At 45.6% G+C, this 57,671-nt stretch carries 52 protein-coding genes, 3 tRNA genes and 1 other RNA gene (2 of these 56 running past the window's edge); 21 read left to right on the top strand and 35 right to left on the bottom strand.

What is annotated here, in order from left to right; all coding sequences use genetic code 11:
• From GO003_RS13030 to GO003_RS12995, 8 genes are all read left to right on the top strand, one after another.
• Positions 1-326, top strand: partial view of an MMPL family transporter gene (locus GO003_RS13030; RefSeq protein ID WP_159652625.1) — the 3' portion only. 2,305 nt of this gene lie to the left of the window's left edge; 326 of the gene's 2,631 nt are visible here — the last part of the coding sequence; the start codon falls outside the window, past its left edge; the stop codon is at positions 324-326.
• Positions 327-335: 9 nt separating this feature from the next.
• Positions 336-1,724, top strand: a complete 1,389-nt coding sequence (locus GO003_RS13025; protein WP_159652627.1) for an aspartate aminotransferase family protein — start codon at positions 336-338, stop codon at positions 1,722-1,724.
• Between the two features lie 94 nt (positions 1,725-1,818).
• Positions 1,819-2,097, top strand: coding sequence for a copper resistance CopC family protein (locus GO003_RS13020; RefSeq protein WP_231088977.1), 279 nt, complete (start codon positions 1,819-1,821; stop codon positions 2,095-2,097).
• A 9-nt stretch (positions 2,098-2,106) separates the two neighbouring features.
• Positions 2,107-3,771 carry a copper resistance D family protein gene (locus tag GO003_RS13015; RefSeq protein WP_159652631.1) on the top strand — a complete coding sequence of 555 codons (1,665 nt, stop codon included), beginning with the start codon at positions 2,107-2,109 and terminating at the stop codon, positions 3,769-3,771.
• A gap of 1 nt (position 3,772) precedes the next feature.
• Positions 3,773-5,635 carry a 1-deoxy-D-xylulose-5-phosphate synthase gene (dxs, locus tag GO003_RS13010; protein ID WP_231088976.1) on the top strand — a complete coding sequence of 621 codons (1,863 nt, stop codon included), beginning with the start codon at positions 3,773-3,775 and terminating at the stop codon, positions 5,633-5,635.
• Between the two features lie 350 nt (positions 5,636-5,985).
• Positions 5,986-6,531, top strand: coding sequence for a hypothetical protein (locus tag GO003_RS13005; protein WP_159656302.1), 546 nt, complete (start codon positions 5,986-5,988; stop codon positions 6,529-6,531).
• A 90-nt stretch (positions 6,532-6,621) separates the two neighbouring features.
• A complete protein-coding gene (locus GO003_RS13000; RefSeq protein WP_159656304.1) occupies positions 6,622-7,401 on the top strand; it encodes an outer membrane lipoprotein-sorting protein in 780 nt (259 codons plus the stop codon).
• A gap of 170 nt (positions 7,402-7,571) precedes the next feature.
• Positions 7,572-9,314 (top strand): AMIN domain-containing protein, encoded by a 1,743-nt coding sequence (locus tag GO003_RS12995; RefSeq protein WP_159656306.1) that lies wholly within the window; start codon positions 7,572-7,574, stop codon positions 9,312-9,314.
• Positions 9,315-9,357: 43 nt separating this feature from the next.
• On the opposite strand, the gene GO003_RS12990 is transcribed toward GO003_RS12995, so the two are convergent.
• From GO003_RS12990 to orn, 6 genes are all read right to left on the bottom strand, one after another.
• A tRNA-Glu gene (locus tag GO003_RS12990) sits at positions 9,358-9,433 on the bottom strand.
• A 79-nt stretch (positions 9,434-9,512) separates the two neighbouring features.
• Positions 9,513-9,588: transfer RNA gene (locus GO003_RS12985), tRNA-Glu, on the bottom strand.
• A gap of 25 nt (positions 9,589-9,613) precedes the next feature.
• Positions 9,614-9,689: transfer RNA gene (locus GO003_RS12980), tRNA-Ala, on the bottom strand.
• 48 nt (positions 9,690-9,737) lie between these two features.
• On the bottom strand, positions 9,738-11,141 hold the full coding sequence (gene gltX, locus GO003_RS12975; protein ID WP_159656308.1) for a glutamate--tRNA ligase: 1,404 nt from the start codon (positions 11,139-11,141) through the stop codon (positions 9,738-9,740).
• Between the two features lie 115 nt (positions 11,142-11,256).
• Complete coding sequence (gene serS / locus GO003_RS12970; protein ID WP_159656310.1) at positions 11,257-12,531, bottom strand: serine--tRNA ligase; 1,275 nt, start codon at positions 12,529-12,531, stop codon at positions 11,257-11,259.
• A gap of 141 nt (positions 12,532-12,672) precedes the next feature.
• Entirely contained in the window at positions 12,673-13,218 is a 546-nt protein-coding gene (gene orn, locus GO003_RS12965; RefSeq protein ID WP_159656312.1) for an oligoribonuclease, read from the bottom strand.
• 89 nt (positions 13,219-13,307) lie between these two features.
• Here orn and GO003_RS12960 point away from each other — a divergent pair, with 89 nt between their 5' ends.
• Together GO003_RS12960 and rsgA are read left to right on the top strand one after the other, a co-directional pair.
• On the top strand, positions 13,308-14,558 hold the full coding sequence (locus GO003_RS12960; protein ID WP_159656313.1) for a M48 family metallopeptidase: 1,251 nt from the start codon (positions 13,308-13,310) through the stop codon (positions 14,556-14,558).
• A complete protein-coding gene (gene rsgA, locus GO003_RS12955; protein ID WP_159656315.1) occupies positions 14,555-15,436 on the top strand; it encodes a ribosome small subunit-dependent GTPase A in 882 nt (293 codons plus the stop codon). The genes GO003_RS12960 and rsgA overlap by 4 nt, the downstream gene beginning before the upstream one ends.
• A gap of 180 nt (positions 15,437-15,616) precedes the next feature.
• On the opposite strand, the gene GO003_RS12950 is transcribed toward rsgA, so the two are convergent.
• The 11 genes from GO003_RS12950 to rluC form a co-directional block, all read right to left on the bottom strand.
• Positions 15,617-15,955 carry a histidine triad nucleotide-binding protein gene (locus GO003_RS12950; protein WP_159656317.1) on the bottom strand — a complete coding sequence of 113 codons (339 nt, stop codon included), beginning with the start codon at positions 15,953-15,955 and terminating at the stop codon, positions 15,617-15,619.
• Positions 15,956-15,974: 19 nt separating this feature from the next.
• Positions 15,975-16,571 (bottom strand): recombination mediator RecR, encoded by a 597-nt coding sequence (gene recR, locus GO003_RS12945; RefSeq protein WP_159656319.1) that lies wholly within the window; start codon positions 16,569-16,571, stop codon positions 15,975-15,977.
• Between the two features lie 5 nt (positions 16,572-16,576).
• The gene (locus GO003_RS12940; RefSeq protein ID WP_159656321.1) at positions 16,577-16,900 is read right to left on the bottom strand and encodes a YbaB/EbfC family nucleoid-associated protein; all 324 of its coding nucleotides are present in this window, start codon (positions 16,898-16,900) and stop codon (positions 16,577-16,579) included.
• A gap of 20 nt (positions 16,901-16,920) precedes the next feature.
• A complete protein-coding gene (gene dnaX, locus GO003_RS12935) occupies positions 16,921-18,540 on the bottom strand; it encodes a DNA polymerase III subunit gamma/tau (RefSeq protein WP_159656323.1) in 1,620 nt (539 codons plus the stop codon).
• 35 nt (positions 18,541-18,575) lie between these two features.
• Positions 18,576-18,672, bottom strand: an RNA gene (gene ffs / locus GO003_RS12930) — signal recognition particle sRNA small type.
• A gap of 153 nt (positions 18,673-18,825) precedes the next feature.
• On the bottom strand, positions 18,826-20,169 hold the full coding sequence (locus GO003_RS12925; RefSeq protein ID WP_159656325.1) for an ATP-binding protein: 1,344 nt from the start codon (positions 20,167-20,169) through the stop codon (positions 18,826-18,828).
• Positions 20,170-20,242: 73 nt separating this feature from the next.
• Positions 20,243-20,914 carry a response regulator transcription factor gene (locus GO003_RS12920; protein ID WP_159656327.1) on the bottom strand — a complete coding sequence of 224 codons (672 nt, stop codon included), beginning with the start codon at positions 20,912-20,914 and terminating at the stop codon, positions 20,243-20,245.
• A gap of 17 nt (positions 20,915-20,931) precedes the next feature.
• Entirely contained in the window at positions 20,932-21,216 is a 285-nt protein-coding gene (locus GO003_RS12915) for a PepSY domain-containing protein (RefSeq protein WP_159656329.1), read from the bottom strand.
• A gap of 106 nt (positions 21,217-21,322) precedes the next feature.
• Positions 21,323-22,303, bottom strand: a complete 981-nt coding sequence (locus GO003_RS12910) for a S49 family peptidase (protein WP_159656331.1) — start codon at positions 22,301-22,303, stop codon at positions 21,323-21,325.
• Positions 22,293-22,961, bottom strand: coding sequence for an HAD-IA family hydrolase (locus tag GO003_RS12905; protein ID WP_269144388.1), 669 nt, complete (start codon positions 22,959-22,961; stop codon positions 22,293-22,295). Before GO003_RS12905 ends, GO003_RS12910 begins: the two co-directional genes overlap by 11 nt.
• Entirely contained in the window at positions 22,948-23,901 is a 954-nt protein-coding gene (gene rluC, locus GO003_RS12900; protein WP_159656333.1) for a 23S rRNA pseudouridine(955/2504/2580) synthase RluC, read from the bottom strand. Before rluC ends, GO003_RS12905 begins: the two co-directional genes overlap by 14 nt.
• 484 nt (positions 23,902-24,385) lie before the next feature.
• Here rluC and GO003_RS12895 point away from each other — a divergent pair, with 484 nt between their 5' ends.
• The gene (locus GO003_RS12895) at positions 24,386-26,500 is read left to right on the top strand and encodes an Rne/Rng family ribonuclease (protein ID WP_159656335.1); all 2,115 of its coding nucleotides are present in this window, start codon (positions 24,386-24,388) and stop codon (positions 26,498-26,500) included.
• Between the two features lie 471 nt (positions 26,501-26,971).
• On the opposite strand, the gene dnaE is transcribed toward GO003_RS12895, so the two are convergent.
• The 14 genes from dnaE to GO003_RS12825 form a co-directional block, all read right to left on the bottom strand.
• A complete protein-coding gene (gene dnaE, locus GO003_RS12890) occupies positions 26,972-30,457 on the bottom strand; it encodes a DNA polymerase III subunit alpha (RefSeq protein ID WP_159656337.1) in 3,486 nt (1,161 codons plus the stop codon).
• Positions 30,458-30,926: 469 nt separating this feature from the next.
• Positions 30,927-31,502 carry a ribonuclease HII gene (rnhB, locus tag GO003_RS12885; RefSeq protein WP_231089197.1) on the bottom strand — a complete coding sequence of 192 codons (576 nt, stop codon included), beginning with the start codon at positions 31,500-31,502 and terminating at the stop codon, positions 30,927-30,929.
• Entirely contained in the window at positions 31,499-32,269 is a 771-nt protein-coding gene (gene lpxA / locus GO003_RS12880; RefSeq protein WP_159656547.1) for an acyl-ACP--UDP-N-acetylglucosamine O-acyltransferase, read from the bottom strand. The genes rnhB and lpxA overlap by 4 nt, the downstream gene beginning before the upstream one ends.
• 1 nt (position 32,270) lies before the next feature.
• Positions 32,271-32,717, bottom strand: a complete 447-nt coding sequence (fabZ, locus tag GO003_RS12875; protein WP_159656339.1) for a 3-hydroxyacyl-ACP dehydratase FabZ — start codon at positions 32,715-32,717, stop codon at positions 32,271-32,273.
• 79 nt (positions 32,718-32,796) lie between these two features.
• Positions 32,797-33,297 carry an OmpH family outer membrane protein gene (locus GO003_RS12870; protein ID WP_159656341.1) on the bottom strand — a complete coding sequence of 167 codons (501 nt, stop codon included), beginning with the start codon at positions 33,295-33,297 and terminating at the stop codon, positions 32,797-32,799.
• A gap of 98 nt (positions 33,298-33,395) precedes the next feature.
• The gene (bamA, locus tag GO003_RS12865) at positions 33,396-35,687 is read right to left on the bottom strand and encodes an outer membrane protein assembly factor BamA (protein WP_159656343.1); all 2,292 of its coding nucleotides are present in this window, start codon (positions 35,685-35,687) and stop codon (positions 33,396-33,398) included.
• A gap of 228 nt (positions 35,688-35,915) precedes the next feature.
• Positions 35,916-36,521: a hypothetical protein gene (locus GO003_RS12860; protein ID WP_159656345.1), complete on the bottom strand. Its 606-nt coding sequence runs from the start codon at positions 36,519-36,521 to the stop codon at positions 35,916-35,918.
• 422 nt (positions 36,522-36,943) lie between these two features.
• A complete protein-coding gene (locus GO003_RS12855) occupies positions 36,944-38,155 on the bottom strand; it encodes an argininosuccinate synthase (RefSeq protein WP_159656347.1) in 1,212 nt (403 codons plus the stop codon).
• A 128-nt stretch (positions 38,156-38,283) separates the two neighbouring features.
• A complete protein-coding gene (gene truC, locus GO003_RS12850; RefSeq protein WP_159656349.1) occupies positions 38,284-39,006 on the bottom strand; it encodes a tRNA pseudouridine(65) synthase TruC in 723 nt (240 codons plus the stop codon).
• Complete coding sequence (locus GO003_RS12845; protein WP_331001639.1) at positions 39,000-39,275, bottom strand: GIY-YIG nuclease family protein; 276 nt, start codon at positions 39,273-39,275, stop codon at positions 39,000-39,002. Before GO003_RS12845 ends, truC begins: the two co-directional genes overlap by 7 nt.
• A 12-nt stretch (positions 39,276-39,287) precedes the next feature.
• Positions 39,288-39,617, bottom strand: coding sequence for an ASCH domain-containing protein (locus GO003_RS12840; protein WP_159656351.1), 330 nt, complete (start codon positions 39,615-39,617; stop codon positions 39,288-39,290).
• A 128-nt stretch (positions 39,618-39,745) separates the two neighbouring features.
• Entirely contained in the window at positions 39,746-40,186 is a 441-nt protein-coding gene (locus GO003_RS12835) for a VOC family protein (RefSeq protein ID WP_159656353.1), read from the bottom strand.
• 51 nt (positions 40,187-40,237) lie between these two features.
• Positions 40,238-41,608 carry a TrkH family potassium uptake protein gene (locus GO003_RS12830; protein WP_159656355.1) on the bottom strand — a complete coding sequence of 457 codons (1,371 nt, stop codon included), beginning with the start codon at positions 41,606-41,608 and terminating at the stop codon, positions 40,238-40,240.
• A gap of 3 nt (positions 41,609-41,611) precedes the next feature.
• Positions 41,612-42,265: a potassium channel family protein gene (locus GO003_RS12825; protein ID WP_159656357.1), complete on the bottom strand. Its 654-nt coding sequence runs from the start codon at positions 42,263-42,265 to the stop codon at positions 41,612-41,614.
• A 303-nt stretch (positions 42,266-42,568) separates the two neighbouring features.
• Between GO003_RS12825 and GO003_RS12820 the strand changes: the two genes are divergently transcribed.
• The 4 genes from GO003_RS12820 (at position 42,569) to cpdA (ending at position 49,247) form a co-directional block, all read left to right on the top strand.
• The gene (locus tag GO003_RS12820; RefSeq protein WP_159656359.1) at positions 42,569-44,830 is read left to right on the top strand and encodes a PAS domain S-box protein; all 2,262 of its coding nucleotides are present in this window, start codon (positions 42,569-42,571) and stop codon (positions 44,828-44,830) included.
• A 162-nt stretch (positions 44,831-44,992) separates the two neighbouring features.
• Positions 44,993-46,747, top strand: a complete 1,755-nt coding sequence (locus tag GO003_RS12815; RefSeq protein WP_159656361.1) for a serine/threonine-protein kinase — start codon at positions 44,993-44,995, stop codon at positions 46,745-46,747.
• A gap of 377 nt (positions 46,748-47,124) precedes the next feature.
• Positions 47,125-48,441: an amino-acid N-acetyltransferase gene (gene argA, locus GO003_RS12810; protein ID WP_159656363.1), complete on the top strand. Its 1,317-nt coding sequence runs from the start codon at positions 47,125-47,127 to the stop codon at positions 48,439-48,441.
• Between the two features lie 5 nt (positions 48,442-48,446).
• Positions 48,447-49,247: a 3',5'-cyclic-AMP phosphodiesterase gene (gene cpdA / locus GO003_RS12805; protein WP_159656365.1), complete on the top strand. Its 801-nt coding sequence runs from the start codon at positions 48,447-48,449 to the stop codon at positions 49,245-49,247.
• On the opposite strand, the gene GO003_RS12800 is transcribed toward cpdA, so the two are convergent.
• Entirely contained in the window at positions 49,221-49,784 is a 564-nt protein-coding gene (locus GO003_RS12800) for an RNA pyrophosphohydrolase (RefSeq protein WP_159656367.1), read from the bottom strand. The two genes, cpdA and GO003_RS12800, sit on opposite strands and share 27 nt — an antisense overlap.
• Positions 49,785-50,075: 291 nt before the next feature.
• On the opposite strand from GO003_RS12800, the gene GO003_RS12795 reads away from it, so the two are divergent.
• Positions 50,076-50,762: a histidinol-phosphatase gene (locus GO003_RS12795; protein WP_159656369.1), complete on the top strand. Its 687-nt coding sequence runs from the start codon at positions 50,076-50,078 to the stop codon at positions 50,760-50,762.
• Between the two features lie 39 nt (positions 50,763-50,801).
• On the opposite strand, the gene GO003_RS12790 is transcribed toward GO003_RS12795, so the two are convergent.
• Complete coding sequence (locus GO003_RS12790) at positions 50,802-51,032, bottom strand: sulfurtransferase TusA family protein (RefSeq protein WP_159656371.1); 231 nt, start codon at positions 51,030-51,032, stop codon at positions 50,802-50,804.
• An 83-nt stretch (positions 51,033-51,115) separates the two neighbouring features.
• Here GO003_RS12790 and cysG point away from each other — a divergent pair, with 83 nt between their 5' ends.
• From cysG to GO003_RS12775, 3 genes are all read left to right on the top strand, one after another.
• Positions 51,116-52,510, top strand: coding sequence for a siroheme synthase CysG (gene cysG / locus GO003_RS12785; protein ID WP_159656373.1), 1,395 nt, complete (start codon positions 51,116-51,118; stop codon positions 52,508-52,510).
• A 13-nt stretch (positions 52,511-52,523) separates the two neighbouring features.
• Entirely contained in the window at positions 52,524-53,474 is a 951-nt protein-coding gene (locus GO003_RS12780) for a WD40 repeat domain-containing protein (RefSeq protein ID WP_159656375.1), read from the top strand.
• A gap of 176 nt (positions 53,475-53,650) precedes the next feature.
• Positions 53,651-53,986 (top strand): c-type cytochrome, encoded by a 336-nt coding sequence (locus GO003_RS12775; RefSeq protein WP_159656377.1) that lies wholly within the window; start codon positions 53,651-53,653, stop codon positions 53,984-53,986.
• Between the two features lie 107 nt (positions 53,987-54,093).
• Here GO003_RS12775 and epmA read toward each other — a convergent pair whose 3' ends face one another.
• Positions 54,094-55,074: an EF-P lysine aminoacylase EpmA gene (epmA, locus tag GO003_RS12770; protein WP_159656379.1), complete on the bottom strand. Its 981-nt coding sequence runs from the start codon at positions 55,072-55,074 to the stop codon at positions 54,094-54,096.
• Positions 55,074-55,643, bottom strand: coding sequence for an elongation factor P (gene efp / locus GO003_RS12765; RefSeq protein ID WP_159656381.1), 570 nt, complete (start codon positions 55,641-55,643; stop codon positions 55,074-55,076). Before efp ends, epmA begins: the two co-directional genes overlap by 1 nt.
• An 82-nt stretch (positions 55,644-55,725) precedes the next feature.
• Between efp and epmB the strand changes: the two genes are divergently transcribed.
• Together epmB and GO003_RS12755 are read left to right on the top strand one after the other, a co-directional pair.
• Positions 55,726-56,733, top strand: a complete 1,008-nt coding sequence (epmB, locus tag GO003_RS12760) for an EF-P beta-lysylation protein EpmB (RefSeq protein WP_159656383.1) — start codon at positions 55,726-55,728, stop codon at positions 56,731-56,733.
• A 135-nt stretch (positions 56,734-56,868) separates the two neighbouring features.
• On the top strand, positions 56,869-57,671 hold the 5' portion of the coding sequence (locus GO003_RS12755) for a hypothetical protein (protein ID WP_159656385.1). The gene runs 706 nt beyond the window's last position; 803 of the gene's 1,509 nt are visible here — the first part of the coding sequence; the start codon lies at positions 56,869-56,871; the stop codon falls past the right edge of the window.

Genomic DNA, 57,671 nt, shown 5'->3' with positions numbered 1-57,671 from the left:
CGACCAACGTTTTACTCGATAATCCTTTTAACTTTGCCAATGTCATTGCCCTGCCCTTATTGATGGGCATGGGAGTAGACAGTTCCATTCATGTGGTCCACAGACTTCATCAAGGCTGGTCGGATAGTACTGATTTATTGCAAAGCAGCACCGCCAGGGGCGTTTTATTTAGTGCATTAACCACCTTATGCAGCTTTTCAAGTCTCGCCTTTGTGCCCCACAGAGGAACAGCGAGCATGGGATTATTATTGGCAATCGGCATATTGTTCATGATCATTTGCAGCTTAATCATCCTGCCCGCATTCACCAGTAAAAAAATTAATTAGAGGTCATCCATGTCTTTCAGCATAGCCGAGCTTTTAGCGCAACACAGCACCGATAAATTCGAGTTGCATGAAAAGCATCTTAACAACCAGATGGTCAGAGTCCTCAAAACAATTGGTTATGATCGTAATTACAAAAGAGCCAATGGGCAATACTTGTATGACGAGCATGATAATGAGTATCTCGATCTGCTCAGCGGCTTTGGCGTTTTCGCAATCGGGCGCAACCATCCCTCGGTAATAAGCGCCTTGCAAGAAACCTTAACACTGGAATTACCCAATCTTGTTCAGCTCGACGTCTCCATACTCAGCGGCTTGTTGGCCAAGGAACTTTTGAAGACAACGCCGGATAATCTGGATAAGGTGTTTTTCTGTAATTCAGGAACGGAAGCGGTCGAGGCCGCCATCAAATTTGCCCGCTACACCACGAAACGGAGCAAAATTGTTTATTGCGAACATGGCTATCATGGCCTGACGATGGGCGCCTTGTCGTTAAATGGCGAACACATTTTCCGTGAAGGGTTTGGTCCCCTTCTGCCTGATTGTGTGGCCGTACCTTTTAATGATTTGGCAGCACTTGAAAAAGCGCTCAGCAATAAAGATGTCGCCGCATTTATAGTTGAACCCATTCAGGGTAAAGGCGTTAATTTACCGGATGATAATTACCTGCCTGAAGTTGAACGGCTTTGTAAAAAATACGGCACTTTGTTTGTAGCCGATGAAATACAAACGGGCATCGGCCGTACCGGAAAGTTTTGGGCTATCGAACATTGGAATGTTAAACCAGACATGATTTGCATGGCAAAAGCCCTGTCCGGTGGTTTTGTGCCGGTTGGCGCCGTCGCTATGACACACCATATTATGGACAGCGTTTTTAACAGAATGGACAGAGCCGTCGTTCATGGTTCAACATTTTCTAAAAACAACATGGCCATGGCCGCTGGCTTAGCCAGTTTGGAAGTGATCAAAGCTGAAAACCTGGTTGAGAACAGTGCGAAAGTGGGAGAAGACATCATCAGCACATTAAATGCGATGTCCGGTAAATATGAGTTTCTCAAAGAAGCACGCGGAAAAGGCTCCATGATTGCGATTGAATTCAACGCACCCAAAAGCCTTTCCTTAAAAGCCGCGTGGGTTATGCTCGAAACTGCAAATAAAGGCTTGTTTTGTCAGATGATTACCATTCCTCTCTTTAAAGAACACAGAATATTGACCCAGGTAGCCGGACACGGCATGAACGTTGTCAAACTTCTGCCGCCCCTGATTCTGACTCAAAAAGACAGGGATCACATTATCCAATCCTTTGAAAAAACGATCGCCGATACTCATCAGGTACCCGGTTCTATTTGGGATTTAGGTAAAAACTTGGCCAGCCACGCTCTAAAAAATAAGAAAAACTAATTTCAGTTCAACCATTATGAAACGATTTTCAGCCTTACTATTTTTAATTTTCCTGACAGCTCAGCCTTCAAACGCCCTGGCACACGCGGTCGTCATGGATTATTCGCTTAAAATTGCACCGATACAAGCCAATCAACCGGCTCAAGTTACACTCAATTTCAATTCAAAAATTGAAGTCGGCTTATCCCAGGTTTTTCTGGTCAGTGAAGGTGACAAACATAAAACATTGACTATCCACAAAGGCGATCAACAGGGCCAAATAGTGGTTGATACTCCCCCTTTGAAGGAGGGCCAATATGCACTCAGGCTCAAAGTGCTGGCCGCAGACGGCCATCTGACCGAAGATGTAATTCACTTCAACGTTTCGCAATAGGAACAGAAAATGGAAGGTATTGCAGATTTTCTTGACTCCTTGATAGGCGGAGTCGATTTGATTTTGTATTCAATACTGGTTGGCGGCCTGCTTTGGACAAATTTTCTGCTGCGTCCCTGGCAAAACTCGCACGTTTATAATCCGTTGATGTTGCAAAAAATCATCACCCTGATTTTTAAAGCCGCCTGTTTTCTGGCTTTTGCGCAATTATTCAAGGTCATTCTTAAAATTTGGCTCATGACGGCTATTTTGGAACGCTGGCCCTTTCCTGAGATTGCCGATACCGTACAGTTTCAGGGGGGACTGCTGCGTATGATGCTGACGCTGTCAGAGGCTTATTATTGTCATCAGTTTTTAAAACAAAATCCTTATTCGAAAACTCATTGGCGAATGGCCGGTTATATTGCTATTCCAATGATCATCTCTGGAGCTTGGCTGGTGCACGGCGCCGGACGATTTGAAAATCGATATCTGTTGATGTTTCTGACTGTTGCTCACCAGATTGCCGCTGCAGCATGGATAGGCGGAAGCTTTCAACTGGTTAATATCTGGCTATTACATCAGCGAAAAGATATTCCAGCGCATTTATGGCCGCAATTTCTGAAAAGTTTTTCACCTTTCGGTATCGCGAGTGTAATTTTACTGCTGGGCACTGGCTTACCAATGGCTTTCCAGTACATCGATTCCATAAACGGCTTTATAGGTACCGGGTATGGCAACCTGTTGATGGTGAAAATCATATTGTTGGGTCTGGCGCTAGGCTTTGCCTTCCTGAATCGAAATGCCGTCAAACAATTTCAGCTGACCGGCAATAACTTCGCTTTAAACCATCGTGTTCCTTACTACATAGAAGCTGAAACCTTTGTGCTGGTTACTTTATTATTCACAGCCGCCAGTCTCGCCTCACAACCACCCGCTTCTGACATACCTAATTTAACAGCCAGCTGGCAGGACGTGGTCAGCACCTTTACGCCGCGCGTACCCAGAACACAGTCACCCACCCATGAAGAATTACTGGCCGGGGAAGCGGGTAGAGTTGCAATAATAGGTCAGGTCCCCTCTCCGGCTGCCACCGCCTGGTCAGACTATAATCACAACATTTCAGGCATCTTTCTCACGGTAATGAGTTTTTTTGCAATGCTGTCTTATACGAAACGCTTGCCGTCAGCATTTTCACTGTTTGATGGCTGCCTGAAATATACCCGCTATTGGCCTTTTGGCTTTGTAGCGCTAGGGGTGTTTTTATTTTTCCGGAGCGACGCGGAAAGTTGGCCCTTGGGCCCTATTGGTTTCTGGGAAAGCACTTTTAGCAATGGTGAAGTCCTGCAGCACAGAATTGCAACTCTTCTGGTTTTTGTTTTAGGCATACTGGAACTCCAGGCCAGAAAATCAAAAAATGCAAACACCAATATGCCTTATTTCTTTCCCATTCTGGCTGCGTTTGGTGGATTAATGCTGTTGACGCATTCACATGTGGGCTTTCAACCTAAAAGTGCATTCCTGATTCAAGTGGGCCACACGATGATGGGCGTTATGTCCCTGATTTTGGCCTGCGGCCGCTGGCTGGAGTTAAAACTGGATAAACCGGGCAAAGATATAGCCGGGTTTGTCTCGGTCGCCGCCTTATTTTTAATAGGACTCATCCTGATGTTCTACCGCGAACCCCTCTATTAACATGATTTCATTAAAAAACTACCCGTTGCTTCAAGACATCGACTCTCCCGCAGATCTTCGGCGCCTGCCCAAGGAATTGCTCAAGCCGCTGGCCGCGGAACTGCGTGAATTTCTGACGCACACGGTGAGTATCTCGGGCGGCCATTTCTCGGCGGGTCTGGGCACAGTGGAGCTAACGGTGGCGCTGCATTATGTGTTTGATACGCCGTCCGACCAGCTGGTCTGGGATGTGGGACATCAGGCTTATCCGCATAAAATCCTGACCGGCCGGAAAGACCGCATGACGACGATCCGAACCCGGGACGGCATTTGTGCGTTTCCCAATCGTGCCGAAAGTGAGTACGATGCGTTCGGGGTCGGCCATTCCAGCACGTCGATCAGCGCGGCGTTGGGCATGGCGATTGCTTCCCGCCTGAAAGGCGAAAACAAGCAGATGGTGGCGATTATCGGCGACGGCAGTATTACCGGCGGCATGGCTTTTGAGGCGATGAATCATGCTGGATCGCTGGATGCCAATCTGCTGGTCATTTTGAATGATAATGACATGTCGATTTCGCCCAATGTCGGCGCGATGAACAATTATCTGACCAAGATTTTATCGAGCAAGTTGTATTCGTCGATGCGCGAGGAAAGTAAAAAAGTCTTGAGCAGCATGCCTAGCGTCTGGGAACTGGCGCGTAAGACCGAGGAGCATATGAAAGGCATGATTGTGCCGGGTACCTTGTTCGAGGAATTGGGCTTTAATTATATCGGCCCTATTGATGGTCATGATCTGGATATGCTGGTGTCGACGCTGGACAATCTGAAACGGATTTCCGGCCCACGCTTTTTGCATATCGTAACCAAGAAAGGTAAAGGCTATCCGCCGGCTGAAAAAGACCCGCTCGCTTACCATGGCGTTCCGGCTTTCGATCCGGCCAAAGACTGCCTGCCCAAATCGGCGCCTTCCCCGCATCCCACCTATACCCAGGTATTCGGCAGCTGGTTGTGTGATATGGCGGCCCAAGACTCACGCCTGCTGGGCATTACGCCGGCGATGCGCGAAGGTTCAGGCCTGGTTGAGTTTTCCCAACGCTTTCCGGAGCGTTATTTTGATGTGGCGATTGCCGAGCAACATGCGGTGACGCTGGCGGCCGGTCAAGCCTGCCAAGGTGCCAAACCGGTGGTGGCGATCTATTCGACGTTTTTACAACGGGCTTATGATCAATTGATTCATGACGTGGTGCTGCAAAATCTGGATGTGTTGTTTGCCCTGGACCGCGCCGGTCTGGTCGGACCCGACGGCCCGACCCATGCGGGCAGTTTCGATTACAGCTACATGCGCTGTTTGCCCAATATGCTGATTATGGCGCCGGCCGATGAAAACGAATGCCGGCAAATGCTGACCACCGGTTTTCTGCACCCCGGCCCTGCCTCGGTGCGCTATCCCCGCGGCAAAGGCCCGGGTGTGGCGATCGAGCCAGCGTTGACCGGCCTGCCTATCGGCAAAGCACAAATTCGCCATGAAGGCGGCCGTATTGCGGTACTGGCCTTTGGCAGCATGGTGGCTCCGGCAGAAGAAGCCGGCAAGCAACTCGGTGCGACCGTGGTCAATATGCGCTTTGTCAAACCCATGGATGAAAGCCTGATACTGGAACTGGCCAAAAGCCATGATGTGTTGGTCACGGTTGAAGAAAACGTCATTGCCGGTGGCGCAGGTAGCGGCGTGAATGACTTTTTACAGGCGCAGAGAATCCTGATGCCGGTCTTGAATATCGGTCTGCCCGATGCGTTCATCGAACAAGGCACCCGCGAAGAGCTGCTGGCGTTATGCGGTCTGGACCCCGCCGGTATAAAGGCGGCTATCGAGCAGTTTTGTGCATAAAAAAGATCTTCAAATGCATAAGGTGCAAGGAAGCACACTTCTTGATCTCTGCATTTATTTTTAGGTCAAGCAAATAATTTTGCTAACCGAGGAACCCCATCCAAATTTGAGCTGTCGTTTTAGGCATTTCTCACTCTTCACTTTTTAATAACTCTAAAGCCAGTCGACAAATTCCCTTTTGTGCGGTTTAATGAAACCAAAGTTGAGGGTACTTCTGAGAATTTTAAGTAAGAAAAAAGTTGTGAAGTACTTCAATTTTTAATCCATAAATTTAAATGAAGCATTTTTTGCTTCGAAACGGCTCAACTTCACTATTAAACCGATAATTACCCAATCCTGACCGGATATGGATGGGACAACCCAGTTTGATAATTCCTTTGAGAGTCAAAAAATTAATACACAAACTGATTGCCGCTAGAGGCGAATCAACGAACCCAAATGAATCAGGCCCTTCTTCTGAAGGAGACGCTGCCATGATAAAACGGGTATCTGTCAGATTTGCACTCTTATTTATACTTATTGTCTTTTTTGAAGAGTTGCTGGAACTCGTCATAGAGATTTTTGAGCTCCTTTTAGAAATCATTCATATTTTCATCGAGCTTGTTGAACAACTGCTTGAAGAAATTCTCGAACACCTTTTACACACCGACCATCATGAAACCGAAACCATCATTGCCAATGGTGTATTGATTATCGGCTTTATTGGACTTATTTTGTTTGCCCGATACCTACCTCGCTTTTGGCTGCGCATAAAAAGAAATATTTTTGCAGTTTGGCTAAACTATAAAAGACAAAAATACTCTAGCTGGCGCGCCCTCTCACATAAACAGAAAATTAAATTGGTGTCCGCCTATAGCCTGGGCATATCACTGATCCTAATTTGGCTTACTCTTTAAAAAATCGCTTGTTAACTTTTTGCTTTCTAAATTGTTTTTACAGTGCGGCAAAATAATTAACAGTTCAGTTGCAGAATCAGAAGGAGTTTTATGAAGACTTTATTGATAACGATAGTACTTGGATTTTTGCTTAATCCCTGTTTTGCAAAAACACCGGAAGAAATAGGGCTGGAAATTTCTGAAGAAGTGGTGCGCAAAGATACCGGCTGGCTAGACAGTCAGTCTGAATTAAAAATGATTTTACGAAATCGAAGCGGAGATGAATCAATCCGGCAGCTTAGAATGAATACTCTTGAAGTCAATAGCGATGGCGATAAAAGTCTGACTATTTTTGACAGCCCTGCCGATGTTAAGGGTACTGCATTTTTAAGCTTCACTCACGCACTTGTTCCTGATGATCAATGGCTATTCCTGCCCGCTCTTAAACGGGTAAAACGTATTTCTTCGAGTAACAAGTCAGGCCCGTTCCTAGGTAGTGAATTTGCGTTTGAAGACTTAAATTCGTTTGAAATTCCAAAATATAAATACAAGTATCTCAAAGATGAGATCCAGGATGGCATTGACAGTTTCGTAGTTGAGTTATACCCGCAGTATGAACATAGCGGCTACACCCGTCAGATTTCCTGGATAGACAAGGCACGTTATATTATTCTGAAGGTAGAGTATTATGACCGCAAGAACAGCCTATTGAAGACACTTGAAAATAAAGACTATAAATTGTATCTGGATCAGTTTTGGCGCCCAAATGAAATGCTGATGACTAATCATCAAAACGGCAAAAGTACCAGTTTGTTAACAGAAAACCTAAAGTTTAAAACCGGTCTGAGTGAACGCGACTTTGATCAAAATACGTTAAAAAGATCCCGATAGTAAGAATTACTCAGCCAAAATTGGGCTCTGATTTGAAATCGTCATTAAAGTTGAGGGTTGCCGTTATCGGAACCCAGGCTTGCTGCTTAACCCCAGTATTCTTAATGACTCAAAATGATTAATGTAACCCTGCCACCCTTTTATTTTTTGCCCCCTTCTGATTGCATTTTATGAATTATTTCCGGAGTGGGCTTTTAGTTGCCAATTTGCTGTTATTGACACCCGCTGTTAATGCTCAAAAAACGGAACTACTCGATTTAGCCTTCAACGAAGGAAATGAAACCAGCCAATTTATACTGAGTTTTACTTCAATACCTGAACATAACGTTTTCTTTTTGGATAACCCGCCCAGGCTTGTTATCGACTTGTTTGACGCAAAGCTGACTAACACATTTATCCAGCCGCCAACAAAACACCCGGAATTTCTAAGATTACGTTACGCACAAAGAAACCAAAAGGATTTCAGGCTGGTACTGGACTTAAACAAGCCCGTAAACAAGGACAATCAGGTTGCCACCGTCGATAAAACCGATATGGGCAAGCTAATCATTCAGTTGAATCATCAATCACAACATACGCTGATTGAACCGCTTACCCAGCAAGTACCGTTACCCCGGCAAATCATCGATACGCCTTTGTCATCGAACGTTGAAACAGATTTGACCGGTTCTAAACAAAAAACTGATAACGCTGAACCTGCGCCCGTATTGACGTCTAAAACGCCTCTTGGCGCAAGAGACAACATCGATACGCTATTTTCCAATTGGGAAATATCCGGTTACGTTGGCGCGGAAAATCTGGGTTTTTTTAATGACGGAACAGACAGCCGGCAGCACAATAATTACATCTCAGGGGTAATACAACCCGAGTTTTATCGACGCTGGGATAATGACAAGCAAAGCTTTACCTTTGTACCTTTCTACCGTTACTCTCAACACGATAACCGACGAACGCATTTTGATATTCGCGAATTGACCTGGGAAAAAGCGACCGACCATTGGGAATTGCGTGTCGGCTTTCACAAAGTATTTTGGGGCGTGACAGAGGGAATCCATCTGGTTGATATTATCAATCAAACTGATTTCGTTGAAAATACCGACGGCGAAGACAAATTGGGCCAACCCATGATTAATTTTGCCTGGGTTAACGATTGGGGGACAGTAGATTTATTTTTTCTTACCGGGTTCAGAGAAAGAACATTTCCAGGAATTGAAGGCCGCCTTCGCACAGACCCTATGATTGATATGGGAGACGCGCAATTTGAAAAGCATGGCGCCGAAAAACATTTGGCTTATGCAGCCCGCTGGTCACAAAGCATCGGTGATTGGGATATAGGCCTGGCCCATTTTCATGGAACGGCACGACAACCGACCATTGTCCCGACTTTTGACACCCAAGGCGAACTCACAAAACTGATTCCCTATTATGACTATATCGATCAAACCAGTCTCGATGTGCAAGTCACCCAAGGAAGTTGGCTTTGGAAGCTGGAATCGCTGGTCAGACTAGGCCAGGGCTCCGCAATTTTTGCCGCTACCGGTGGAGTCGAATACACGTTGTTTGATTTATTTGAATCAGGACTGGATTTAGGCGTCGTGGTTGAATACATGTATGACAGCCGCGGTTATAACAATATGACCGCACTAACCCAACAAACCATTTTTCAGGATGATATTTTGACTGCATTAAGGTTTGGTTTTAATGACGTTCAGGATAGCCAGATTCTGGCAGGCGTCATTTTTGACAGGACACGAAATACAAAGTTGTTCAGCGTGGAGGCGAGTCGTAGAATAGGAGATAGCTGGAAAGCGGAACTGGAACTTCGTCTCTTTAACGGTATTTCCGCATCAGATCCTGTGTTTATGTTCAAGGATGACGATCACATAAGAGCACAGTTGAGTTATTATTTTTAAATTAGACCCCGTTTAACAAATACCGGGTAAACAGACAGCCAATTGGCGTCCCCAGGGGGGTTCGAACCCCCGTTACCGCCGTGAAAGGGCGGTGTCCTAGGCCACTAGACGATGGGGACTAAATCAGATTCAGTCTTTACAGCAGCTCGATATGCTTACTCATTTTTTTAACCCACATTGTCCGAGCAAAAAACAATATGGCGTCCCCAGGGGGGTTCGAACCCCCGTTACCGCCGTGAAAGGGCGGTGTCCTAGGCCACTAGACGATGGGGACTAAAATCACAATTAATCAACGGATTTGGTGGAGCCAAGCGGGATCGAACCGCTGACCTCAACACTGCCAGTGTTGCGCTCTCCCAGCTGAGCTATGGCCCCGTCTGTTGAGACCGCGTATTCTACAGAATAAATCGGCCTTGTCCAGTACTAATTTAAGGTTTTAATATAAGCAATAGCCCGCTCTATCCGGGCCAATGTTTTCTGCTTCCCTAAAAGCGTTAATGTCGCGTCAATAGCCGGCGAAACCGATGAACCCATGACTGCAACACGCAACGGCTGGGCTACTTTTCCTAAATTTAATTGTCTGTCCTCTGCAAATGCCTGAACAATCTGATGCAACTTATCACTGCGCCAATCTTCAACACTAGAAAAGCGCTCATGCAGCCCTTGAAGCACAAGAGCCGCTTCGGTGGTTAAATTCTTTTTGGCCGCTTTTTCTTCGTATGCTTCAAATTCCTTGTAAAAATAAAGACTGGCTTCAGCCATTTCAACCAGTGTTTTACACCGTTCTCTTTGGACTTTGACAACTTCAACCAAATCAGGACCATCGGTTGGATCGATTTCCTTTTGCCCTATATGCCAGCTTAAATGCCTGGCCACATGCGCCGGATCTGAGGTCATAATATAGTGATGATTGAGCCAAACCAGCTTTTCACGGTTAAATGAAGAAGCAGAAACATTAACCTGCTCTAAATCAAAGAATTCGACCATTTCATCCAGTGAAAATATTTCCTGATCACCATGAGACCATCCCAGCCGAACTAAATAATTCAATAATGCCTCAGGCAAAAATCCGTCGTCCCGGTATTGCATGACACTGACCGCCCCGTGCCGCTTGGATAGCCGCGCGCCATCCGAACCCAAAATCATCGGCAAATGAGCATATTCGGGCACATTGGCACCTAACGCCTTAAGAATATTCATCTGTCTGGGCGTATTGTTGATATGGTCGTCGCCCCGAATAACATGCGTTACCCCCATATCCATATCATCAACAACAACGGTCAAATTATACGTTGGGGTTCCATCGGAACGGGCGATGATCAAATCATCCAATTCCTTGTTGGCAACGACAATATCCCCCTTGACCAAATCATTGATGGTCACAGCACCGTCTTCAGGATTTTTAAATCGTATGACAGGCTCCTGGCCTTCCACAAAATAGCTTTCCTGGCGACATTTGCCGTTGTACCGGGGCTTTTCTTTATTAGCCATCTGTTCATTACGTAACTGCTCCAGTTCCTCCTTGGAACAATAACAATAGTAAGCGTCACCTTGATTCAATAATTGCTGAATGACTTCCTTGTATCGATCAAACCGGTGCGTCTGATAGAAAGGACCTTCATCGTATTCCAGCCCCAACCAGGTCATGCCTTCCAGTATGGCATTCACTGATTCCTGAGAGGACCGTTCCAAATCGGTATCTTCAATTCGTAAAATGAACTTGCCGCCGTGCTTGCGGGCATAAAGCCATGAAAACAAAGCGGTGCGGGCACCACCAATATGCAAATAACCGGTTGGACTGGGCGCAAATCGTGTTCGTATCGTCATGAGAAATAATTCTTCAGTTAATTTTATTATTTTGTGGCTATGTATTCAGCGCTATACAGGAAAACCGGCTGTATAAGGCTCAACATAACGGAATTCCGGTTCGACAAAGGCGAAATCAGCCTATAACCTGTAAGCCACCCATGTAGGGAATTAAGGCATCAGGAATATGAATACGGCCTTGTTCATCCTGATAATTTTCCATCACGGCTATCAAGGCTCGCCCTGCAGCAAGTCCGGACCCATTCAGTGTATGCAGTAACTCAGGCTTACCGGTTTCAGGATTACGCCACCTCGCCTGAAGCCTTCTTGCCTGAAAATCCTTAAAATTGCTGCAGGATGATATTTCCCGATACGTATTTTGACCCGGAAGCCAGACTTCCAAATCATAGGTTTTTGCTGAGGAGAATCCGGTATCACCGGCACACAGCAATACTTTACGATAAGGCAAGTTGAGCTTTTTAAGAATCGCCTCTGCATGCGCAGTCAATTGTTCATGGGCTGCAGCGGAATCTTCAGGCTTGACGATTTGGACCAATTCAACCTTTTCAAATTGATGCTGGCGAATCATGCCTTTAACGTCTTTGCCGTAAGCGCCCGCCTCGCTTCGAAAACAGGGGGTATGACAAACGAATTTTAACGGGAGTTCTTTCGCTTCAACAATTTCGTCCCGGACAATATTGGTCACGGGCACTTCAGCTGTAGGAATCAAATAAAAAGCAGGATCGTTATTCACTTTAAACAAATCCTGTTCGAATTTAGGCAACTGCCCGGTACCCCTCAAGGTTGCTGCATTGGCGAGGTAAGGAACATAAGTTTCCGTATAACCGTGTTCTGACGTATGCGTATCCAGCATCAGTTGAATAATCGCTCGCTGTAATCTAGCCAGAGGTCCTTTCAAGACAACAAAACGCGCACTGGCAATTTTAACGCCCAACTCAAAGTCCATGCCTTTATCGATGGCGCCCAATTCAACATGATCTTTAGGTTGAAACGTGAAATCCTTTTTTTGACCCCAGGTATAAATCTCCAGATTCTCATCTTCGCTGCGTCCTGCGGGAACCGATTCATCCAAAATATTGGGAATACCCTCCATGATTTCTGACAATTGCGCTTGAACTGCAGCCAGTTCATTTTCGGCTTCTTTAAGCTGATCACCCAAATTCTGAACTTGATCGAGTAAAGGCTGGATGTCTTGTCCACTGGCCTTCGCATGACCAATCAATTTTGACCGGTTATTACGCTCATTTTGTAAATCTTGCGTTTTGACTTGAATATCTTTTCGCTGTGCTTCCAATTTGATATAGCCATCGGTATCGAATTGAAATGAACGGCGATCTAATTGCTGGCGGATATAATCAAGATCGGATCTGAATAAACGCGGATCTAGCATAGTGCTTGTTTACCTTTAAAGTTGTGTTAAACGACGAAGGGAAGATTCCCTGAAATCAATAAGCAGACCGGAAACAAGCTAACGACTTGGATTAGGGCGTGCCTTTTGTATTTTGAATAAATTGAATGGGACCGGGTATGATCAGAACTTAATGAAATGTGTGCGGTAGAAACGTAACTCTTCAATCGATTCAACAATATCATCCAAGGCTCTGTGCGCAGCCTTCTTGGTAAAGCCGTCTTTTAAGTGAGGCGCCCAGCGGGCAGCAAGTTCCTTGAGTGTTGAAACATCCAAATTCCGGTAATGAAAAAAGGCCTCTAACTGCGGCATATACCGGTACAGAAAACGCCTGTCCTGACCAATACTGTTACCACACATCGGCGAGGTCTTTTCAGGCACCCACTCTTTCAAAAACGCCAGTGTTTTAGACTCCGCTTCAGCATCATTGAAGGTAGAAGACCTTACCCTTTCAATGAGACCTGACGCGCCGTGGTGCGTTTGATTCCACTCATCCATTGCTGCCAGAGCGGCATCGGATTGATGGACCGCCATAACAGGGCCTTCTGCCAGTATATTCAGATCTTTATCCGTTACGATTGTGGCTATTTCAATGATTAAGTCACGGTCCGGATCAAGCCCGGTCATTTCAAGATCAATCCAAATCAAATGTGATGAGTCCATTGCCATTGCTCGTTTCCATAGTATGATAAAAATTGCACTTAGTGTAGCATTGGCGGTTATTTATGGCTATTTCTTAACATCGGACACAAATTACGATGAATACTTTTACCCTCATTTTTTTATTTGCGTTGGCCCTGTCCTACGCAATCCAGTTCTGGTTGGCAGAACGGCAAGCTTCCCATGTATTACAGCATCGCGCTGCTGTTCCTGATGCGTTCAAAGCGCGCGTATCCCTAGAAGCCCATCAGAAAGCAGCCGATTATACGATCGATAAGGGCAAATTGGGCCGTATCGACAGTATCATAGGCCTGGTCATTCTTTTAGCCTTAACCCTGGGCGGCGGCATCGGTTTTGCATTTGAAACATGGCAAGCCATGGGCCTTTCGCCTTTGGTCGCAGACCTTTGTGCTATCGCTAGCATTATCTTGGTCATGACGCTGATAGAACTGCCTACACACCTCTATCAAACTTTTGTTATTGAAGAAAAATACGGGTTCAACAAAAGCACTACCCAGCAATTCGTCAAAGATCAGTTCTTGCAACTGGGTTTGATGGCAGCAATCGGCTTACCGCTGTTAGCCCTCATTTTGTGGATTATGGAATCAATCGGCGATAACTGGTGGATCTGGGCCTGGGCTGTTTTGATGTCCGTTTCCCTATTGATGAGCTGGCTTTTTCCAACCGTAATTGCCCCTTTGTTCAACACGTTTACGCCCATGGAAGAAGGTGGGCTGAAAGATCGCATACAAGGTTTGCTCGCGCGCTGTGGTTTTAACAGCAAAGGCATCTTTATCATGGATGGCTCCAAGCGCTCAGGGCACGGCAATGCTTACTTTACTGGCCTGGGCAACAACAAGCGGATCGTGTTTTTTGATACGCTCGTTAAATCCCTGGATGATGAAGAACTTGAGGCGGTTTTAGCTCACGAACTAGGCCATTTCAAATGTAAACATGTCATTAAAATGCTGATTGCTAGTGCTATCATGAGTTTGATCAGCTTTGCCATTTTAGGCTGGATCATCCACCAGGATTGGTTCTTCAACGGACTGGGCGTTAGCCAGCCGTCCAATGCAGCCGCTTTGTTGCTGTTTACGATGGTATCTCCTGTTTTCACACCTTTCATGCAACCCATAAGCGCTTATTTTCAACGAAAATTTGAATTTGAAGCCGATGACTTTGCTGCAAACAATGCCAAAGCCTCAAAAATGATCAGCGGCCTGGTTAAATTATATGAGGAAAATGCCAGCACTTTAACGCCTGATCCTTTGTATTCTGCTTTCCACTACAGTCATCCGCCTGCCGCCGTTCGAATAGGGCATCTGGAATCAAAAATGCAAACCACATGAATGAATTGATTGAAGGCCTGGTCATATCGCACTTGGGCCAAGGCATTGCAGTTCAATACTATGACGCAATCATTCTCTGCCAACCGCGACGGAAACTGGAAACTGTCGCGGTCGGTGACCGCGTTTTATGGCGGTTAAGCTCACCTGATCAGGGCAGTATTGAAGAAATATTGCCCAGACGCTCTTTGCTGATTCGCCCGTCAAGTAATGGAAAGATCCGTCCGGTTGCGGCGAATATCGACAGAGTTTTTGTTGTCGTGGCCGTTGAACCTTTTTGCGATTTTCTATTGATCGATCAATATCTTGCCGTGTGCGAAAATAGAGGCATAGACGCGGCTATCATCTTGAATAAAATTGACCTTGCCCTGCCCGAATCCTTGTTAGCTGAGCTCGATATTTACAACCGGCTCGGTTACCCTTTTTATACTGTCAGCACCTATGACCACCGGGGCCTGGATGCTCTTAATTCAGCACTTAAAGACCAAACCAGCATTCTGGCCGGACAATCGGGGGTCGGCAAATCGTCTTTAACCAAAACACTGATTCCCGACCTGGATTTAAAAACCAAAACACTGTCAGAAACCACCCGACACGGGCGCCACACTACAACGGCAGCCACGCTTTATCACCTACCGGGCGGCGGCGACCTGATCGATAGTCCGGGTGTAGCCATTTTCGGACTTGCAGGATTGACCGAAAGACATCTGGCTTATGGATTCAGAGACTTTCAGCCATTCATTGATCAATGTCAATTTAACGACTGCAGACACGATAAAGATAAAGGCTGCGCGATCCGAGTGGCCATAGAAAAAGGCGATATTTCTGCAAGTCGCTACCAGCGTTTTTTAAAGCTTAGAGAAAAAATGACGCTGGCCTGATAAAAAAAGATACGCTTTATCGAAGTGTTTACTTGAATGGAAATAGGTTTTGTCAAAAAAACGAGGCCACCGACGACTGATTTATAGCAATCATTTGGGTCACGAATTGCACTATGCGGCAAAACAAAAGTCGTCCCTTTGCAGAAAGGATCGGCAACATCCGGTTAAAAAGCAGCCTTATTAGCCGGGAGGCCAGCGCATCTGACGCCGTCCCAGCACATGTAAATGCAAATGGTAAACATCCTGCCCCCCCTGCTCGTTACAGTTGATTACTGTTCGATAGCCATCATCAGCTAACCCTTCCTGCGCTGCAACCTTAATCACTGCCTGCAGCAAACGCCCGGCAAGAGACGTATCCTTAAGATCGTTTAACGTGCTGATATGCGCCTTTGGAATGATCAAAATATGAACAGGCGCTTGTGGATTGATGTCTCTGAAGGCTAATAACTGCTCGTTTTCATAGACAATATCAGGCTTCATTTCACCAGAAACCATTTTACAAAAGATACAATCTGTCATTGTTACCCCCCTCTATTTTTTATATCGGCTTACGCCCTTTAAATGCGTGGGTCAAAGTACTGCTATCGATGTATTCAAGTTCCCCCCCCATCGGAACACCATGGGCTATCCTGCTGGCCTGAACATCGCATTTTTTTGCGATTTCTGAAATCAATTGCGCCGTCGCCTCGCCTTCTACGGTAGAGTTGGTTGCCAAAATAATTTCTTTGATTTCTTTATTTTCCAGCCTTTGCTCAAGCAGATCCAAACCAAGCTCATCCGGACCAATGCCATCCAGCGGCGACAAGTGCCCATGAAGCACAAAAAACACACCACCGAATACCGCAGCCTGATCCACTGCCCACACATCAGCGGGCGTTTCAACGATACAGACAACAGAATGATCCCGTCCTTGATTGGAACAGATGGAACAGATCATTTGATCAGTCAAATTTCTGCATCTTTTACAACGGGTCACTTTATTGAGAGACTCAAGCAAAGTCTCCGCCAATCTTTTTGCCCCGTCTCTGTTACGCTGCAACAAATAGAATGCCATTCTTTGAGCCGATTTGGGCCCTACTCCCGGCAGATAGCACAAATCCTGAATTAATTGTCCTAGCAGGCCTTTCTTATCCATCACCATTAAAAAGGCATCTGAAATCCGGGCGGCAGAGGAAATCCTGCAGTGAATTGCGCCATTTTTTCCTGCTTCATTTTGGCCACTTTATGAACCGCATCATTGATTGCGGCAGCAACCAGATCTTCCAGCATATCTTTGTCATCACCGACCAGAGAATCGTCTATAGTCACTTTACGCACTTCCCTTTTGCCAGTCATCACTATTTTGACCAGACCACCGCCAGACTCTCCCAGCACTTGCATCAGTGCTAATTCATCTTGCGCATTTTTTAAATCTTCCTGCATTTTTTGGGCTTGCTGCATTAAATTGCCCAGTGCATTTTTCATAGTAGGGTTACTCCTTAAATTTATTGACCTGTAGGCTCGATAGTACCGGGGACAACCCGCGCATCAAATCGATCTTTTAATGCTGCAACAGCCTCGTCGTTATTAATAGAATCCACAGCATTTTGCTGCAATTCTTCACGTTCTTTGCGATGCTTCATTGCCGGAGTGACGGACTCAACTTCACCGGTCTGGATAACTAACCGGATAGGCTTGGCAAAATAATCCTGCAAAGCCTTTTGCAAATTATCCTCAATTTTAGGGCTGAGTAAATGCTTGTGCCCGGTATCCAATTCAAGCGTACAAACTGTATCACTAATATTTCTCAAGACACAATTATTAGCGAATTCCCGTGTCATTCCTCTGATTTTAATCGCAACGACGAGATCAGACCATTCAATAAAATCACTGGTAACCGGTTTCTCCTGACTCACCGGCTCAGGCACTTTCAATGTTTCTTGCACTGAGGGTGCGGAAACGGAACGGACCGTTTCTTGCGGCTTAGGCTGACGGGTATCCTTTACTGAGGCCACTTGAGAAGAACGGACAGGCATTTCTGTAACAGCAGGTTGAAACGTCAACAACCGCAGCATGACCATTTCAAATCCGCTACGAGGATCAGGAGCCAGAGGAAGATCCCGCTGACCAATCAACACAATTTGATAATAAAGCTGGACGTCCTCAGGACTGATTTTTTCAGCCAGCATCACCACGGAATCCAAATCAAAATCGTTTTTCACTGCAGAGGGAGCGACCTGATACAACGCAATCTTGTGTAAAACAAGTAAAATTCGCTGCAGAACGTCGCCGAAATCAGGCGTCAAATCAGACAGCTCATCAATGACCTGAAAAAGTTGTAAAGCGTCTCTTTCTACAAGCGCATGAATCAGGTTATCAACCGGCTGCTGTGCAATGGTTCCGAGCATGGCGGTGACGTCATCCAGATTGACACGACCATTACCAAAAACAATGGCCTGATCAAGCAAGCTCAAGCCATCACGCATACTTCCGTCCGCTGCTCTTGCCAGCATTCTCAGAGCGGGAGATTCGGCCTCTATAGATTCCTTTTGCAAGATAGCCTCCATTTGCAAAAAGACCTGATCCGGCAACATACTCTTCAGATTGAATTGCAGGCAGCGCGACAAAACTGTGACTGGGATTTTGTGGGGGTCAGTTGTTGCCAATAGAAACTTGACATGCTCGGGCGGCTCTTCCAAAGTTTTTAACAACGCATTAAAGCTGTGCCCGGAAAGCATATGCACTTCATCAATCAGGTAAACTTTATATCGCCCGCTGCTTGGGGCATATTGGGTATTTTCCAAAAGATCGCGCGTATCATCGACTTTGGTTCTGGATGCGGCATCCACTTCAATCAAATCCGGATATCGGCCTTGATCAACTTCAATACAGACATTACATTGACCGCACGGATTATGATCTTTTCGCGCTTCGCAGTTAATTGCTTTGGCAAGAATTCTGGCGATAGTCGTTTTGCCAACACCGCGAGTGCCGGTAAACAAATATGCGTGGTGTAGTCGGTTATGTTTGAGTGCGTTAATCAGAGAATTAACAACGTGCTCTTGTCCAACGATTTCTGAGAAATTGCGAGGACGCCATTTTCTGGCAAGAACCTGGTAAGTCATTAAAGACTCTTAAAGGATATGTATTTGGGAGGGAACCGTGCCAGCCACATCCCGGCACACGAATCTGCTGCTACCGTTGCTCCCTTCCGGACCTGGCGGGGTTTACAGCGTATCGTTGCGAGAGGACCGACACGGTTTCCATAATAGAGCCGCCTAAGCGACTAAAGAGCGCGCATTATGATGGAATCGATTTGAAAATTCAACCTTAATTTTACTTAACACCAGGAATAGCAGCAGACTGCCTGGAATAAGCCGAAAACCAAAGGATAAACGACAAAAAACGATTCAGGGCAAATAAACCTGCCACCGCATACCACCCAGTGAAGGGCTTTTATCACCTAAAAGCTCACCCCCCATCAGGCCAACTAATTCATTGACAACAGCCATGCCAATTCCATGTCCATGGATGTTTTGATCCGCCCTGACCCCTCGTTTAAGAATCTCTTCCAATTGACCCGAGGGTATGCCAGGACCATCATCTTCAATTTGAAGTAGAAATTTATACTTGTTTTTCTTAATCTGGTTCTTATATTGCAGGCTGACTTTGACTTTTTTATCGCACCATTTACTGGCATTGTCGATCAGATTGCCGGCAATTTCGTAAAGGTCTCCTTCCTCACAATATAATTTATAGCTTTCAGGCTTTCGAGTTTCAAAGTTAATTTTTTTCCCACTATGAACCTTGCGCATGGATCCGATAATTTTATCCAGGACTATTGAAGCATCGACTGTACCTGTGGTTTTTTTCTCACCTTTCGCTGCAGCTTTCTGCAACTGATACTCGACGATCTCATTCATCCTTGATATTTGATCCAACGCGGTTTTTTTATTCAACTCAGGCGTTTCAATGCAGCCTCTTAGTATCGCTAACGGTGTTTTCAAACTATGCGCCAAATCGGCCAGTGTATTTCGATAGCGCTCAAGGTGAGCTCGCTCACTGCTTACTAACGCATTCAGGTTACCCGCCAGGCCTTCCAGTTCGGTTGAATAAACACCATCAAGCCGGGTTTTATCGCCCCGCTCTATCGCTTCCAGATCTTTGACGATGACTCTGAGTGGCTTTAAACTCCAGCGTAAAACCACTAATTGAATAATAATGAGCACCGAACCGATCCCCATCAACCAGGACTGCAGAACTCTTTTGAAACTTGCAACCTGGTGACTGACAAATTGACTGTCCTCAGCGACACTAAAAATAAATTCACGCCCTTTTCTTCGCTTATCTTCCCAAATAACACTGTAATGCAAAACATAACGCCCCATGTCATCCAGCAGGAAGGCAAACTTTCCCGGCGCTATTTGGGGAGGAGGCGATAAAGTCAAGCCAACCGCCGATGGCGAATGCCATTCTGTTTTACCTTTTGCGGGCTGAACCGAGGCATAAAGACCTGAGCCAGGATCAGAAAAACGGGGCTCCCTCAAGGCTTTTGGTAGTTTAATTTGGCCGTTGCGCGTCAATTCGGCAGCCGATAACAGCGAATAAACCTGAACTTTTAAATTTTCACGTAGCGCTTGCTCCGCGCTTTCCTTATAACCACGCTCCAAAACCACAGAAACGATAGCGAAAAAAGAAGCGAGAACAAAACCGGTGGAAAAAAGCAGCCTGAGACTGAGAGATTTACGCTTCACTTTACTTCAATCATAGGATTCAGCTTAACAAAATTTCATTAAGTCATTGACTTTAATAAGCTTCTGCAGCAGCTTAATTTGCGGGAATGCGGTAGCCGCGTCCCCGCAACGTTTCAATGGGTTTGACGACGCCGTCTGGATCCAGTTTTTTTCTCAACCGCCCGATAAATACTTCAATGACGTTGCTGTCTCTATCAAAGTCTTCATCGTAAATATGTTCGGTTAACACTGACTTTGAAACGACTTCACCTTTTCTAAACAGCAGGTATTCCAGAACTTTATATTCAAAAGCAGTTAAATCCATTTTTTCACCGGCAACAGTCACTTCCTGCGATACGGTATTCAACTCAATATTGGCATGGGTCAATACCGGATGCGATTTGCCACCAGACCGGCGGATTAAAGCATTGAGCCTAGCCAGCAATTCCTCGTAATGAAACGGCTTGACCAAATAGTCATCCGCACCCGATTCCAGGCCTTCAACTTTTTCCTGCCAACGGCTTCTGGCAGTCAGAATTAAAATAGGAAATTCGACATTTTCCTTGCGTAATTTTTTGATCAATTCAACGCCCGAAATATCAGGCAATCCTATATCGATGATCGCTGCATCGATCGGATATTCGCTACCCAAATAGAACCCGTCAGCCCCCGTCGCGGCCAAATCTACTGCAAAGCCTTTCCTGCCCAAAAACTGCCGGATTTGATCACCAATCAACGGCTCATCTTCAACCACCAAAATTCGCATAGTACGCTCCCTTTATGTCATTCTTTATCTTCATCGGGCAAAAAGTCTTCCAACAAATCGCCCGTCTCGGCATCTACTATAAAATGCTGAATACGGCCGTCCGCTGTCAGCACTTTGATAATGTGAACCTCTCTTTCGTTAATGATCTCCGTTTTGGCACCCAGTACTTTATTTTGAGGATCGGAAAGCACCTGTCTTGTCGCCTCATCAAGAGAGACAGAAGCCAAGGCTATCTCGCTGCCAGACAAAACAGAAGCAAGGAACATGAAGGCGACCAAAATTACTTTAATTAAATTTGCCATTGAAAATCCGGAACATAATCATGTGATGCATTACCCTTTGGTTTCTGCAATTTGCATGGCTTAAACTATATGTCTAAATGACTGAATAGTCACTGAATCCAACTTTTTAACCCATATCCCAGCGCGTAAAAGCAGCACTGACGGCATGACCAAAAGAAGCTCCCAGCTTGCCAAACAATCTATCCATTATGCGTTCACTGGGCGTAAAATTAACCAGCTTTTCAGCGCCAATGACGTTTTTCGCAACGAATTTGTCACTGCCAAAATCATCGGCCAATCCCAGGGAAACACCTTCCTTACCGGTCCACACCAATCCTGAAAACATATCGGACGTTTCTTTGAGGCGATCACCACGGCCTTTTTTTACCGCATCAATGAATTGTTTGTGCACCTGATTGAGCAATGTTTGCATATGCCTGGTTTCAAGCTCATTCACCGGCAAAAAAGGATCCAGCATCGCTTTATGATCTCCGGCAGTCAGCGTCCGTCTCTCTACGCCCATTTTTTCAAGCGTTTCAACAAAGCCGAATCCGTTAATGACTACGCCTATCGAACCGATAAGACTGGCCTCATTAACATAAATTTTGTCAGTTGCGGACGCCACATAATAGCCGCCGGAAGCACAAATATCGCTCACTACCGAAATAATAGGGAGATTGGGGAATTCCTGCTTAACCAGTCTGATTTCGTGAAAAATATAGTCAGACTGTACAGGGCTGCCACCGGGTGAATTAATATGCAGGATAATGCCCTTGGTGTTTTTATCTTTCGCAGCATCACGCAAACCTTGTGAGATATTTTCAAAGCTGGCGGGCTTGTCCTCCGCTATAACCCCGACCACATCGATGACTGCCGTGTGACCTTCACCTCCTGTCACATCCATATCTTTTTTGATGGAGGGATACATTGCTACAACAAAAACAGCTACCAGGTAAAAAAACAGCAACAATTTAAAAAAAATGCTCCAGTGACGCGCCTTTCTTTGCTCCGTCACAGCTGCCAGCGCCAGTTTTTCAATGACTTCGCGCTCCCAACCCTGTTGTTTTTGACCCTCAGAGCCTTGCGTCATGTCATTATTACTTTCCATTATTTAACCTCAGAAATGTTATTAAATCAGATGTATTTTGCAGAAATTCGATGGGGCGATGTTGCAGTAACTGCGGTTCAGCATGAGCGCCGCAGGTGACCGCGATTGAAGATATTCCGGCATTTAAAGCCATTTCCAGATCATGAATGGAATCACCGATCATAACGGTGGCTTCTTTTTGCACGCCGGTTTCCGACATAATCTGTTTGAGCATTAACGGATCAGGCTTTGAAGCCGTCTCATCGGCACAGCGACTCGCAACAAAATAGCCGGCGATCCCGGTTTGCTCAAAAGCATGCTGAAGACCTTTGCGTGATTTTCCGGTCGCAACCGCCAAGAGAAAACCGCTTTGCTTAAGCGCCTCCAAAAGATCAACTACGCCTGGAAACAAGTCCTCAACCCCCAGTTGACGCGAAAAATAAAGCTCTGAATACCGGCTGATTAAACGTTGCTTTTCTAATTGATCAAGTTCCGGAAAAAGGACTGACATAGCCTGATGGATGCTAAGTCCGATAATATCTTTTGCCGCGCATTCATCCGGCGCCTTATAACCGCAGTCAACTGCTGCGTTTTGTAAACAATAGACAATCCAGTCTATGGAGTCCATCAGGGTTCCATCCCAATCAAATATCAATAACTCAAACTTACTTTTTATCATCAAACCAAACCTGCATATCTACAGGTACCGGTGCAGTAATAATTAACGGTTTACCACTAACAGGATGCGTGAACTCAAGCTTGAAAGCATGAAGAAAAAGGCGTTTGATTCCTCTTTTTTTAAAACTCCGATTGACTTCAAAATCGCCGTATCGATCATCGCCAAGGATGGGATGCCCCAACCAGGCAGCATGAACTCTGATTTGATGAGTTCTTCCGGTTTGCGGACTGGCTTCTACCCATGTCGCATCAGACAATGATTTAATACTTTTGAAAAATGTTGCCGAACTTTTTCCTTCCTGACTCACGATGACCATGCGCTCACCGCTCTGGCCTGTCTGCTTTAATAAGGGCGCAGTGACGGCTATGGATTTCCTCTCCCATACGCCACCCAACAAGGCTAAATAGGTCTTTCTGATGCCATCGCCACGGAAAAGTTCATGCAGCGTCCGCAGCGCACTGCGTTTTTTGGCAATGATCAAACAACCCGAAGTGTCCCGATCCAGACGATGAACCAATTCAAGAAAATGCGCATCGGGTCTTAATTGGCGCAAGCTTTCTATAACTGCCGTACTTAAGCCGCTGCCGCCATGAACGGCATAACCGGCCGGTTTATTGAGCACCATCAAAACATCGTCTTCAAACAGAATATCCTGCTCGAGGCTTTGTTTAAGGCTTTTGGGCACAAAAACAATGTCGTCAACCACATTGACCCGTACCGGTGGAATTCTGACCATATCGCCCGGCTGCAACCGGTATTTGACATCGACTCTGCCCTTGTTAACCCGTACCTCGCCTTTTCGCACGATACGATAAATGTGGCTTTTTGGAACACCTTTGAGCTTGGTAATCAAAAAATTATCCAATCGTTGATCACTGGTTTCATCTGTGATTTCAACCATCTGTACCGTGGCGTGTAGGCTATTTTGTTCTGTTTTCATTATCTTATGATATCAGCATATTCCGTAATTTAATGCTTTAAAATTGATGGATGGCCATAACATTGCTATATTAGGCGAGTCTTTAATTTTATTGACATAAACGATTCGCAACATTAAAGCGGAACATAATAGTTTTTTCCAAACTGTTTTATGAATATTAAACAGTTTGAGCATTACAATTTTGGGTTTTATCGTTCGACCCATGACGAACGAATTGCATTAACTCCTGTTTAGGAAAGATTTTACAAGAAGACAGTCCTTTGCTTTCATCATACTTTGAACCATCGTTATGAGCACTTCAGTCTCTTAACCTTAACTAAAGCGGATCTATAGAAAAATAAACTCGCATACTGTCATTTTCAAAGTTGAATCTACCCGTAAAAGATGAATTTATCACGCAGCATCAAACTAGCCGTGAACACAATCCAAACTGTCTAAATCACAAAATCTGATAATGGAGCAGGAACCTATCAAGGAAAAATGAATGAAAAGAATGCTTATCAACGCTACGCAGCCTGAAGAACTGCGTGTTGCATTGGTAGATGGTCAAAAACTTTACGATTTTGACATTGAAGTACCTTCAAAAGAACAAAAAAAATCAAACATTTATAAAGGAATCATCACTCGAATAGAACCTAGTCTTGAAGCCGCGTTCATCAACTATGGCGCTGAAAAACACGGCTTTTTACCTTTTAAGGAAATCGCTCCAAACTTTCTCCAGGCCAGTAACGCACCCACCGAAGGCCGGCAGTCAATCAAAGACCAGCTTCGGGAAGGTCAGGAAATTGTTGTTCAGATTGAAAAAGAAGAACGCGGCAACAAGGGCGCGGCTTTAACAACGTATATCAGTCTTGCGGGAACCTATCTGGTTTTAATGCCCAACAACCCCAAAGCGGGCGGCATCTCAAGACGTATTGAAGGCGATACCCGCAGCGATTTACGTGAAGTAATGGCGGCTTTAGAAATACCCGATACCATGGGGCTGATCATCAGAACCGCAGGGTGCGGCAAAAATGCCGAGGAATTGCAATGGGATTTGAATTACCTTTTGCAGTTGTGGGAAGCCATTGAAAGAACTGCGAAAGAGCAAACCGCGCCCTTTTTGGTTTTCCAGGAAAGTAATGTCATTATTCGCGCACTGAGAGATCACCTGCGGAGTAACATTGATGAAATCCTGATCGATAATGAACCTTCATTCAAATTGGTGCAAAACTTCCTCAAGCAGGTAATGCCCCATTTTCTACCAAAGGCAAAGCTCTACCAGGATGCCGTGCCTTTATTCAGCCGTTATCAGATCGAATCTCAGATTGAAGTGGCTTACGGCCGTGAGGTGTCGTTACCCTCCGGCGGCTCCATAGTCATTGATCATACAGAAGCACTCACCAGTATCGACATCAACTCGGCCAGAGCAACAAAAGGCAGCGATATTGAGGAGACGGCCCTGAATACCAACCTGGAAGCCGCGGATGAAATAGCCAGACAATTACGCCTGCGTGATTTGGGAGGTCTTTTTGTCATTGATTTCATTGACATGATGTCCAACAAAAACCAGCGGACCGTTGAAAATCAATTACGCGATGCTTTGAAGATAGACAGAGCACGCATCCAAACAGGCCGTATCTCTCGTTTTGGTCTATTGGAAATGTCCAGGCAACGCCTGCGGCCATCTCTTGGGGAGTCAACCCAGTTGACCTGTCCTCGCTGCAAAGGCCAGGGGATGATACGAAATGTCGAATCAGTCGCGCTGGCAGTGTTGCGCGTGCTCGAAGAAGAGGCTATGAAGCCGGGCACAGAAAAAGTGATTGCGCACTTGCCTATCGAAAGCGCTACCTTTTTACTCAATGAAAAACGCCCCGCTATCGAACAAATCGAATCGCGTCTTAAAGTCGGTATTATTATTTTGCCGAGCAAACATCTTGAAACGCCGGCCTATGATATCGAGCGAATTAAAAGCAAGGATGCGACCGAAGACAAACCGAGTTATTTACAGATTAAAGAAGAAGATATTCCGCTTCCTGATTTTGCTCAGCAAAGTAAACCCAAAGTCGATTCGCCCGCGATAAAAGAGTTTATGCATGAAACGCCGGCACCGGTTCAAAACAGAAATAACTCAGCCAGCCTGATTAAACGTTTTTGGCAAAAATTGGTCGGAACCCCTGATAACAAAGTCCCGGAAAAGCATACGCCTGCCAAAATTGCTTCAGAGGACGGCGGCGAAGCATCAGAGAGTTCAAAAAACCGGAGAAATCCGGATAATAAACGCCCTCAAAATGGGCGCGGCAATCGCCCTCCCAGAACTCCTGACGGCAAAAACCCAAGAAGGAACAAGCCACCGGAAAGACCACCCGTTGAAAAAGTGGTGGCTGAAGACGTGACGCAAACAGAAATTGTGGCAGCCCAACCCCAATCCCAGCCGCAAGAAGGTGCTGAACCGGTTAAAAAGCCACAAAGCCGCAGACGGGGACCCAACCGAAGAAGACCGCGTAATCCAAACTACCGAAAACCGGATTCGGCCTCAGAATCCGAGTCTAAATCCGCCGATTCAACTGAATCTTCTCCTGCTCCGGCAAGAGAGCCCAGTCCAGTAGAAAGCGACTAGAACCGTTAAGCCAAGGAAGGCTTACTCTCCAAGTTCATCCACACCTCCTGTCTGATCGAAAAAACGTCTGGATTCCAGCGGTTGCGTGGTGGACAGCAATTCCCAGTTTGATGATAAAAAAGGGCAGGGGTAAGCTTTGCGGGAATGTCGGCCCGTCAAGCCCCCATGGAGGGGTCTACGGCATGCCTCGCAAGGCTTACGCCAATCCCCAGAGCCAATTAAAGTAAAGGGTATCTGCACACCCCCTCCAATTTTAGTGGGTGTAGGTGGTTGATTGAAAAGGCTTCTGCAACAGGAATGTTGTAGAGAGCTTTAGGGACGTATTAACGCGTCCTCTGAATCAAGCACCTACACCCTTAATTCAAAGCGGGCGAGTAGTTACAGTAAAGGATTAATTATCCCTTTACCCGTTAAAACGAAGTCAATTCGCGCTGACGGGCCAACAACTTCATACCCTTAAATAACGCTTCTTTAACGGTATTTGACTTCTACGTGTTCTGCCGCAAAAAGCCGTTTTAGCCGGACTATTAATTCATCGGTAGGATGGACACGCCATTCTTCGCCCAATTGAACCGAAGCCCGCGCAGTATTTGAAGAATAATTAATAACGACAGGGCATGACCCGCCTTTATAGGGTTTTAGAACCGCATCAAAAGGGTCAATTATTTCTTTTATTGCTGACGCAGCATTCTTCCAGTCAATCAGAATGCATCGGGCAAATTGACTGCGAGCATCTTCTATACTGTAAAGCTTCTCTACCGTCAGCCTTAACATCCCGGTAAAATCATCTATTCCAATGGCGCCCTCTGCAACTAGCAGCGCATCTTTTGATAAAAGATCCCGGTATTTATCATAACTTTCACCAAAAATAGCCAACTCCAAACGACCGGAGCGATCATCCAACGTCACAAACCCCATGGTTTTTCCCTGTTTGGTCTGTCGCGTACGAATTTCAACCACCATTCCGGCAGCCCGCCCTTCCAAACGTCCCCGGGATCTTTCGACGTCCGCAAGAATGCTGGAAATTTTGCCGTGCGTGAAATTTTTTAATTCCTTTTCATACTCAATAATCGGATGACCCGTCAGAAACAAACCCAGCGTGTTTTTCTCGGCCGCCAGGCGCTCGGCTTCTGTCCAGGTTTCCGCAGTTGTCGAATAGGCCGCCTGATCAATGTCCGGTTCCGCATTAACCGCCAGGCCAAACAAATCATTTTGCCCTGTTTCCGACATTTTTCCATGTTGTTCGGCCACGCGCAGAGCCACCGTCAATTCAGCCAAATGAGCGGCACGATTATCATCGAATTCGTCTAATGCCCCCGCTTTGATCAGCGCTTCCAAAACCCGCCGGTTGACCTTTCGCAAATCCACTCGTTTACATAAGTCATATAAGCCTTCATAGCTGCCATGCTGATCACGTTCATTAATCAGCTCCTCAATGGCCGACTCGCCGACGCCTTTGATGGCACCCATGCCATAGACAATCTGCTGCTTAAAATTAACAGTGAAGCGGAAGTTTGATACATTAATGTTGGGCGGACAAATACTGAGCTTCATTTCCCGGCATTCTTCGATCAAAACGACGATTTTATCGGTATTGTCCATATCGGCGGACAGCACTGCCGCCATGAATTCAGCAGGAAAGTGTGCTTTTAGCCAGGCGGTCTGATAAGCAACCAAAGCGTAAGCGGCAGAATGTGACTTATTAAAGCCGTACCCCGCAAATTTTTCCATCAAATCAAAGATATAAGTAGCGACACTTTCATCAATTTGATTGGCAACAGCACCTTGTGTAAATATCTCTCGCTGCTTGGCCATTTCTTCAGGTTTTTTCTTACCCATAGCCCGGCGCAACATGTCAGCGCCACCCAAGGTATAGCCCGCGAGCTCACGGGCTATTTGCATGACCTGTTCCTGGTAAAGAATAACCCCATTGGTCGATTTGAGAATTGGAATCAGCGAGGGATGAGCATACTCCGCTTTCGCGCCATGCTTTACATTGATGTAGTCATCCACCATACCCGATTCGAGTGGACCGGGCCGAAATAACGCAACCAGCGCGATGATGTCGTCGAAACAGTCCGGTTTGAGTTTTTTGATTAACTCTTTCATACCTCTGGACTCTAACTGAAACACCGCGGTTGTCTGGGCTTTTTTCAGTAATTCATAGGTATCCTGATCGTCGCGGGGAATCTGGGTAATATCGACAATAGTTTCACCGGTTTTCTGCAGCCTGTAATTGATCGTTTGCAACGCCCAATCGATAATGGTCAGCGTGCGCAGCCCCAAGAAATCAAACTTGACCAGACCAACCGCTTCTACGTCATCCTTGTCAAACTGTGTCACCAGATTACCGCCGCCTTGCTCACAATAAAGCGGCGTAAAGTCAGTCAACTTTGTAGGGGAAATTACAACCCCGCCGGCGTGCTTTCCGGCGTTCCGGGAAATGCCTTCCAACATTCTGGCCATATCGACCAGCGCTTTGACTTCTTCCTCTTTGTCATAAAGCTGCTTCAGTTCAGGACTGTCTTTAAGCGCTTTCTCCAGGGTCATGCCAATTTCAAAGGGAATCAGCTTGGCAAGTCTGTCGACAAATCCGTAAGAAAAACTTAACACACGTCCTACATCTCTGACTACCGCTTTTGCGGCCATGGAACCGTAGGTGATAATCTGGGAGACATGATCCCTGCCGTAATGTCTGGCCACATAATCGATCACCTCATCCCGGCGATCCATGCAAAAATCCACGTCAAAATCAGGCATTGAAACCCGTTCGGGATTAAGAAAGCGCTCAAACAGCAATTCAAACTCAATAGGATCCAAATCAGTGATTTTTAAAACGTACGCCACAAGCGAACCGGCACCGGAACCTCTGCCTGGCCCCACTGGAATGCCATTATTTTTAGCCCATTGGATAAAGTCGGCAACAATGAGGAAGTAACCGGAAAAGCCCATTTGGGTTATTACGGTCAGTTCTATATCCAGACGTTCGTAATAGGCTATTGTGTTTTCTTCTTTTGTACCGGCGCCAAAAGCCGGATATTGCACTAAGCGTTCCGCCAACCCTTTTTTTGATGCCTCAATCAGGTATTCATCAATGGTCATGCCTTCCGGTACTGGAAAATCAGGCAAGTAATTTTTACCCAGGGTCAGTTCCAGATTACACCGCTTTGCAATTTCCACACTGTTGGCCAATGCTTCGGGCATGTCTGAAAACAAGGCCTGCATTTCCTCAGCCGTCCGCAAATATTGCTGCGCTGTGTAATCCTTGGGTCTGCGCGTATCGTCCAGCACACGGCCTTGATGAATGCAGACTCTTACCTCATGCGCATCAAACTCACTGGCCTTGAGAAAACGAACATCATTCGTAGCAACTATCGGCAAGGCTGTCTGGAATGCAAGTTCCATTGCCGCTGCAATATAAAACTCTTCATGCGGCTTGCCTACTCGCTGAACTTCCAGATAAAAACTGTTTTCAAATAGCCTGGACCATCGCTCTGCCAGCGCTTTCGCTTCTTGTGTATTATTAGCCAGTAAAGCCTTTCCAATATCGCCATTCATTGCTCCTGACAACGCAATCAACCCATCATGGCTTGCCTCTATCCACTCCCTCTGAATCATAGGAATGCCCTGATGCTGCCCTTCCTGGTAAGCCTTGGAAATCAGCTCTGTTAAAGTCACATAGCCTTTTCGGTTTTTTACCAATAATGTCAAACCAAATGGCGCTGCCGGCTCATCGGCATTATAAAGATTGATGTCTGCGCCAATGATCGGCTTTATGCCTTGCCCCAAAGCCGTTTTATAAAACTTGACCAGAGAAAACAAGTTGGCCTGCTCAGTAACAGCAACAGCCGGCATGTTCATTTCGGCCAAGGTTTTAATCAACGGTTTAATTCTGACAATGCCATCTACCAGCGAAAATTCTGTGTGTAATCTCAGATGGACAAATGAAGGCTGCATGTTAATAGCGATAGTTGAAAGATAGACAAAAACGGCAAGGGTTTAACCAAAAGTGCGTGAGTAAATCAACTCCCTTTTGCCACAGGGCGTTAACCGGAAACAACGGATTTATTTATACCCTCGTAGATCGAAATTCGGCACCGGGGTGCCCGTCAAAGAACGCCGTAAAACCATCCATGTAGGCTCTATGCCAGCATCCATGCTGGCAAAGCCTTTGCCGAACAACCCGTTGCCTTCTTAGGCACTTGCCGAAATTTGAAGTGCGAAAGCTATATCATAAAAAATTAGTCATACAGCGTAGATTGGGGTGCATGCTTTTCGCAACCCAACAATTAACGCCATGGCCTTGAAATGTTGGGTTGACTATCGACAACCGCAACCTACACGGTGCATCACCTTGGTTTTGTTGTTCCGCTGAATAGTGACATAGAAAACTAACGCTACAAAGTGAAGTTTGGGTATTAGCTGATCAGTAAATAGCCATGACTTTCTTGACAGGTGCAAAACTGCGTCTGTGGATGGGTAACACGCCGAGAGTTTGAATTTGTTCCAGATGTTTTTTTGTGGGATAGCCCTTGTGGCTGTCAAAATCGTATCCGGGATAAACGCCCTCAATGAACGACATTTCATTATCTCGTGCGACTTTAGCCAGGATTGAAGCGGCCGAAATACAAGGGATCAGAAGATCGCCCTTGATCACGGTTTCCCCAGGCATTGAAACCGGAGGATAGTAAGACCCATCGACCATCACCCATTCGGGGGTAATGCCTAATCCGGATAAAGCTCTGGCCATTGCCAACAGCGAAGCCTGGAGTATATTCATGCGGTCAATTTCGCTTACTTCGGCTCTTCCAACTGACCAGCAGAGTGCTTTCGCTTTAATCTGACCCGCTAAAAACGTCCGGCGCTTTGCTGTTAGCTTTTTCGAGTCGGTCAGACCGGATATCAGGCAATCAGGATTCAAAATTACGGCGGCAGCAACAACAGGTCCTGCGATACAACCCCGCCCGACTTCATCAACGCCGGCTACCAGTGAATACGCTATCTTAAAATTCCCCGCGTGACATTTCTAAGAAAACTGACCATATTGGACAACTCGTCACTGTCACCGGCCATACCTTCCATTTCCTCTATTGCGTCTTCCAATCGCATATTCATTTTATAAAGGATTTTGTAAGCTTTTCTAATTTGCCGTATTGCTTCCGGCGTCACCCCATTACGTTCCATGCCGACGGAGTTGATCCCATGCGGTCTGGTGGGCCGCCCTCCTACCATGACAAAAGGAGGAATATCCTGGGTTATGGCACTGCCCATAGCAGAAAAACTGTACTGTCCGATTTGGGTAAATTGATGAACCAATGTAAACCCGCCGAGTATGGCGTGATCACCCAGATGCACATGACCCGCCAGTGATGCACCGTTTGCCAAGATAACGTGATCACCTATCATACAGTCATGAGCGACATGCGTATAAGCCATAAACAAGTTATCTGACCCAATTGAGGTGACACCGCGATCTTGAAGCGTCCCTCTGTGCATGGTGGCAAACTCCCGGATGGTATTTCTATCGCCAATTTCAAGACACGTCTTTTCTGAAGCGTACTTTTTATCTTGCGGATCTTCACCAATAGACGTGAATTGATATATCCGGTTTTGTTCTCCGATCCGCGTTGGGCCGTTGATAACAACATGGGGCCCGATCACAGTTCCGGAACCAATCGTTACATCAGGGCCGATGACAGTATAAGGGCCTATACTGACATTATCCGCCACTTGAGCACGTTCATCGATAATTGCTTTAGGATCTATCAAATCAGTCCACCGCTGCTGCACACATGATGTTTGCACTGGCGACAAATTCATTGTCCACTTCCGCCCGGCATTCAAACGACCAGATGTTGCGCTTACTTTTTAAAAACTTTGCTTCAAGCATAAGCTGATCTCCCGGCACCACAGGCCGTTTAAATCTGGCTTTATCTATCCCCACCAAATAATACGTCATCCCTTTACCAAGAACATCGGGCGCAGTTTCAGAAGCCAGCAAACCGGTTGCCTGCGCGAGGGACTCGAGTATCAAAACGCCTGGCATAATAGGCATATGAGGAAAGTGGCCTTGAAAGAAAGGTTCATTATAAGTCACATTTTTGACACCTAAAAGCCTGACGCCTGGCTCACACTCGATAACTTTATCCAGTAATAGAAAAGGATACCGGTGCGGAAGAAATTCTTGAATTTGCAGTATATCTAACTTGATAGACATTATTATGGCGTGATGAATGTATTAAATTTGAAAATTGAGCCGTCATGGAGGCGCTCCTGCAGACCTTACTGATCAGCGTTTATTCAGGCAAGGAAAGCAATTTTTCTTGAATTTGGCTGGTTACATCGATTTGCTCACTCGCATAGATCACGCCATCTGTTAACAACAAATCAAATTTTTGCTCTTGGGCCAGCGTGCGGATGGCCTCAATAATCTTGCGTTGCAATTTTCCAAGCTCTTCGTTACGGCGCATATTGAAATCTTCGCTGAACTCCTGTTGGCTTCTTTTCAGTTCTCTTTGTTTTGCCAAAATGTCTTTTTCCAAATTTCTTCTTTCCGAATCACCCATAACGGATGCATCACGGTTCATCCTTTCTTCCAGTCCTTTGGCTTCATTTTGTTGAGCCAGCAACTGTTTGTCTCTTGGCGAAAATTCTTGTTCCAGACGTTTTTTAGCTTTTTCCGCTTGGGGTGATTTCTCCAACACAGCCGGAATATTCACAAAGCCAATTTTCAATTCTGCAAAAGCCGTATTGGCCGATAACAATAATCCCAAAAATAAAACAATCTTAGTTTTCATTAGTTCATCCATCTTAGGTAAAAAGTAAGTGTAAATTGTATAAACGCGTGTTTTGATTTAAATAAATTATAGGGGATAAGTCGAGCAAACAAAAATGCCTAAAAACCGGAACCGAATGAAAACTGAAAGTTTCTTTCGTCATCTTGATCTTCAAGATTTATAGGTTTAGCGACACTGACCGAAATAGCCCCGAAAGGCGACAGCCATTCACCGGAAATACCTGCGGAATAGCGCATTTCATCAAATGAAAAACTGTTATCGACCATCCCGGCATCAATAAAAGTGCCCAATCGTATTGACTTGGATTCTTTCATAAAAGGTACGGGGAAAAATAATTCCGCACTTCCCGCCAGTTTCGTAGATCCACCTATCGGTCTTGATGAATTACCCGGGGTAGGTCTGTCTCTAGGACCTAAGGTATTGTCGTTAAATCCCCGCACCGAGCGAACCCCACCGGCAAAATAATTTTCAAAGAACGGCAGTTCATCTGTTTTTCCATAGCCGTCTCCATACGCAGCTTCCGCACTCAAACTAAAAGTCAGGTCTTTGGCGATAGGAAAATATTCCTGCTGCTTATAACTGATTTTGTAATACTCAAGATCGCTGCCCGGCACGGTTGCCAAGGCTGATAACCTTTGCTGTCCGCCGCTGGTCGGAAAAACGAAACGGTTCAGCGTATCATGTGTCCAGCCTATGGAAGGGGCGAAGGTTAAAAAACTGTCACCTTCTTCTTCTATGAACTCTATGATGTCATAGGATGAGGAAGACGTAGTATCCAGACTGGTATGCTTCACATCCGCATTAAACCGCAAAGTGTCAAATTCATTCAACGGTATGCCAAAGTTCATTCCGGCATTTGCCACATCGGTAGTATAACTGGCAATGTTGGCTTGCCGGGCATCGGTGCTTCGATAACCCAATTCATATCCCAAGCTCACACCATCCAGAGTAAAATAAGGGTTTAAAAAGCCAAACCGGTAGTTAGTTGAAACATCACTGTTATTGAATGCCAGGTTGACCCGTTTGCCGGAACCAAAGACATTGTCCTGCGAGATATTGGCATTCAGAATAATACCTTGAGTTTGCGAAAAGCCTACACCTGCCGTCAAATTTCCGGAAGGTTTTTCAACAACAGTATAGTTGACATCAATTTGATCTGAAGTACCCACCACCGGCGGCGTCTCGACATTCACTTCCTCGAAATAGCCCAGTCTTTCCAGGCGCGTTTTGGATCGCTCGATTTTTGTGTTGGATGCCCAACTGGCTTCCATTTGCCGTAATTCCCGTCTTAACACTTCGTCACGGGTTTTGGTGTTGCCCCTCATGTTGATGCGGTTGACATAAACCCGCTTACCCGGATCAACAAAAAACGTCATTGCAACGGTCTTGTCAGCCTCGTTAATTTCAGGAACCATGTTGACGTTAGCAAAAACATATCCGTCATCACCCAAGCGATCCGAGATGGCTTTTGACGTTTCAGTCGCATTTCTTCTGGAGAAAATTTCACCCGGTCCGACCTGAACCAGTTTGGTAATTTCGTCGGGCTGAACAATCAGGTTACCCGCCAATTTGACTTTTTCTAACGTGTAGACATCGCCTTCTTTTACATTAATCGTAATATAAATTTCTTTCTTGTCAGGCGTTATGGCGACCTGCGTTGATTCAATATTGAAATTGATATAGCCGCGATCCAGATAATAGGAGCGCAAACGCTCGAGATCAGCCGAAAGCTTTTGTTTTGAATATTGGTCATCTTTGGTATAAAACGACAAAAGATTGGAGGTACTTAACTCAAAGTCTTTTTGCAAATCGTCATTTTCGAAGGTTTTATTGCCGACGACATTAATCTGTTTGATTTTGGCAACCCGTCCTTCTGAAATCTTGATATTGATACCCACTCTGTTTCGGGTGAGATCGGCAACTTCGGTATCAATCTTCAGACCGTATTTGCCGTGACTAAAATATTGGCGCCTCAACTCCTGTTCGACTTTTTCCAGAATTTGCTGGTTGAATACTTTTCCTTCAGACAGGCCGATATTTTTTAATGCCTTCAGCAAATCCTCCGAACTGATATCTTTATTACCTTCAAACAGAATTTTAGCGATTGAAGGTCTTTCGACCACATTGACCACCAGCGTCGACCCGGATCTTTCGATCGTGATGTCTTTGAAAAAACCGGTTTTAAAAAGCGCTCTGACGGCAACAGGTATTCGTTCGGACGAAAAAGTATCTCCGATATTGACGGGGAGATAATTATAGACGGTTCCAACGGAAATTCTTTGTAAACCATTGACTTGTATATTATCAACTACAAACCCGTCTTCACTTTTTACGACCTGTGAAAATACCAAAGTCAGCATGATAATGACTGATAAAACTGATAATCTCATGAATTTGTGCGAAATACGGTTGCCGTTGACTTATAACGGGTCAAGTATACCACAGAGCTTAGGCGCTCAACCAAATGGAATAAGGTCACTGTGATTTGCTAGTGGGACGGAGGTTGAATAAAACCGGGCTAGCCCGAAGCAACGCCAAATAACCCGGCAGGCAACATTTGCCAATAGTGCCGGATCATTGATAAAGAAAAGAGCGGCGCTTAAAATCCAGCTGGACTTTTAGCGTTTACCTAAGAACCCGCTGATAGGCTTTTTGTGAGTCAATAGATAATGATTTCTAAACCAGACACCGCCAATAGCCGCCAACATAAGACCGCAAGAGGCAACCGTCAGATAGATTAAATTCTTAAGGTGCGACATTTCTTTTAAAAGCTCTTCATTGCTGGACTCTGGTTGAACGTGTTTCGTCGTTTCGGTATAGGCTCGCAAAACTTTTACGTCACTTTTAAGGTCTTCAATGGTTCCCAATGAATAGGTTACAGAGCCTAATTTAACACTTTGTTCCAATGTCCTTAATTTGCTCTCTATAGATCCACTGACCAAACCTATCATTTGCCCTTTGAGGGCATCAATTTCTGCAGATAATACAGGGTTTTCCCTGGCTTTATACGCAGCATCAAGCTGTGCTGTTTGATAACTATTCAAGAGATCCTGGGATGGCATAAGGAAAAAACCCATCACCATGACAATAGCCATTAATGCCAGAACAGCATAAATCAACATTTTATTGACTATCACTAAACTCTTGTCGACTGGAATTTCGCGAAGAATCATTGGATTCAATGCCTGTCCATCGTCAGAATTTTTCTCTCGCTTATTGCTCATTAATGTATTTCCTCTCAACGCAAATACAAGCGCAGATAGCATCCCAACCCCAAGGACGAGAAACCTTCAAACCCTGCAATACCTTCTTATTTTCAATCATACGTGATGCTAAACCCGCCTGAAAATCAGCGGTAAGTGTCTCTTTTGTATGAACAGAAGTCACGAGGCAAAAACAAAGTCAAATACTTTCCCGATCCTTAAATTATTATTTTTCCAACCAAAAACCAAATGTCCAATTTTCGGTGAATGGCAATTATACAAGCTTAAATCAAATTGTCGTGCGTTTTATCGGGTTTATGCAAGAAGCGCTGATTGCCAGCGCCTCTTAAATCCGCTTCCGATTTTAAAGCACTTAAAAGCTGAAACGGCCCAAGAATCGTGACCTAAAACCCTCACACCAAGCAGATCGCCATAAACCTGATTTAGCGGTTTTTCTTGGCTGCAATCCGCATTCTCAGTGCATTCAATTTGATAAATCCTTCCGCATCTTTTTGGTTGTAAGCGCCGGCATCGTCTTCAAACGTTGCGATAGCTTCGTCAAACAAGCTGTCGGACTCTGACGCTCTTCCTACCACAACCACATTGCCTTTGTACAGTTTGACTCTGACTTTGCCATTGACATTGACTTGCGATGCATCAATCATGGTTTGCAGCATTTTTCGCTCAGGACTCCACCAGTAACCGTTATAGATCAAACTGGCATAGCGCGGCATCAGTTCGTCTTTAAGATGAGCCACTTCTCTGTCCAAGGTCAGCGACTCAATGGCTCTATGTGCTTTAAGCATGACCGTACCGGCCGGTGTTTCATAACAACCGCGAGACTTCATACCAACATAACGGTTTTCGACGATATCCAGACGACCTATGCCATTGGCTCCCGCAATTGTATTCAGCTTTTCCAGGACTTCCGCTGCCGAACACGCCTGACCATCAATCTCGACGATATCGCCCTGTTTATAGGTTAATTCCAGATAGGTTGGCTTATCGGGTGCCGCTTCCGGAGAAACACTCCAACGCCACATCGACTCTTCAGGCTCAGCCCAAGGATCTTCAAGAATGCCGCCTTCATAAGAAATATGTAACAAGTTGGCATCCATTGAATAAGGAGAGGCTTTTCCTCGTTTCATTTCAACCGGGATACTGTGTTTTTCAGCATAAGCCAACAACGTTTCACGCGAAGTCAAATCCCACTCACGCCATGGTGCGATCACATGAATATCAGGTCTTAACGCGTAAGCACCCAATTCAAAACGGACTTGATCATTACCCTTGCCGGTTGCACCGTGAGAAATGGCCTCAGCACCGGTTTCATTGGCGATTTCTATCAAGCGCTTGGCAATCAGCGGTCTTGCAATAGAAGTCCCTAAAAGATATTCACCTTCATAAATCGTATTGGCGCGAAACATCGGGAATACGAAATCGCGCGCAAACTCTTCACGCAGATCATCGATATAAATTTCCTTGATACCCATGGCTTGCGCTTTCGCTCTTGCAGGCTCGACTTCCTCACCCTGGCCAATATCAGCCGTAAAGGTTACGACTTCACAATCGTAAACATCTTTCAGCCATTTCAGAATGACTGAGGTATCCAAACCTCCGGAATAAGCCAGTACGACCTTATTGATACTCGACATAACACCCCAATGTATTGCTCGATAAAAATAATTGCAGTGTCCGTTTCGAACAAACATCTGCATAAATGAAAACTTAATGGGGCGAAATTATACCGTAAAACCGGAAATACGGCAGGCCCGAAATAGCATCAATCATTCGCCTGCCAATTCAATTGCTCAATAACCCTCACAAATTCAGCATCCAAAGGTGAATGGATCGAGACCAGCGCTTCTGACACAGGATGAGGAAACTGAAGGTCGCTTGCCGTCAATAACAGCTGATTAGACCCCAAATAGGTTCTAAAAAAGGCATTATGTTTGCCATCACCGTGAGTCGTATCACCCACGATAGGATGAAAAATATGCTTCATGTGTCGCCGCAACTGATGTTTACGCCCGGTTTCCGGCACCAGCTCAATGAATGAATAACGACTGGTTGAATGGCGTTTTGTAGCAAAAGGCATTTCCGCTTTTGCCAGACATTTAAAATGCGTCAATGCAGCCTGGGCCGGTTTATCTTCTGCGGCTTGCCTATCGGTCATCCGATCAAGCGTTTCGTGCAATGGATAATCGATACTGCCTTGTAAACCGACATACCCTCTGACAATAGCAAGGTAGCGCTTGTGGACATGCCCGTTGATGAAAACCGCCATCATTTGCCGGGCAACATCGGCGTTTAAAGCAAACAGCAGGACCCCGGATGTGGGCTTATCCAATCTGTGCACCGGAAAAACATGACGGCCGATTTGATCACGCAGCAATTGCACGGCAAACCGGGTCTCATGACGGTCTATATTGGACCTATGCACCAGCAAGCCTGCGGGTTTGTTGATAGCAACCAGATGCTCATCCTGATACAGTATTTCTAACACTCCGAAACCGACATTTCATTGATTTCTGAGCTGATTAACTGCAGTTTTTCTACTCTTTTGAGTTTTTTCAGCATGGCTTCGCGTTTGCAGGCCGCGCTTCGATCGGACAGCGTTTCCAGATACATCAACCGAACCGGCTTGCGGCCAAAAAAATATTTGGCCCCCTTCCCGGCTTCATGCTGGCGATAACGCCTTATCACGTCATTGGTGCAACCCGTATAGAAGGAATCATCGCTGCAATGGATGATGTAGACCTGCCAAGCCATCATGTCACTTTAAAGTTACGCCTTGATTTCAAAATAATGCGCCCAAACCAAGCTTTCCGGATCCCAGTTCATTCCGGGATGCATTCTTAATATCAAATCCCGGTAACTCTCAAGGCTTGGATATCCCTCGGCTTTAGCATGTTCATCCGTCATGTCGCCCAATTTTTCCCTTTTTAAATCGGTCACAACAAATTCTGTGCCTTGCAACTCAAAGCGTTCTCCGGGCCAGCCGTAAACGCCATTTCGGCGCTGCTGAGTTTTCAAACCCGCCTTTGCGGCAGCAACCAGTTTTTCGTGGCGTATCAGATTATCGATAGTGCAGGTTTTTTCAGGTAAGTCAGACATAAATAAGTGTATTTAACCTTTAAAAAGTAAAAAAAGAGGACGATTAGCGCGATTTAAGCCGTTTTCATTAGTTTCATTAAATGATGATCGGCTTTTAATAACAAACGTTTTTATTCACGTTCTATACCTCACCAAACTCCGGTGTTAGACATAGAAACCCAAGGTTCGGAAGGTTTCAGCGGCGATCCTTTTTGTAAAAACTCAATGGAAATCTGATCCGGTGACCGGATGAATGCCATATGGCCGTCTCTAGGTGGACGGTTGATCAAAACCCCACCCTCCATCAATTTTTGGCAGGTCGCATAAATATCGTCGACTTCAAACGCTATATGCCCGAAATTTCTGCCGCCGGTATAATCTTCAGCGTCCCAATTATAGGTAAGCTCCAGTAAAGGCGCTTCATGCTGTCTTGCTTGATCGGCATCCAAAGGCGCGGCCAGATATACCAGCGTAAAACGGCCTTGCTCACTTTCCATACGGTTAATTTCGTGCATACCGAGTTTATTACAATAAAAATCCAGAGATTCATCCAAATTGCGGACCCTGACCATAGTATGTAAGTAACGCATCTCACTGACCTCCTGTTTACAAAGTTAACGTTCTGAAATAAGTCGTATCAACTAACCGATCTGAATGTCGATAGACGGATACTTAATCCGGCGCTGCTTGGGTATGGCAATGACATAAGCTACCGTCAAAGGCCCAAGACGGCCTACAAACATAAGCAACATAATCAACAACTGACCGGCAATATTTAAATCACCGGTCAAGCCTCTGGACAAACCTACCGTGCCTAATGCCGAAACCACTTCAAATAAAATATCCAGCAGCGGCGCCTCCTGGATAGCCGATAACATCAGTGACCCCAGCAGCACGAGCATCATTGAAATGACGGTTACCGCAAAAGACTTCATGATCATATTCAGCGGAATGGAACGACGCATGATCGTGACCTCATCATGCCGCATTAAAAATGAATAGGTCGTAATTAACAGCACAACGAACGTGCCCAACTTGATGCCGCTGGCGGTACTTAAAGATCCTCCGCCGATAAACATCAAAATGAGCATGAGCAGTGATGTGGAATCGGTTAATGATTCTATGGGCAAGGTATTGAAACCCGCAGTTCTGGGCGTCACGGCCTGAAACCAGGAGGCGGTTAATTGATCGGATAAAGAAAACCCGCCGATTGTAGCGGGATTCTTTCGTTCAAATAGCCACACCAACAGCCATGCCAGTAAGTTGAGCATCACCGTGCTGCTGATCATCACTTTGGTATAAACCTGAAGCTTCTTCCAGCCGCATTTTTTCCAGACATCTTGCAACACGACAAACCCGATGCCACCGATAATAAAAAGTGCAGTGATGATGAGATTAACAGGAATATCCCCCTGATAGGCGGTCAAGCCATCGGCAGACAAAGCAAATCCGGCATTGTTAAAGGCTGAAATCGTATAAAAAAAAGCGTGATAAGCCGCTTTCGAAAAGCTGTATTCGTCAACCCAGCAAAACACTAAAAGCAAAAAACCAATAGCCTCTATAGCCAAAGAGAAGACAATCACCGCTTTGGATACATCCTTGATACTGTTGAAGCTGGTTTGATTCAAGGCTTCCAAAGCCACTAACTGATGCCTTACACCCAATCGTTTACCCAGATTCAATATCGTAAGAATTGAAAAGGTCATAAACCCCAGGCCGCCGGCCTGAATCAAGAGGGCAATCACAACCTGGCCGAAAACTGAAAATCCGGTTCCTGTATCTACTACGACCAGCCCCGTTACCGTTACGGCCGAAGTTGCCGTAAAAAGAGCATCAAGCCAGGTAATTGATGACACGGTCGCCATATCCAATTTCAACAACCCGGCGCCGAGTAAGATAAGCGTTAAATAACCAATCATCAATATGGCGGGCGGACTGGCATTTATCAACAGATGTCGAAACTGCGCATTTTTCTGCACTAATGAACGCCACAACAGCTCTAGTTGAGTCATGGCTTATATCAATTGAGGAGCCAGTTTGGTCAAAAACAATCGATCTCCGGCCAAAATAAGAATGTCATCCTTCTCAATAACGAATTGCTCATGCGGACAGGGAAACATCTGGTCACGCCGCTTTATCAGAATCCCAAACACCTTGCCTTTCACTTCCGCTAACAAATCCACCAGCGCCCTACCTGCCAACCGCTCAACCACGGGTACTTCAACAATATACTGTTTATTGCCCAAAGACATGTATTCTCTGATCATAGGGTAAGAAAGCGCCTGAGCGGTTCTTTTGCCCATCTCCTCTTCCGGATGAACAATGCGTGTCACCCCCAATCTATTTAAAATCAAATGATGTGAAGCGGACGTGGCTTTGACCCAAAGATTTTCTATACCCAGATTTTTTAAATGAACAACACACAGCAAACTGGCCTGCAGATTCTCTCCAATTGCAACAATGACCGCGTCATAATCCGTCAAACCCAGTTCAAGCAGTGCATTTTCATCCGTGACATCGGCTATAGCCGTGTGCGTAAGTAAACCGGATAACGACTCAACCACTTTTCTGTCAAAATCCACTCCCATAACATCGTGATTCATTTTGACTAACTGCAACCCCAGCGTCGTGCCAAATCTACCTAAACCGATTACCGCATATTGAGCCATAAACTCACCAAAATTACGTCAATATCACCTGCTCCGGCATGATCGTCAGTAATGGAAACGGGCAGGGCTAATAATGGCCGGGAATTATACGCTTTAAAAACAAGCAGACAATTAAACAATGGCAAGGAGGCACCGACCGCAACATCCTGTTACAGTCGGTGCAATAAAATTGAAGGGGTGAGCAGATACAACACAGGTTACTTTACAATAAAAATATACGGTATAAATTGACTGAAAAGTTTGGTCAGTAGTTGATGTAAGAAACTATCCGGTAAATCGACTGAATCACTAAAATCAATACCTATGCAACCTTTCATTGACGGCTTAACATTCAGCATTCTGATTGCAGAGATAAAACAGGCTAACCCCTTGTTACTGGTGATCAAAGAACTCAACCGCAGCGCATGCGACTTGTTCGGTTATGCGCAGCGCGATCTGATCAACCAACCTCTTAACGTTATATTGTCGCCCCATTGTCCTGCTGAATTATGGCAAAACGCTCTGGCGCGACTGGACAACGATCACCCGGCTGCTAATTTTCAAGCTGAATTGATCAACCGTGAAAAACAGACTTTCCCCGTCATGATTTCACTGGGCAAACTGACCGATCCCGCCAAAAATGAAAAACCCACTATTGCTGTTTTAATCCAGGATCTCAGCGCATCCAAGCAACAGGAAAAAAATTTGTTGCTGATGCACGCTGCGGTAGAACAAAGTGCCAGCGCCGTAGTGATAACCGATCCCAGCGGCCGGATCGAATATATCAATCCCAAATTCTGCTCCATGACCGGATACAGTCACGAGGAACTGCTAGGCCATAATCCCAGAATACTTCAGTCCGGCGGCACTTCAGACGAACAATATCTAAAAATGTGGCAGGAACTGCTCAAACAGGGCGAATGGCGGGGAGAGATAAAAAACCAGCGAAAAAACGGTGAAGATTACTGGGCATTTGAGAGCATCAGCGCAATTAAAAACAGCCGCGGCGAAATTACTCATTTATTAGCGGTAGAAGAAGACATAACTGAACGCAAACAAGTCGAAGCCGCCCTTCAGGAAAGCGAACAACGCTTTAGACAAATGGCGGAAATGACAGGGGAATGGTTATGGGAGCAAGACCCGAACGGATACTATATTTACTGCAGTAACGCGGTAAAAACAATTTTAGGATACAAACCTGAAGAGATTATCGGCAAACACTATACCGAGCTTCTGACGCAGCAGGATAAAACCGATTTTCAGCCTTACTCATCAGTCCAAAACGCCTTTTATGCGCTGACAAACCATTACCGCCACAAAGAAGGCCGCCTCGTGATCGCCGAATCAACCGGCCTTCCCATCATAGATGCACACGGCAAACTGCTGAAGTGGCGAGGCGTGGATCGTGACATTACCGCAAGAAAGCATTATGAAGATGCTCTGATCGAAAGCGAGAAACGCACACGACTAATCATTGAAACCACGCTGAATGCGATCATCATCATGGATTCTTACGGCATCATTACGGACTGGAACCAGCGCGCTGAAAAAATGTTCGGCTGGACACGCCATGAAGCGATAGGACGAAATATGGCCGAACTGATAGTACCCGAACGATTTCGAAAACTTGTCCATCAAGAACTCAGCCATTTTCTGACCACAGGGGCCAGCCGGGTTATCGATAAGCTAACCGAACAAATCGCATTAAGAAGAAGCGGCACCGAGTTTCCGGTTGAGCTGAGTATTGCACCGCTTAAAATAGGCAATGCCTATGAATTCAGCGGTTTTGTTCACGACATCAGCAGCCGAAAAGCCGCTGAAAGGCAAATTCGGGAAGCGCAGGTGAATCTTGCTATCGCGAAAAACGAAATGAAAATTGCCCAGCAAATCCAAACGTCCTTGTTTCCTGCCAAACCGATCATTTCACCCCATTTCGAAGTGACTGGCTTTTGCCTTCCCGCAACCCAGATAGGCGGTGATTATTTCGACTATTTTTACCGCGACGAGCAGCATCTGGATATGGTGATTGCCGATGTATCGGGCCATGCGGTAGGACCGGCCCTGCTGATGGTCGCAGCTCGCAGCGCCATTAGAACACAAGCCACCTGGTTAGGCTCACCCGCTCAAACCTTGGACGTGCTCAATAATTTTCTTTATGAGGATCTTTATAACGCCGATCATTTTATTACCCTCTTTTACCTTCAATATTACACCACGACGCAAACCCTCAGTTACGCCAATGCCGGACACCCTCCTCCGCTGCTTTACCAAAAATGCAACTTTAGCTGTAAAGAATTGGACGCCGACGGATTGATCATAGGAATCAGGCAAAATATTAACTTCGAAGAAAAGAAAATCACACTCAGTGCCGGTGATTGCCTGCTCATCTATACAGATGGACTGACAGAATCCCAAAATCCGGCCGGTGAACAATTCGGCATTGACAGACTAAAAACCTTATTCGAAAAGTACGCTGATCAAAAGCCGGGATTTATCGTCGACACATTAATTCAGCACCTGAAAGATTTCTGCCAATCTAGCTTTTTTTATGACGATATCACGGTCATGGTGTTCAAACGCTCATAAAAGTCAGAAGAAAATACCACCTCAAGAAATTCCTTTATACTTCTTGCAATAGTTCAAGGCCATGAGCCTGAAAAGAAAGATGCCATTTGGCCATCAGACTGCCGGCAAAACCCTGTTATTCCCAATCCATGACATGAAGACTTACCAGGCTGAGACTTATCAATGAATAATCAACCGGACGCTATCTCTGATACGTTGCTGCAATTTTGTAAAGGGCAACTGAACCTGGATCAATTGGAGGTTTTTTTACAGCAAACACTCATACAGACGCCTGAAAAAAGTGAAAAAATCCGGCATGTCTTACGCAGCAATCTCGAACAAAAACAGTTGAGTCCGGAGCACTATCTACGCTTACTTTCTTCATTAGACAGTTTAAGCCACTCTGTGAACCAGACTGACAATGATGAAACGCGGTTCAATCCCGTGACGCAAACACAGGAAGATGATGAGACGCGGGTGATTTATCAAGCACCTGTGTCATCCGCTTTCACTGGCGAAGAAGAATCAACCGTTGTAATCAATCCGGCAGGACGAACGGCACCGCCAAAGACTGTGATGTCAGGCTCGCAAACCAGTTCAAACTCAGCCACACTGTCATTTACTCAAACTGATTCATCTTTTGAATCGCCTTCAAACGACGGTCCGCTAGGCATCGGCTCGACGCTCAAGGAGCGTTTCGTGTTGCAGGATGTGCTGGGTAGCGGCGGCATGGGCGTGGTCTACAAGGCACTGGACCTTCGTAAGCAGGAAGCAAGAGACAAATCACCTTTCGTGGCGTTGAAAATCCTTAACGAAGACATTAAAAATAACGCCACCGCCTTTATCGCTTTACAAAGAGAGACTCAAAAAGCCCAAACCCTTGCACACCCAAACATTATTACGGTTTACGATTTCGACCGAGATAAAAGCCACGTCTTCATGTCCATGGAGATTCTGGATGGTCAATCGTTAGGCCGATATATTTCAGAAAAGGCCCCCAATGGCCTGCCTTTTAAAAAAGCCTGGTACATCATTAAAGGTTTATGTTTGGCGTTGGCTTATGCCCACAAGCACGGGATTGTCCATTCCGATTTCAAGCCCGGCAACGTTTGCGTTTTAGAGAACGGCGAAGTTAAAGTCCTTGATTTCGGCATAGCCTGCGCCGTAAGCCGTCATGATGCCGAGCAGGATCAAACGGTATTTGACGCCCGCCGTGATTTGGGTGCCCTTACGCCTGCCTATGCAAGCCTTGAAATGTTTTACGAAAATGATCCGGACCCCAGCGATGATGTTTACGCTTTAGCCTGTGTAACTTACGAAATTTTGACTGGAAAGCATCCCTACGGAAAACTTTCAGCCCCAAAAGCTATGGAACTGAATCTGCAACCTAAAATGGTCAGTGGATTAAGCCGAAGACAATGGAAAACGCTAGCCAAAGGACTTGCCTTTAAACGGCAAGACAGAATTCAATCCGTTCAGCAATTCATGAACGGATTGCAGGCCAAATCCGCACTGCCCATTATCCTGGGCAGCCTGGCTGTCATTACTCTTATTGCCGGAATTGCCGGTTACATTAAACTCGCTCAAGAGATAGATCCGTTACAAGACAAAATCATTCAACTTAGCCCTGAGCAACAGTTAAAAATCAAAGATTTATTGGATTTGGCAGAAATTCATTTTGATGTGGGTTATTTGACGGCGCCTACCGGAAGCAATGCACTCTGGTCTTATCGGCAGGTGCTTGAGATCGACCCGTATAATAAAGAAGCAAAACAGGGTCTGAAAAAAATTGCCGACATTCTGAGTGAGCAGGCAGAACAACTTTATGTTGAAGGCAAACATGATGAAAGTCTGACCAAGATTGAAGAGGGCTTGGAGGCCATCCCTAAACACCAGACCTTATTGGATCTCAAAGCTAAAATTTTACGCCAGCCCTGACATTCGATTGCCCCATTTGCAGAACAAAATCCGGCATCTATGCCCATCGTAGATCGAAATTCGGCACAGGGATGCTCGAAAGGACGCCGTAAAACCATCCATGTAGGCTCTATGCCAGCATCCATGCCGGCAAAGCCTTTGCCGAACAACCCGTTGCCTCCTTAGGCACTGCCGAAATTTGAAGTGCGAAAGGTATACAGTGGACAAAGCATTGAGTGGCCGACTCTTCAAGGCGCCTGTAACCTACCACCTGCCCGGTATATTCCAGTAAAATGAGATTAACGTCAGTCAACCTCATTTTATAAACAAGGCTTAACCCACAATTTTTATCGGGCCTTTGTCGACTCAACAACTCAGTTTGTCTTGAAATTATCTCAATGGAACAACAAAGCACATTCGTCAATTGGTTCAGGAATTCCTCTCCTTACATCCACGCCCACCGGAACCGTACCTTTGTCATTTTTTTTAGCGGCGTGGCGGTGACTGAACCGAATTTCGATAATTTGATTCATGACTTTGCCTTATTGAAAAGTTTGGGTGTCAGGCTGGTTCTGGTCCACGGCATTCGCTCCCAAATAGATGAACGCCTGCTACAGCAAGGAGATACGCCCAGATTTCACCATCACCTTCGCATTACCGACCAATCGACACTGCAATATGTCAAACAGGCGGCCGGATTGGTCCGGGTAGAAATTGAAGCCTTGTTATCGATGGGCTTGGCTAATTCACCCATGGCCGGTGCAAAAATCAGAGTCGCCTCGGGCAATTTTGTCACCGCAAAGCCGCTTGGTGTGCTGGATGGAATTGACTATTGCTATACCGGCAAAGTCCGGCGAATTGACAGCCAGGGGATACATCAACAACTTGACCAGAATAATGTCGTGCTGATTTCACCGATTGGTTATTCTCCGAGCGGGGAGGTTTTTAATCTTTCGGCGGAGGAAGTTGCCACCGAAGTCGCTATCGCCTTGCAGGCTGAAAAACTAATTTTGATGACTGAGCAAAACTGTTTAAATCCTGATAACCAGAAACCAGTCCAGCAACTGACTACCGGGCAAGCCAATGAATTACTGGAAAACAATCCAAACCTGCCGGAAGCCATCGCCCGCTCTTTAAGCGCAGCCATTCAAAGCTGTCAAAACGGCGTAACACGCGCCCACCTGGTCAACCGGCAAGTTGATGGTGCTTTGTTACTAGAATTATTCACGCGTGACGGCATCGGCACATTGGTCAGTCACGCCGCATTTGAGACGATCCGTACCGCCGAACTGGACGATATTGGCGGCATCATGGAATTGATAAAGCCTTTGGAGCAACAAGGTTTATTGGTTAAACGCTCTCGTGAAAAACTGGAAATGGAAATTTCCGACTATATTATTATTGAACGAGACGGTTTGATTATTGGTTGCACCGCGCTTCATGCTCTAGCTGATTCAGGCAGGGGTGTAATAGCCTGTCTGGCAATTCATCCGGATTATCAGCGAGCATCCAGAGCCAGCCACCTGTTGGATTACATTTATGATAAAGCAAAACAGTCTGATATTTCGAAACTTTATGTACTTTCGACTCAAACCGTTCACTGGTTTATTGAAAGAGGGTTCAAGCCTGTATCCATTGAACTTCTGCCTGAACCTTTGAAATCATCTTACAACCCGCAGAGAAATTCGAAAGTCTTATGCAAAACCATTAGCTAATGCCTATGCCTTATTCAAAGACGGTGTCTATCCTTCAAATTACCGACCTTCATATTTTGCCTGCCCCAGGGGAGAAAATGCTGGGCATAGACACCGAGTATTATTTCAAGGCCGTTCTTGATCAGGCATTTGCCACAGGCAATACCTTTGATCTTGTTCTGCTATCGGGAGACCTTGCTCAAGATCCTTGTGCGGCGAGTTATATGCGGATATTAAAAACGCTGGAACGATACCCGGTCAATTCGGTGTGCTTGCCCGGTAATCATGACGACTACCCGCTGATGCTCAGTTTGTTTAACAGTCAAAAAATCAGCTGTAACAAACAAACCTTGTTTGATGACTGGCAGTTAATCTGTCTTAACAGCCAGATACCCGGCCGACCCGGCGGCAATATCGGCAATGAAGAACTGTTATTTTTACAGAAATGTCTGACTGAACAGCCGAATTATTTTGCGTTAATCGCAGTCCATCATCATGTCCTGCCGACGCAAAGCCAATGGATGGATACCATGCTGATTGAGAATCAGCAGGAAGTGTTGAACATTCTACGCGATTTTCCGCAAGTAAAAGCCGTCACGACCGGGCATATCCATCAAGTGATGGACCGCGATTATCAGTCCATTCGTGTTCTAGGCTCACCAGCGACCTGTTTTCAATTCAAGCCGCTGTGCAGCGATTTTACGCTGGATTTGGAGATGCCCGGTTACCGTATCATTAACTTATTGCCTGACGGGTCAATCGAAACCAGCGTCTACCGCCTCCCAGGCTTGCTTCAGGAGCTAAGTTTGGACTCGTTTGGCTATTGACCTGGTTTTTTTCAGATTCTTTTTTTCTTTAGCCAGATACCCATCTGCTTTTACCGGAACAGAATCGGCTACCAGCAGTGCACCCAATTCCGCCATCGCCTTTCGGTACACTTTGCGTTTGAAGTACACAACATCATTCAGTGGTTCCCAATAATCCACCCAGCGCCAGCCATCAAATTCAGGCTTGGCCGTTCGATCAAAACGCACATTGGATTCAGGCGTAACCAAGCGCAAAATAAACCAGATTTGTTTTTGTCCTATGCAAAGGGGTATCGACTGTTTGCGGATATATCTTTCAGGCAATTGATAACGCAGCCAATATCTTGTGCGTCCCAGCAACTGCACATGTTCGGCACGCAAACCGGTCTCCTCCCACAGTTCACGATACATCGCCGCTTCAGGGTCTTCGTCATCATTAATGCCCCCCTGTGGAAACTGCCAGGAATTGGCACCGGAACGTTTAGCCCAAAACACGCGACCCTCGTCATTGCAAAGGATTATTCCGACATTAGGTCGGTATCCTTTTGAGTCAATCATGTTAAAACCTTTGAATTATCTGACCGTCACCGACTGCTTCGCATTAGGCGATCAGTTCGCTGGAACCGCGAGAATTATTAAGCCATGAAAGCGCTCGGTCATTACAGACTTTAAAATCGCTTGTGCTGCACAGATTCTCAATCAGTTCTTACTTTATGAGTTCAGCGTAAACCCGCTAAGGTGATAAACTCGTCGTAACGTTCAGTGAATAAAATTAATAAAGCTATTGTTCCACAAATCAGTTGGGGAGGCTATAGCCTATTTTTAAAGCCAATTTAAACAGGTATTTTAATGAGTCTAGCTATTTTTGATTTAGATAATACACTCATCGCGGATGACAGCGACTTTCTATGGGGGCAGTTTCTGGTCGATCAGGGCATAGTCGACAAAAACGCTTATGAAGCGGCAAATGCCAAATTTTACGAAGACTACAAACAAGGGAATCTGGATATCAGAGAATTCCTGGCATTCTCTTTACGTCCGCTTGCAGATAATGAACCGCAAAGACTGTTTCAGTGGCGAGAGCAATTTGTTCAGGAAAAGATTTTTCCAATCTTGCTGAAACCCGCTCAGGAACTGATAAATAAACATAAAGTTAAAGGCGATACCTTAATGGTTATTACGGCGACAAACCGGTTTGTCACTGAACCGATCGTACAACTTTACGGCATCGATATTTTGATAGCGACCACGCCTGAGTTTTCCGATGGAAAATATACCGGGGGCTTTAATGGCGTCCCTTGTTTTCAGGATGGCAAAGTCACATTATTGACCGAATGGCTGGCATCGCATTCGGAAACACTCGACGACAGCTGGTTTTACAGCGACTCCCACAATGATTTGCCCCTGTTGAATCGAGTCACACATCCGGTTGCGGTTGATCCGGATGAAAAGCTGCAACGGATCGCAGAACAGCAGGAATGGCCCATTATCAGCCTCAGAAACCATGTCTGCCCCACGCACCATTTCAAAAAATAAACGCGCCGGATGATTAAAAGGCAAACCAGTCTTTGCCTTTTAATTTTTCTTAATCAGAAAAATTTGTTTATCTCCTTCCCGCACAAAATCAACAATTTCATGCCCGGTCTGTTCGGTGTAGACACCGATATCCAGATGCGCTGCCGGATCGGTAGCGATTATTTTAACAATGTGTCCGGCAAGTAATTGCTGAAGGGCTTTCTTCAATCTTAATAAGGGCAACGGGCACATTAACCCGCTGGCATCAACTTCTAAATCAAATTCAATCATGGTTCTTGGATATAATTTCTATAAACTCCCTAAGTGGTGTTTATAATACCACCGCTACAATAAACAGCGAACTAACCGATCACATGGACTATTTTCCCTTATTTTTTAAACTGACAGGCCAGGCCTGTTTGGTGGTGGGTGCAGGCGAAATTGCGGCTAGAAAAATTGACTTGCTCAGCAAAGCAGGGGCCTGTATTACCGTCATAGCCAAAGATATCCGTTCTTCAATAAAAGAAAGAGAAAGTGACCTTAGCCTGCGCATCATACAAAAAAGCTTTACCGCAGAGGATGTCGCGGGATTTACCCTAGTCATCTCGGCCACCGACAACAAAACCACCAATGAAAGTGTTGCAGCCGCTGCTCGTCAGCATAAAATCCCCGTCAATGTCGTTGACAGCCCCGACCTGTGCAGCTTTATTTTTCCTGCGATTTTGGATCGTTCACCTCTGATAGTCGCGGTTTCATCGGGCGGCGCATCGCCGGTTTTAGCGCGCTTGTTAAGAGCCAAACTGGAAACCATCATTCCGCCCACTTACGGGCGCCTCGCACACTTGGCTGAAAAATTCAGACCGCAAGTCAAGCGATCGATCAAAGAACCTGCACAACGGCGAATTTTCTGGGAAAAAGCGTTACAAGGCCCGATCGCAGAACTGGTTTTCAAAGGAGATGAACTTCAAGCGACTCTTCAACTGGAAAAATGCTTGGCCGAAGAATCAAATTCAACGGCCCAAGGCGAAGTTTATCTGATAGGAGCAGGTCCAGGCGACCCTGATTTGCTGACTTTTAAAGCATTACGGTTGATGCAACAGGCCGATGTGATCCTCTATGATCGCCTCGTCGCCCCGGCGATTCTGGAACTGGCGCGCAGAGATGCTGAAAAAATCTATGTCGGAAAAAAACGCAGTGACCACAGTCTGCCGCAGGACGAAATCAACAGTTTACTGGCAACGCTGGCCAAATCAGGCAAGCGTGTAGCCCGTCTTAAAGGCGGCGACCCCTTCATATTCGGCCGGGGCGGAGAAGAAATTGAAACCCTGATGGAGCAAGGCGTTAACTTTCAGGTTGTGCCCGGCATTACCGCCGCATCGGGCTGCGCCACTTATGCAGGCATCCCTTTGACACACAGGGATTATGCACAATCATGCACATTTGTTACCGGACATTTAAAAGACGACACCATTAATCTCAATTGGAAGCAACTCTCTCTCCCAAACCAGACCCTGGTCATTTACATGGGCTTGATAGGACTGCCTTTTCTCTGCCAGTCATTGATAGATCACGGCGCACCGGATGACTTACCGGCCGCATTGATTCAACAGGGAACCACATTGAATCAAAAAGTCTACACCGGAACACTCACGACACTGCCTGCTATCGCCGCTAATGAGGATATCACACCGCCGACCTTGATCATTATCGGGAATGTCGTCAAATTGCATACTAAACTTAATTGGTACAGCGCTACTTCAGCGCTGTAATCCGGGATCAGTCATGCTAAATCGTTTATGTTTTGCCGCTTTATTTTGTTTATTTCTGCTTAACGGCTGTGGTAATTCGTCTAATTCAGAAAAAACCCAGCAGCTAGGCCCTGATAATCTTTTTGCGGCTGATATTTCCGAGCACTATGCTTTGATCAGCAACATGTCGGGACCTGCAGAGCTGTGGCAATTAAAACCCAAAAGTCTGCTTCATTCATGGAAACACCTGGATGGAACCAATGGTATTATAAAAACGTCCATTTCAGGCAATGAAGAATTTGCAATCACCGCAGAGCGTGATTCTTTGGTCTGGTGGCGTATCAGTGATGGAAAGCTTTTAAAAGTATGGAGTTTCCCCGAGATTAGCGCGGTCAGCATATCCAGTGACGGACATTTTGCGCTCATTGGGTTACCCGATAAAGCCATCTATTTTTCACTCAAAAAAGGCCTCACGCTTTATGCTTTCAGGCATGAAGGCTCGGTTTTGGCAACCGATATTTCAAAAAGCGGACACTATGCGTTAACTGGTTCCGCCGATAAAACCGCTAAATTATGGGATTTGGCAACCGGTGAATTAAAGTACACCTGGAGTCATTACAATCAGTTGTCATCCGTTGCGATAAGTCCGGATGACAGCTATGCCTTTACCAACGCAGCACTTGGACAGGCACTGTTATGGAAGCTCAGTAACGGTAAAATATACAAATCCCTGAAACCTGACAGGCAAACGATTGCGACAGCAAAATTCTCCGGCAATGGGCGACAGTTGATCACCGGCTTGACCTCAGGACGCATTGATCTTTGGAATATCAAGACAGGACAACGGATAAAGTTCTGGCGCGCTAAAAAGGATGAAAAGAGGCGGCCAACTGTTGCTTCGGTGCTGGGACTTGCGTTTATCGAAAACGATAAAAAAATTTACAGCATCGCCTCAAATGGTTATCTGCAACGTTGGAAAAATTAACTAAAAATTCAGTAATTGTTCAGACACATTAACGATAATCTCCACGACAAAAAGTAAAATTAATTGAATTTTTCCGTTAAATCCCCTATTCTTTTCGGGTTTAACTTTTTTATTGAGCGCAGTCATTTAATTACAACTAAAGAGTGCGCTCTTCTTCCATCACAAGAGAGGTCAAAATGAAAAAATTATTAATCGCGTCTGCTGGAATTGCACTGGTTGCTCTGAGCGCGCAAGCTAACGCTGCTGGTGACGCTGAAATCGGCAAAAAAATCTACGACCGCGCTTTCGGACGCGGCTGCGGCACTTGTCACGACATTTCTTCAAACCCACAACTGCGCGTATTGATCAAAGGCGGGAATTTGGATCGCGCTAAATTTGGCACCGTTTTAAAAGAAGGTAAAAACGCCATGCCTAAAGCAGTTGAACAAATCATGAGCTTAGGTCCAGTCAAAAAAGAAGGTTTAACTGAAGAGCAAGCTATTGATGCGCTTTACGAGTACCTGAGCAAATAAGTTAAAATCACTACCTGATTTTGACTTAAAAATAAAAGCCCCGCTCGATACAATCGACGGGGCTTTTTTGTTGCGACAGACTTCAGATCATCAACCAGTGCTTCTGCTTAAGCCTTGGCGATAGGAAAAGCCAAGACCTGATCAATCGATACGGACTGGGTCATTCGCATTAACAGCCTATCCAAACCGATTGCAATTCCGGCGCAATCCGGCAATCCCGATTCAAGCGCTTGCAATAAACGAAGATCCTTGGTCACGTCAGGCAAGCCCTGTAGGCGTCTGATGGCTATTTCTCTGTCAAATCGTTCATCCTGCTCTCGCGCATCGGTCAATTCGTAATAGCCATTACCCAACTCGACGCCATCAATAAATACTTCGACCCTGTCAGTAATCTCAGGATTTTGAGCATTCAAACGAGCCAGGGACGACTGACAGGCAGGATAACCATAAACCAGATACAAAGCGTTGTCATTTAACTTGGGCTGAACGCAATGACTGAAAATAAAGTCCAGCCATAATGCATGAGACATTCCGCAAATTGTGATTGCTTCAGCAATGCCTGTTTTTTCAGCATAGGAGGAGTAATCGGTTAAAGAAAACCGTAACGCATCCAAACCGGTATGCTGCATAAAAACGGTTTGATAACTGACTCTATGGGTACAGGTCAGCGACCGGTAGGGTAAAAACACTACATTAACCAGTTCTTCTACCTCGTCCATCAAGTCAAACAGATCAAAGCCAACCCTGTACCATTCCAATAGAGTGAATTCGGGATTATGTAAACGTCCCGTCTCTCCGTTTCTGAAGGCCTTGCAGATTTGATAAATTGAACCGGAACCGGCTGCCAATAAACGCTTCATGGCAAATTCCGGCGATGTTTGCAGGTATAACGTTTGCCTGCGGGGATAAAGCTGGTAATCCGTCGTGAAAAAAGTCAATTGAGGATCAGTCCCTATACCTTGACTCAGCAAGGGCGTTTCAACTTCCAAAACACCCCTTTCTGAGAAGAACTGCCGAATGGCCGCCAGTAATTGCGCCCTGCTCTTCAACAACCTTAAATCGCCAGAAGGCAGCCAATCGGAATTCACTATTCTTTAACGCGAGAAACGTATTCGCCTGTGCGGGTATCCACCTTGATGATTTCGCCCGTTTGAACAAACAGCGGCACTCTGACAACTGCTCCGGTTTCCAGCGTGGCAGGCTTGCCGCCGCCGCCAGAAGTATCGCCTCGCAAACCAGGATCGGTCTCGGTGATTGCCAATTCAACAAAATTGGCAGGCACCACTGATAATGGCGAATCATTCCATAAAGTAACAGTACATTTGTCCTGGTCTTTTAACCAGTTAGAAGCGTCACCGACGGTTTTATCATCCGCCTGGTATTGCTCGAATGTGTCCGGCACCATAAAATGCCTGAAAGAACCGTCATTGTAGAGATACTGCATTTCAATATCGACCACATCAGCACTCTCCAGAGAATCCCCTGATTTAAAAGTTCTTTCGATCACCCGCCCTGTTTTCAGGTTTCTGATTTTGACTCGATTGAAAGCTTGTCCTTTACCCGGCTTCACAAATTCATTTTCAATAATTGCACACGGATCATTATCCAACATGACTTTTAATCCGCTTTTAAATTCATTGGTACTGTAAGTCGCCATTTTTTCCTCGAGACAAAAAACGATATAAAAACGAGGCATTATAATGGACGCTGGATTTGTAAGAAACTAAATCGCACATCTCATGACTAAAAACCATCCACCCCTTGGCGATATTCGCTGGCAACACGAATTGGCAGACGCTTTTAAAACGATAGAAGACCTGTGTAAGTTTCTGCAGTTGGATACAGCCCAACTGCCTGTTTCTGAAGCGGCGGCCAAACAATTTGTCTTACGCGTACCTCGCGGTTTTGCCGAATGCATGCAAAAAGGCGACGCCAACGATCCCTTGCTACGCCAGGTCTTGCCGTTAACTGATGAATTAGTGACAATGCCGGGCTTTAGCGATGATCCGGTCGGCGATAAAGCGGCCGCCAGAGACAACCTGGTTATTCACAAATACGAAAGCCGGGCCTTGATGATTAATACCGGGGCCTGTGCGATCAATTGCCGCTATTGCTTTAGGCGGAACTTTCCCTATTCGGATTATCAGGTCAGCAAAGAAAAGCAGGACCAGGCACTGGCTTATATTAAAAACGATATCCGGATCAAAGAAGTGATATTAAGCGGCGGCGACCCTTTATTACTCAGCGATGAGCGATTAGCCGGCTTGATGCAGGAATTGGGCGGCATTGACCATATCAAGAGGATTCGCATCCACTCCCGTTTGCCTATCGTGTTGCCCAGCCGGATTACCGGCACATCACTGGACATTCTAACGAGCACACAAGCCACCCCCGTGATGGTCGTCCATTGCAATCACGCCAATGAAATCAGCCAATCCGTTGCTCAAGCCTGCCGGTTGATCAAAGATTACGGTATAACTTTGTTAAATCAGTCCGTCCTTCTAAAAGGCGTTAACGATACGGCAAATGATTTATGTAATTTGAGTGAGCGCTTATTTGAAAACGGCATCATTCCCTACTATTTGCATAGTCTGGACAAAGCCAACGGCACACACCATTTTGAAGTCAGCGAAGAACACGCCCTCAGACTGATTCAGCAGGTACAGGACCGTTTACCGGGCTATCTGGTACCCAAATTGGTCAAAGAAATCGCAGGAACGCCCTCAAAACAAAGCTTGAGCGGATAGACCTCGTTATTCCTTTGTGCAAGAGAGGCGGTAGTGGCCTACAATTAACCTCAATTTCTTAAGGAAATTGCCCATAGATTTTGTCCGGCGCCATGATTTTTTCGCCCCGTCTTTAATCAGATGACCTATGAAAAGATGACTCGACACTTGGATCTTCCGTCAATCATAAATGCTGATTCCGTATCGGACTGGCTGTCCCTGGTCAACTTCATTGAGACCATCCCGGCCAGTAATGAATTGCTTTCAGCTTTAAATCTACTGTCAAAAGTTCATGGCACTGATCATGATTTATTGGCCGGGTTGAATGTTATCGCGCCTTTAGTGCATCAAAATAGCGATAAGCTGATACTTTTATTGGCCCAAAGCGCTCCTGACCCAGGCCACCTCAGCACCAAATCAAGAAAGATTGCCCGATTGAACGCCATGTTGATCAGAGCACTGTGTCTTGCCTATATCAATGCATTGAGGCAAAAATCGATACCGGAAGAAGAGAAAATAGAAACACTGGCAAAAATTTTGCGCTTGGTCAGCGAATCTATCCAGGCGAATAGCCTTTATTACAACCGCGGCTCCACGACACTTTGGAAAAAAATGGGCGGCCTTTATGAATTGGCGATTCGTGAAAATCTTTTAGACAAGACAGTAACCGACCACGCCAAAGATACGTCTAAAAATACCACGCTTATTTCGTTGTTTAAGCAAAGCCTTGTACTTGACCTGTTAAACGCCTATCAAGCGCCATTCAATAAAAGAACGGCACTTTTTGACCTAGCCGGGAAATGCGCCGACAAGCTCGATATTTCGGGACAGGGATCGACGCATCATACCTTTATCTGGGACACCCGAACTGAACTGCCTATTCTAAGCGGTCAAGCGAAAACATCAGATTCCAGCCCCTTTTATATCAGTACAGACCGCCTGACCCAACACCTAAAGAA

The organism is Methylicorpusculum oleiharenae (assembly GCF_009828925.2).
Taxonomy (GTDB): Bacteria; Pseudomonadota; Gammaproteobacteria; order Methylococcales; family Methylomonadaceae; genus Methylicorpusculum; species Methylicorpusculum oleiharenae.
This window is presented reverse-complemented; position numbering and strand designations above follow the sequence as displayed.

Coding starts and splice junctions, on each gene's coding strand:
- GO003_RS13025 (WP_159652627.1), top strand. CDS start 336: ATGTCTTTCAGCATAGCCGAGCTTTTAGCGCAACACAGCACCGATAAA.
- GO003_RS13020 (WP_231088977.1), top strand. CDS start 1,819: ATGGATTATTCGCTTAAAATTGCACCGATACAAGCCAATCAACCGGCT.
- GO003_RS13015 (WP_159652631.1), top strand. CDS start 2,107: ATGGAAGGTATTGCAGATTTTCTTGACTCCTTGATAGGCGGAGTCGAT.
- dxs (WP_231088976.1), top strand. CDS start 3,773: ATGATTTCATTAAAAAACTACCCGTTGCTTCAAGACATCGACTCTCCC.
- GO003_RS13005 (WP_159656302.1), top strand. CDS start 5,986: ATGGGACAACCCAGTTTGATAATTCCTTTGAGAGTCAAAAAATTAATA.
- GO003_RS13000 (WP_159656304.1), top strand. CDS start 6,622: ATGAAGACTTTATTGATAACGATAGTACTTGGATTTTTGCTTAATCCC.
- GO003_RS12995 (WP_159656306.1), top strand. CDS start 7,572: ATGAATTATTTCCGGAGTGGGCTTTTAGTTGCCAATTTGCTGTTATTG.
- gltX (WP_159656308.1), bottom strand. CDS start 11,141: ATGACGATACGAACACGATTTGCGCCCAGTCCAACCGGTTATTTGCAT.
- serS (WP_159656310.1), bottom strand. CDS start 12,531: ATGCTAGATCCGCGTTTATTCAGATCCGATCTTGATTATATCCGCCAG.
- orn (WP_159656312.1), bottom strand. CDS start 13,218: ATGGCAATGGACTCATCACATTTGATTTGGATTGATCTTGAAATGACC.
- GO003_RS12960 (WP_159656313.1), top strand. CDS start 13,308: ATGAATACTTTTACCCTCATTTTTTTATTTGCGTTGGCCCTGTCCTAC.
- rsgA (WP_159656315.1), top strand. CDS start 14,555: ATGAATGAATTGATTGAAGGCCTGGTCATATCGCACTTGGGCCAAGGC.
- GO003_RS12950 (WP_159656317.1), bottom strand. CDS start 15,955: ATGACAGATTGTATCTTTTGTAAAATGGTTTCTGGTGAAATGAAGCCT.
- recR (WP_159656319.1), bottom strand. CDS start 16,571: ATGGATAAGAAAGGCCTGCTAGGACAATTAATTCAGGATTTGTGCTAT.
- GO003_RS12940 (WP_159656321.1), bottom strand. CDS start 16,900: ATGAAAAATGCACTGGGCAATTTAATGCAGCAAGCCCAAAAAATGCAG.
- dnaX (WP_159656323.1), bottom strand. CDS start 18,540: ATGACTTACCAGGTTCTTGCCAGAAAATGGCGTCCTCGCAATTTCTCA.
- GO003_RS12920 (WP_159656327.1), bottom strand. CDS start 20,914: ATGCGAATTTTGGTGGTTGAAGATGAGCCGTTGATTGGTGATCAAATC.
- GO003_RS12915 (WP_159656329.1), bottom strand. CDS start 21,216: ATGGCAAATTTAATTAAAGTAATTTTGGTCGCCTTCATGTTCCTTGCT.
- GO003_RS12910 (WP_159656331.1), bottom strand. CDS start 22,303: ATGGAAAGTAATAATGACATGACGCAAGGCTCTGAGGGTCAAAAACAA.
- GO003_RS12905 (WP_269144388.1), bottom strand. CDS start 22,961: ATGATAAAAAGTAAGTTTGAGTTATTGATATTTGATTGGGATGGAACC.
- rluC (WP_159656333.1), bottom strand. CDS start 23,901: ATGAAAACAGAACAAAATAGCCTACACGCCACGGTACAGATGGTTGAA.
- GO003_RS12895 (WP_159656335.1), top strand. CDS start 24,386: ATGAAAAGAATGCTTATCAACGCTACGCAGCCTGAAGAACTGCGTGTT.
- dnaE (WP_159656337.1), bottom strand. CDS start 30,457: ATGCAGCCTTCATTTGTCCATCTGAGATTACACACAGAATTTTCGCTG.
- fabZ (WP_159656339.1), bottom strand. CDS start 32,717: ATGTCTATCAAGTTAGATATACTGCAAATTCAAGAATTTCTTCCGCAC.
- GO003_RS12870 (WP_159656341.1), bottom strand. CDS start 33,297: ATGAAAACTAAGATTGTTTTATTTTTGGGATTATTGTTATCGGCCAAT.
- bamA (WP_159656343.1), bottom strand. CDS start 35,687: ATGAGATTATCAGTTTTATCAGTCATTATCATGCTGACTTTGGTATTT.
- GO003_RS12860 (WP_159656345.1), bottom strand. CDS start 36,521: ATGAGCAATAAGCGAGAGAAAAATTCTGACGATGGACAGGCATTGAAT.
- GO003_RS12855 (WP_159656347.1), bottom strand. CDS start 38,155: ATGTCGAGTATCAATAAGGTCGTACTGGCTTATTCCGGAGGTTTGGAT.
- GO003_RS12845 (WP_331001639.1), bottom strand. CDS start 39,275: ATGATGGCTTGGCAGGTCTACATCATCCATTGCAGCGATGATTCCTTC.
- GO003_RS12840 (WP_159656351.1), bottom strand. CDS start 39,617: ATGTCTGACTTACCTGAAAAAACCTGCACTATCGATAATCTGATACGC.
- GO003_RS12835 (WP_159656353.1), bottom strand. CDS start 40,186: ATGCGTTACTTACATACTATGGTCAGGGTCCGCAATTTGGATGAATCT.
- GO003_RS12830 (WP_159656355.1), bottom strand. CDS start 41,608: ATGACTCAACTAGAGCTGTTGTGGCGTTCATTAGTGCAGAAAAATGCG.
- GO003_RS12825 (WP_159656357.1), bottom strand. CDS start 42,265: ATGGCTCAATATGCGGTAATCGGTTTAGGTAGATTTGGCACGACGCTG.
- GO003_RS12820 (WP_159656359.1), top strand. CDS start 42,569: ATGCAACCTTTCATTGACGGCTTAACATTCAGCATTCTGATTGCAGAG.
- GO003_RS12815 (WP_159656361.1), top strand. CDS start 44,993: ATGAATAATCAACCGGACGCTATCTCTGATACGTTGCTGCAATTTTGT.
- argA (WP_159656363.1), top strand. CDS start 47,125: ATGGAACAACAAAGCACATTCGTCAATTGGTTCAGGAATTCCTCTCCT.
- cpdA (WP_159656365.1), top strand. CDS start 48,447: ATGCCTTATTCAAAGACGGTGTCTATCCTTCAAATTACCGACCTTCAT.
- GO003_RS12800 (WP_159656367.1), bottom strand. CDS start 49,784: ATGATTGACTCAAAAGGATACCGACCTAATGTCGGAATAATCCTTTGC.
- GO003_RS12795 (WP_159656369.1), top strand. CDS start 50,076: ATGAGTCTAGCTATTTTTGATTTAGATAATACACTCATCGCGGATGAC.
- GO003_RS12790 (WP_159656371.1), bottom strand. CDS start 51,032: ATGATTGAATTTGATTTAGAAGTTGATGCCAGCGGGTTAATGTGCCCG.
- cysG (WP_159656373.1), top strand. CDS start 51,116: ATGGACTATTTTCCCTTATTTTTTAAACTGACAGGCCAGGCCTGTTTG.
- GO003_RS12780 (WP_159656375.1), top strand. CDS start 52,524: ATGCTAAATCGTTTATGTTTTGCCGCTTTATTTTGTTTATTTCTGCTT.
- GO003_RS12775 (WP_159656377.1), top strand. CDS start 53,651: ATGAAAAAATTATTAATCGCGTCTGCTGGAATTGCACTGGTTGCTCTG.
- efp (WP_159656381.1), bottom strand. CDS start 55,643: ATGGCGACTTACAGTACCAATGAATTTAAAAGCGGATTAAAAGTCATG.
- epmB (WP_159656383.1), top strand. CDS start 55,726: ATGACTAAAAACCATCCACCCCTTGGCGATATTCGCTGGCAACACGAA.